Genomic DNA, 57,671 nt, shown 5'->3' with positions numbered 1-57,671 from the left:
CAACGCCGCCATGCAGACGGCCGGCGGCGGCAACACAGACTCCAAGAAGGTCCAGCAGACCGATTCGGCGGCCTTCCAGAAGATCTCCGGCGCCTACGCATCGCTGGCCAAGTCCCTGGACAAGGCCGGCGCCCCGCCCAGCGACAGCGGCGAGGACGCCCAGAAGAACGCGGTGAACGAGCTCAACGCGCTCTCCAAGGGATACGAGAGCCTCAAGAAGCAGATCGACGGCCTGAACACCGAGGACAAAATGAAGTTCGCGGCCGGCCTGGACTCGCTGTCCAAGGGCATCAAGAAGCTCAACACCCAGAGCGAGCAGGCCTTCAAGAACCTGGAGTCCGGGGACGTCGGCAAGGCGATGGCCGCGCAGAAGGGCTGCCAGAGCCAGAGCGCATCCGCGGCCCCGCCCGCCAAGCCGTCCAAGTCCAAGTCCTAGCGGGCCCGGCCGACGGGTCCGCCGGCACCGGAGACGGCCCGGCGACGCGCCCGGAAGGGGTGCGGCGCCGGGCCGTCGCCGATTGTCGGTGGTTGCCCTGACAATGGGAGCGTGAGTACGCACCTCCCCACCGCAGATGCCCAGGACCCCGAGAGCAGCGCCCGCACCGAGCGGCTGCGCCAGGCGCTGCTGGCCGCCGCCTTCACCGCCGACGGGCTGCTGGACCTGCTCGGCGCGCCGGCCTATGCCGCGCTCGCCCGCAGCGAGACCGTTCCCGCGCTGCGGGCGACGCGCGGCGACAGCCCGCTGGAGACCCTGGTCCGGCTGTTTCTGCTGCAGCGCCCGGTGACGGAGCGGCAGGCCGGAGCCGCGCTGCCGGTGGCGGACTGCCTCGCCGACGGCTGGCTGGTGCGCGACGGCGACGAGGTGCGCGCCACGGTGGACGTCCGGCCGTACGGCGGCCCCGAGGGCCAGGACTGGTGGATCGTCTCCGACCTGGGCTGCGCGGTCGGCGGCGCGGGCGGCATCCGGGGCGTGGGGGAGGCCGACCGCTCGCAGCTGGTGCTCGGCGTGGGCGGCGCGTCCACGACCCTCGCCGGGATCACCGCGCGCACGCCCGTCGCCAAGGCACTCGACCTCGGCACGGGCTCCGGTATCCAGGCGCTGCACGCCGCCCAGCACGCCACCCGCGTCACGGCCACCGACCTCAACCCCCGGGCGCTGCGGATCGCCGCGCTGACGCTGGCGCTCTCCGGGGCGCGCCCGGCGGACCTGCGGGAGGGCTCGCTCTTCGAGCCGGTGGGGGAGGAGACCTACGACCTGATCGTGTCCAACCCGCCGTTCGTGATCTCTCCCGGCGCCCGGCTGACGTACCGGGACGGCGGGATGGGCGGCGACGACCTGTGCCGGACCCTCGTCCAGCAGTCCGCGGCGCATCTCAGCGACGGCGGGTACTGCCAGCTGCTGGCCAACTGGCAGCACGTGGAGGGCGAGGAGTGGCACGACCGGCTGCGCTCCTGGGTGCCGCGCGGCTGCGATGCCTGGATCGTGCAGCGGGAGGTGCAGGACGTCGCGCAGTACGCCGAGCTGTGGCTGCGCGATGCGGGCGACCACCGCGCCGGTGATGAGGCGTATGCCGCGCGGTACGACGCCTGGCTCGACGAATTCGAGGCGCGCAGGACCAAGGCGGTCGGCTTCGGCTGGATCACCCTGCGCAAATCCGGCTCCGACAGCCCGGCCGTCACGGTCGAGGAATGGCCGCACCCGGTGGAGCAGCCGCTGGGGGAGTCGGTCGTACGGCACTTCGACCGCCAGGACTATCTGCGGACCACGGACGACGCCGCGCTGCTGGCCGGGCACTTCCGGCTCGCTGATGAGGTGGTGCAGGAGCAGGTCGGGCTGCCCGGGGCGGAGGATCCCGAGCATGTGGTGCTGCGTCAGAACCGCGGGATGCGGCGGGCCACGAAGGTGGACACGGTCGGCGCGGGCTTTGCCGGGGTGTGCGACGGCTCGCTGCCCGCCGGGCGGATCCTGGACGCCATCGCCCAACTCGTCGGCGAGGACCCGGTGCTGCTGCGGGACCGTACGCCGGCCTCGATCCGGATGCTGATCGAGCAGGGGTTCCTGGAGCCGGTGGCCGCGCCGTAGGGGACCGGCGGCCACGGCGTGGGGGAGCCGGCGTCCGCGAACAAGTGGAAGTCGTTCATCCGGCGTTCTCCCGGGCGCCGCCCGCGGGTGCCACGCTGCCCGTATGGAGAGTGGACCCGAGGCGTTCGCGGGTGCGGCCTTCGCGCTGTTCGGCGCCGGACTGCTGCTGTGGACGGGCGTATGCGTACGGACCGGGGCGCCGGTCGCCGAGGGCGTCCGGCCCGCCGTGGGGACGACGGCGGCGCTGCTGTTCGGGGTGGTGTTCCTGGGCGCGGGGTGCTGGATGCTGGCGTTGCTGTAGCCGGTCCGGTCCCCGGCCGAGGGGACGTCAACTGACAGCCGAAGGCCGGACGTTCACTTCCGGCCAGATGCGTTCCGGGTGGCCGACACGCGGCGGGAGGGGAACCTGCGTGTGACGCCGTTCGTGTTTCCCGGTGAAGGTCACGAACAGGCTTGTCAGTGAGGACTCCCCATGAACCGTACGCTTCGCTACGTCGCCGTCGGCACGGTCGCCGTCGCCCTGCTCGCCGGCGGCTCGGCGGCCGCTTTCGCCGACCAGCCGTACGATCTGCACTCCCCGTCGCCCGTTGTGGCCACCGCTCCGGCGGCGGCGCAGCTGACGGCCAAGGCGAGTGCGACCACGGTCAATGCCTGGCAGGAGTTCCGTATCTCCGGTACTGCCAAGGGCATCAAGGCGGGCACCAAGGTCACCGTCCAGCAGAAGCAGGGCAGCAAGTGGGTCGCGCTGCCCGCCCAGGCGCCGGTCAACACCACGGGCACGTACTCGGTACGGGTCAAGCTCGGCCTCAAGGGCGTCAACCAGCTCCGGGTCGGCGCGGACGGCACGATATCCCCGGTGGTGAGCGTCACCGTCCGCTGAGCGGGGGCGGGGCCGGTCCGGCTCAGCCGACGAGATTGCGGGCGATCGTCCACACCGCGCCGATGCCCAGCACCACGGCACTGGCGCGGGCGGAGAGCCGCGGCCGGAAGTACTGCCCGCGCAGTCCCGCGCTCAGCCAGCGTGCGACGGCATAGGCGGCGGCCGGTACGCCCAGCGTGAGCAGCACGATGTTGTCGTGGAAGGCCGCCACGACATCGCCGTGCAGCAGGTCGTACGCCATCCGCGTCCCGCCGCACAGCGGGCACAGGATCCCGGTGGCCCATTTGAGCGGGCAGGGGAGCAGCACCTGGCCGGGCCGGTGCGGGTTGGTGTGCCAGAGGTAGACCGCGCCGAGCGCACCGGCACCGAGCCCGAGGGCCGCCACCCGGACGGTGCGCTTGCGGATCGCCGTGGCGGTGTGCGTCAGGGGGCTCACACGCTCAGGGACCTGGCGTAGTTGACCTGATTCATCACGAACATGACCTGCTCGGGCGACTGCACCGGGATCATCGTGGCGTGGTACCGGCCGCCGCTGTTGACCGTGACCTGCACAAACCCGGTGGTGATGCGCTCCTTCATCAGCAGGAAGAGCAGACCGAGCAGACAGACGAAGAAGAAGACGATGGCGAGCACGATGCCGGCCGTCTGGATCTTTTCCTCGGTCCGCGACATGTCCGTCGCCGTCCACACCGCGCCCTTGAGCGGCAGCGGACCGGCCGGCGTCATGATCGTGTCGCCGGTCACCGCTATATCGCCCAGCGACAGCGCCGTACCGGCGAGCTGCGGTGCCTGGCCGGGGACGGCGAGGGGTGCTGCCTGCGGCGGAGCACCCGGCGGGAAGCCGGGCGCGGACGCGGGTGGCGGTGCCGCGTTCGGGTAGCCGTACCCCGGCGCCTGGGGGGCCTGCGGGTATCCGTAGCCCTGTGGTGTGGCGTAGGGATTGTCCGCGGCCGGGCCGCCACCCGGAGGCGGGGCGTACGGATTCCGGCCGGGCTCGTCCGGCGGTGGTCCGGGGTACTGGTGCGCCATGGGTGTCCCCCCGAGAGTGTGTGACGACGGCGGCCGCCCGGCCGAGCGGCGGGCGGTGCCGCGTCCATCCTGCCAGCCGTCCGCCATGCCGCACCGGGAAAACGGCGGCTCCGGGAACCGCCTCGTGACACCCCGGGCGGGACCGGGCCCGATCGGACGGCGGCCGTCGTGGGGATCGTCACTGTGTGAGATCGCCGGTGGCGGGAGTATGGCGCCCGGCGCGGGATCGGGGCAGGGTACGGACGGGGCGCAGTCCTGGTGCTGAAGATCGTCAAGGCGCCGTGCGGAGGGCCCCGTGCGGTCCGGGGCGGCAGGAAGACATGTAGTCGGGTTACCGTTCGAGTGGCGTTGCGGGGTTTTTCCGTTTGACACGGGGGCGGGAGGTACCGTCACACTCCGCAGCGTCAAGCGTCACCGCAGTGGCCCCCGGCGTCCGGCCGGGGGGCATTTCCAGCGTCGACCGGAGAGAAGAGCGAAGTTGTCCGCGACCAGCGAGACCACAGAGGGCGGCGGCCGCCGACTCGTCATCGTCGAGTCGCCTGCCAAGGCGAAGACGATCAAGGGCTACCTGGGCCCTGGCTACGTGGTCGAGGCCAGTGTCGGGCACATCCGCGACCTTCCCAACGGCGCGGCGGAGGTCCCGGCGAAGTACAAGGGCGAGCCGTGGGCCCGCCTCGGCGTGAATGTCGACGCCGACTTCCAGCCGATCTACGTGGTCAACAGTGACAAGAAGGACCAGGTCAAGAAGCTCAAGCAGCTGCTGGCCGAGTCCGACGAACTCTTCCTCGCCACCGATGAGGACCGCGAGGGCGAGGCCATCGCCTGGCATCTCCAGGAGATCCTCAAGCCCAAGGTCCCGGTCCACCGGATGGTCTTCCACGAGATCACCAAGGACGCGATCCGCGAGGCCGTCGCCAATCCGCGCGATCTGAACCAGAAGCTGGTCGACGCCCAGGAGACCCGCCGGATCCTCGACCGCCTCTACGGCTACGAGGTCTCGCCGGTCCTGTGGAAGAAGGTCATGCCGCGGCTGTCGGCCGGCCGGGTGCAGTCGGTGGCGACCCGTCTCGTCGTCGAGCGGGAGCGCGAGCGCATCGCCTTCCGCTCCGCCGAGTACTGGGACCTGACCGGCACCTTCGCCACCGGCCGTACCGGTGACGCCAGCGACCCGTCCACGCTGACCGCGCGCCTGAACACCGTCGACGGCCGCCGTGTCGCACAGGGCCGCGACTTCGGCCCCAACGGGCAGCTGAAGAACAACGACGTCCTCCACCTGGACGAGGCCAACGCCCGTGCGCTCGCCGCAGCCCTGGAGAACACCGACTTCGCGGTCCGCTCGGTCGAGTCCAAGCCGTACCGCCGTTCGCCGTACGCCCCGTTCCGTACGACCACCCTCCAGCAGGAGGCCAGCCGCAAGCTCGGCTTCGGCGCCAAGGCCACGATGCAGGTGGCGCAGAAGCTGTACGAAAACGGCTACATCACCTATATGCGTACGGACTCCACCACGCTCTCGGACACCGCGGTCGCCGCGGCCCGGGCGCAGGTGACGCATCTGTACGGCGCGAACTACCTGCCGGACAAGCCGCGTACGTACGCGGGCAAGGTCAAGAACGCCCAGGAGGCGCACGAGGCGATCCGCCCCTCCGGGGACCGCTTCCGTACGCCCGCCGAGACCGGGCTGACCGGCGACCAGTTCAAGCTCTACGAGCTGATCTGGAAGCGGACCGTGGCCTCCCAGATGAAGGACGCCACGGGGAACTCCGTCACCGTCAAGATCGGCGGCCGGGCCGCGGACGGGCGGGACGCCGAGTTCAGCGCGTCCGGCAAGACCATCACCTTCCACGGCTTCCTCAAGGCCTATGTCGAGGGCGCCGACGACCCGAACGCCGAGCTGGACGACCGCGAGCGCCGGCTGCCGCAGGTCGCCGAGGGCGATGCGCTGGCCGCGCGGGAGATCACCGCCGACGGGCACGCCACCAAGCCGCCCGCCCGCTACACCGAGGCCACGCTGGTCAAGGAGCTGGAAGAGCGCGAGATCGGCCGCCCGTCGACGTATGCGTCGATCATCGGCACGATCCTCGACCGCGGCTATGTCTTCAAGAAGGGCACCGCGCTGGTCCCCTCCTTCCTGTCGTTCGCCGTGGTCAACCTCCTGGAGAAGCACTTCGGCCGACTGGTCGACTACGACTTCACCGCCAAGATGGAGGACGACCTCGACCGCATCGCACGCGGTGAGGCGCAGGCCGTGCCGTGGCTGCGCCGCTTCTACTTCGGCGAGGGCGAAGGTGCCGGGGGCGCCGCGGAGGCCGGCAACGGCGACGGCGACCACCTCGGCGGGCTCAAGGAACTGGTCGAGGACCTGGGTGCGATCGACGCCCGGGAGATCTCGTCCTTCTCCGTCAGCGACGACATCAAGCTGCGGGTCGGCCGCTATGGCCCCTACGTCGAGCGCGGGGAGAAGGGCGAAGAGGGCCATCAGCGGGCCGATGTGCCCGACGATCTCGCGCCCGACGAGCTGACCGTGGAGTACGCGGAGGAGCTGCTGGCCAAGCCGAGCGGCGACTTCGTGCTGGGCGTCGACCCGCACAGCGGCAACGAGATCGTCGCCAAGGACGGCCGCTACGGTCCCTACGTCACCGAGATCCTGCCCGAGGGCACCCCCAAGACCGGCAAGAACGCCGTCAAGCCGCGCACCGCCTCGCTCTTCAAGTCGATGTCCCTGGACACCGTCACCCTCGAGGACGCGCTCAGGCTGATGTCGCTGCCGCGCGTCGTCGGCGCGGACGCCGAGGGCGTGGAGATCACCGCGCAGAACGGCCGCTACGGCCCGTACCTCAAGAAGGGCACGGACTCGCGCTCCCTGGAGAGCGAGGACCAGATCTTCAACATCACGCTGGACGAGGCTCTCGCGATCTACGCACAGCCCAAGCAGCGCGGGCGGGCCGCCGCCAAGCCGCCGCTGAAGGAGCTGGGCACGGACCCGGTCAGCGGTAAGCCGGTGGTGGTCAAGGACGGCCGGTTCGGTGCGTACGTCACCGACGGCGAGACCAATGCGACGCTGCGGCGGGACGACGACGTCGAAACGATCACGCCCGAGCGCGGCTACGAGCTGCTGGCGGAGAAGCGCGCCAAGGGGCCGGCGAAGAAGACCGCCAAGAAGGCTCCGGCGAAGAAGACGGCGGCGAAGAAGACCACCGCCAAGAAGACCGCGGCGAAGAAGACGACCGCGGCCAAGAAGACGACCACGGCGAAGAAGACGACCGCCAAGAAGGCCACCGCGAAGACCGCGGCGGCCAAGAAGACGGCGTCGGCCGAGGACTGAGCGGTCACCGGCCGTCGCGGGCCGGTGCCGGTGATCCGACGGGACAAGGGCGGGCAAGGCGGACTCAGGTCCGTCGGGCCCGCCTGTTTGTTCGGGCGGGCGCTCGGCAGTGCGTACCGTCCCGATAGGCTGGCAGGATGACGCGAGCCGAGCAGCCAACGGTCGTGACCCCCACTTCAGACGCACTGGCCGCGGATTCCCGCGAGCGTGCCGTACGGGCCCTGCTGCGCTTCCCTCCGCTGAAGCGACTGTGGAGCGCCCAGTTTGTCGGGGGCATCGGCGATGCCCTGTCCATGCTTGTCCTGGTGCTTCTCACCCTGCAGGCGGCGCTGTACGTACCGGTGGGCGGCGAGGCCGTCTTCGGCGGCGGCTATCGTGGCGCCGCCCTTGCGGTCACCGCGGTCTTCGCGGCCCGGATGCTTGCCACCTTGCTCTTCGGGGCCGTCCTGCTGGGGCCGCTGTCCGCACTGACCTCGCCCTCGGGACCGCTGGACCGGCGCTGGACGATGATCGGCGCGGACGGCCTGCGGCTGGCGCTGCTGGTCGTCGCGCCCCTGTGGATCGACTGGACGCCCGCCGACGCGGCGGCCTGGCTGCTGGTCACGGTCTTCGTCACCGGCGTCGCCGAGCGCTTCTGGACCGTCGCCCGGGAGAGCGCGGCGCCCGCCCTGCTGCCCGCCCCGCCGCCGGAGGGCGCCGCCGTACGGCCGCTGCCCGACAACATGGACGCGCTGCGCCGCCTCTCGCTGCGGACCGGCTTCATCGCGCTGCCCATCGCGGCCGCCACCCTGGTGGTCGTCACCCTCATCAGCAAGCTTCTGGGCACCGGCGTCGAGTGGTTCCACGTGCACCAGGCGGCCCTCGGCTCCTATGTGGCGGCCGGGCTGTTCGCCGCGTCCGTCTCGATCCTCTACTTCATCGAACTTCCCGGCGCGCAGACGCCTCGCCCGCGCTCACCGCTGGAGGGGCTGCGCCGTCCCAAGAACGCCGGATCGGGCGCCGACAAGGGCCGGACGGGCGCGATCCCGCTGCTGGTGCTCGCCTGCGCCGCCGTCTCCGCCGCGATCTCCGCGGCCGTCTCGCTGGCCGTGCTGCACGCCTTCGACCTGAGCGCCGGCCCGGCCGCCTTCGCGCTTCTGGTGCTCGCGCTGACCGGCGGTACGGCCGCCGGGATCCGCGGCGTCCACAAGGTGCTGCCCGCCCTCTCCCGGCGGCGGCTGCTGGCCCTGGCGGTGGCCGTCACCGGGCTAGCGCTGCTGGCCATGGGGCTGGTCCCGGACACGACGACGGTGCTGCTGCTCGGGCTGCTCGCCGGGGTCGGCGCCGGTGTCGCGGCCAACACCGGGCATGTGCTGCTGGAGCAGGAGGTCGAGGAGTTCCGTACGGCTCGTACGACCGAGCATCTGCACGCCGTCGTCCGGCTCGTGGTCGCGCTGGCCGCGATCGTCGCGCCGCTGCTGGCCGCGGCCATCGGCCCGCACCGCTTCGACAACGGCAGCTTCGCGTTCGCGCACGGCGGCGCCGCCTTCACCCTGATGCTGGTCGGCGCGCTGCTGCTGCCGGTCGCCGCCTGGGTGCTGGCCAAGGCCGACGACCGGCAGGGCGTACCGCTGCGGCGCGATCTGCGCGACGCGCTGCGCGGCGGTGACCCGGACCAGACGCCCGCCGCCACCGGCTTCTTCATCGCCCTGGAGGGCGGCGACGGCGCCGGGAAGTCCACCCAGGTCGAGGCGCTGGCCGACTGGATCCGTGCCAAGGGCCATGAGGTCGTGGTGACCCGTGAGCCGGGCGCCACCGCCATCGGCAAGCGGCTGCGCTCGATCATCCTGGACGTGTCCACCTCCGGTCTCTCCGACCGGGCCGAGGCGCTGATGTTCGCCGCCGACCGCGCCGAGCACGTCGACAGCGTGATCCGGCCCGCCCTGGAACGCGGCGCCATCGTCATCACCGACCGCTACATCGACTCCTCCGTCGCCTACCAGGGCGCCGGGCGCAACCTCGCCCCGACCGCGATCGCCCGGATCAACCGCTGGGCGACGGGCGGCCTGGTCCCGCACCTCACCGTTCTTCTGGATGTCTCGCCGGAGACCGCCCGCGAGCGCTTCACCGAGGCACCGGACCGGATGGAGTCCGAGCCCGCCGAGTTCCACGAGCGGGTCCGGGCCGGGTTCCTGACCCTGGCCGCCGCCGACCCGGCGCGCTATCTCGTCGTCGATGCGGGGCAGGAGCCGGAGGCCGTCACCACGGTCGTACGGCACCGCCTCGACCAGGTCCTGCCGCTGTCCGAGGCCGAGGTCAAGGCCCAGGCCGAGGCCCGTAAGGCGGCCGAGGAAGAGGCCCGGCGCAGGGCCAAGGAGGAGGCCGCCCGCAAGGCCGAGGAGGCGCGGCTGGAGCGCGAGCGCCAGGAGCAGCTCGCCAAGCTGCGCGCCGAGGAGGAGGAGCGCAAGCGCCAGGAGGAAGAAACCGCCAGGGCCCGCGAGGCCGCCCGCCAGGCGGAGGAGGCCCGGAAGCGCGCGGAGGAGGCCCGTCAGGCGGCGGAAGAGGAGCGTCAGCGCCGCGAGGCCGAGGAGCGGGCCCGGCAGGCCGAGCAGGAGCGGCTGCGCAAGCGTGCCGAGGAGGAGGCGCGGCTGCGCCGGGAGGCCGAGGAGCGCCGCCTGGAGAAGCAGCGCAAGGCCGAGGAGGCCCTGCTCCGCGCCGAGCAGGCCCGGGTCGAGGCGGCCGAGGCGGCTGCCGCGGCGGAGGCCAAGGCTGCGGCGGAGGCTGCCGAGGCTGCGGATGCGCCGACCAAGGAGACGCCGGTCGCGGATCTGCGGAAGCGGTACGTGGAGGACACCGGCACGGGCTCCGCCGCGGCTCCCGGATCGCCGGAGGGCGCCTCCGATGTTTCACGTGAAACGGTGGGTCGCGATGCCGACACCGAGCGTACGGAGGCGCTGCCGCGGCCCGGTACGCCGCGCGGGGCGGCGGACGAGACCGCGGTGCTGCCGCAGTACGGCGCCGGGCCGGACGCCGAGGAGACCACCGTGCTGCCGCCGGTACGGGACGGGGGCGACCCCGCCGACCGTGTGCCGCCGTGGATGTTCCGCAAGGAGGAGCCGAACGCCGAGGCACGGCAGCAGTCCGGCCCCGCCGAGACGGGCCCCGAGCGCACCCGCGAACTCCCCCAGATCGACCCGGCCACCGGCCGGCCCGTGGATCCGCAGCGCAGCCGCCCCCGCCCGGAATGGGCGGAGGAGACCCCGCTGGACGATCTGCCGACGCTGGCCGACGAACTCCTCGGCCTTCACCCGGACGAGGACACGGACGGCGACGGCGGACGAGGCCGCCGGCGCGGTTGAGCCCTCACCCCGTACGACAACGGCCGTGGCCGCAGCGGAGTTGCTGCGGCCACGGCCGTTTTCCGGTGCGGCGGGGCCGGACCCGGGCCCGCATCCGGTCCGGGACGCGATTGCCGGCCCCGTTTGTCAGTGGGGTGGACGAGAATGGGGCACGCCGGGGGATGGCATCAGGATGCATACGGCGGCACGGCAGTACACGCGATACGGACAGGAACGGCGGGCAGCGCGATGGCGGTATGGGACGACGTGGTCGGCCAGGACCGGGTGACCGAGCAGCTCGCCGCGGCCGCGCGCGACGCCGACGCCATCGTGACCGCAGATGACGCGGCGGGTAAGGCCGCCGAGGCCCCGCTCGGCGAACCGGCGCCCCCCGGGCAGCGCGGCGCCTCCCAGATGACGCACGCCTGGCTGTTCACGGGCCCGCCCGGATCGGGCCGGGCCACCGCCGCCCGCGCGTTCGCCGCCGCGCTGCAGTGCGTCAGCCCGGACCGCGCGCTCGGTGGCGCCCCCGGCTGCGGATTCTGCGACGGCTGCCACACCACCCTGGTCGGCACGCACGCCGACGTCGAGATCGTCCGTACGGACCTGCTCTCCATCGGCGTCAAGGAGACCCGTGACCTGGTCCGCCGCGCCTCCCTCTCGCCGGCCGGCGGCCGCTGGCAGGTGATCGTCCTGGAGGACGCCGACCGCCTCACCGAAGGCGCCGGCAACGTCCTCCTCAAGGCCGTGGAGGAACCGGCCCCCCGTACGGTCTGGCTGCTCTGCGCCCCCTCCATCGAGGACGTCCTGCCCACCATCCGCTCCCGCTGCCGCCACCTCTCCCTGACCACGCCGCCGGTCGACGCCGTCGCCGATGTGCTGGTCCGCCGCGACGGCATCGAGCCGGAGGCCGCCGCCCGCGCTGCCCGCGCCACCCAGGGCCACATCGGCCGGGCCCGCCGCCTCGCCACCGACGAACGCGCCCGCGCCCGCCGGGCCGCCGTCCTCAAGCTCCCCCTCCGCATCGACGACATCGGCGGCTGCCTCAAGGCCGCCCAGGAGCTGATCGACGCCGCGGGCGAGGACGCCAAGCAGGTCGCCGAGGAGGTCGACGCCAAGGAGACCGAGGAACTGCGCGCCGCCCTCGGAGCCGCGGCCGGAACCGGCGGCCGGCTGCCCCGTGGCACGGCCGGCGCGATGAAGGAACTCCAGGACAAGCAGAAGCGCCGCGCCACCCGTACCCAGCGCGACAGCCTCGACCTGGCCCTGGTCGACCTCACCGGCTTCTACCGCGACGTCCTCGCCCTCCAGATGGGCGCATCCGTCCCCGTGGCCAACGACGAGGTCCGCGACAGCATCCAGCGCATCGCCACCACCTCGACCCCCGAACGCACCCTGCGCCGTATAGAAGCCGTCATCGCCTGCCGCGAGGCCCTGGACCGCAATGTGGCCCCCCTCCTCGCCGTGGAAGCGATGACGGCCGCGCTGCGGGCCGGCTGAGCAGCACCGGGCCCGCGAACACCGGAACCGTCCGCCGAGAGGAGCCGCGCACGACGTACCGCCATCCGTCGCACCGAAGCCCGGGAGCGAGCGAGGGCCCGGGGCGGTTGTGAGATCGGGGGCAGCCGAAGGAGTCTGCGGACCTTGCGGGACGGCCGGAGGAATCCGGGGTATGCCTCGGGACAGCCGGCAGACCCTTCACCATGACACCTCCGGCTCGACACCTCCGGAACGACCTGGGGACCTGGGGACCTGGGGAACGCATGGGGCCGGCGGGGAGGGCCCAAGGAAGCCCGGGATGCCCCGGGAGGACCCGGCAATCCTGCGACAGGGCAGGGGCCGGGCCGCAGACACCGCGGCCACCGGACCCCGAGGACCGCCGGGAGAAACCGGGAGGAGCCGGAAACGTGCTGCGGGGCAATCGGGCCGCGGGGCCGGAAACGGCCGAACGGCCGAGAACACCACGGGCCGGAAACGGCCGAGAACAACGGGAACGGCCCGGAACGGCCCGGACCAGAGCGCACATACAGTCCCGCCCCGGATACGCTCCGTTCAACATCGAATTCGCGCCACCGCCACCGCAGCCACCGTCAACGGCCACCGCCGCCACCGCAGCCAACGGTGCGGACCCCTACCGCGCACTCCGCCCCACTCCACCCCGCCCCACCGAACCAGGCAACGAACCCGAACAGGGACCGCACCAGGGACCGAGACCGAGGGACCGATCGCCCATGGCCACCAGCCGCCACAGCCGCCGTCTGCTCCGTACCACCACCGCTGCCGTCTTCGCTGCCACCGCTCTGCTTGTCTCGGGCTGCTCACCGGGCGGCGGCCAGGCCGCTCCGGATGCGGCGGCGTCCCCGGGCCGCGCGCACGACGCCGGTGCCGAGCACGCCACCCCCGACGACGCCTCGTCCGTCCTCGCACCCCTCCCGCCCGGCATCCCGGCCAAGCTCCGCCCGTACTACGACCAGAAGCTCAGCTGGCACGCATGCGGGGTGTCCGGGTTCGAGTGCGCCACGATGAAGGCGCCCCTGGACTACGGGAAGCCCGGCACCGGGACCGACATCAAGCTCGCCGTGGCCCGCAAGAAGGCCACCGGCCCCGGTGCCCGCATCGGCTCCCTCATGGTCAACCCGGGCGGCCCCGGCGGATCGGCGATCGACTACCTCCAGCAGTACGCGCCCCAGCCCGCGGCCGTCCGCGCGCGCTACGACATGGTGGCGATGGACCCCCGGGGCGTGGCCCGGAGCTCACCGGTCCAGTGCCTCTCCAACAAGCAGATGGACCGCTTCACCCAGACCGACCAGACCCCCGACTCCGCCGCCGAGGTCAACACGCTCACCACCGCCTACCGCGACTTCTCCAAGGGCTGCGAAGCGCGCTCCGGCAAACTGCTCGGGCACGTCTCCACCATCGAGGCGGCCCGCGACATGGACATGCTGCGGGCCCTCCTGGGCGACAAGAAACTGACCTATGTGGGCGCCTCGTACGGCACCTTCCTCGGCGCCACGTACGCCGGGCTCTACCCCGGCCGCACCGGCCGCCTGGTTCTCGACGGCGCCATGGACCCGGCGCTCGACTCCCGTACCGTCAACATCAACCAGACCGCCGGCTTCAACACCGCCTTCACCGCCTTCGCCACCGACTGCATCAAGCGCAAGGACTGCCCCCTCGGCAACAAGAGCGCCGAGGACGCCGGCCGTAATCTCTCCGCCTTCTTCAAGAAGCTGGACGCCCACCCCGTCGCGACCGGCGAGGCCCGCAAGCTGACCGAGTCCCTGGCCACCACGGGCGTGATCGCCGCCATGTACGACGAGGGGTCCTGGCCCACCCTGCGCCAGTACCTCGCCCAGGCCCAGAAGGGCAACGGCCGCGGTCTGCTCACCCTCTCCGACAGCTACTACGAGCGCGACGCCGCAGGCCGCTACGCCAACCAGATGTACGCCAACCCGGCCGTCAACTGCCTCGACCTCCCGCCCGCCTTCACCACCGCCGGCCAGGTCCGCGCCGCCGCCCCCGCCTTCCGCAAGGCCTCCCCGGTCTTCGGCGAAGCCTTCGCCTGGGCCGCCCTGAACTGCGCCTACTGGCCGGTCAAGCCCACCGCCGACGCCCACCGCATCGAGGCCAAGGGCGCCGCCCCCATCGTCGTCGTAGGCACCACCCGCGACCCCGCCACCCCCTACACCTGGGCCAAGAGCCTCGCCCGCCAGCTCTCCAGCGCCACCCTCCTCACCTACGAGGGCGACGGCCACACCGCCTACGGCCGCGGCAGCGACTGCATCGACACCGCCATCAACACCTACCTCCTCGAGGGCACCGCCCCACCCAAAAACAAGCGCTGCACCTGACCCCCACCCCGCCGCTCCTGACCAGCCCCTAAACCCGTGCCGAAGCACCCCCTGGCAATGTGTAGACTGGGCCGCGCACCACGCCGCCTTAGCTCAGTTGGCCAGAGCAACGCACTCGTAATGCGTAGGTCTCGGGTTCGAATCCCGAAGGCGGCTCAGGAAAACCCCAGGTCACACAGTCCGTGACCTGGGGTTTTGTCTTGCTCGGGACATGGCGGGGCGCACGGCCGGGGTGCCGTGGGATGGATTGCGTGAGCGATGCGTGAGCGGAGCGGTCTAGTGACCTACTTTTTGAGCTTCTTCCGCTTGGCCTTCTCGCCGGTCTTCTTCTTGCCTTCGGCCCGGGCCTTCTTGGCGCGCTTGGCTTCCTTCCGGGCCTTCCTCGCCTTGCGAGCGGCCTCTTCCGCCTCCGCTTTCCGCGGGAGCGGGACCAGCTTGGCGGTGGCTTCGGCGGCGTCCTTGGTGACCTGCGGGAAGACGCTCTGGTAGATGTCCCGCGTGATCCGGGTGTCGCTGTGCCCAAGGGTGTCGGAGACGACCTTGACGTCGCCGCCAGCGGCGAGCATGAGCGTAGCCGCGCCATGGCGGAGATCATGCAGTCGGATCGGCGGGAGGCCGGAGTTGGCGACGAGCTGTTCGAAGAGGTCGGTGACCTTGCCGGGGCGCGGCCAGGAGCCTGGATGCCACCGCCCGCGAGGTCCTGCGCCAGCGAGTGCGCCGCGCGGTCGCCGCCACAGCCGACGAGACCGACTTCTTCGCCGTGCTTGAGGCCACCGGCGTGGCCGTGCGCCTCCAGCACGGCCCCTCTGGAGACGCGCTCGGCTGCAACTTCGCCCTGCCCGGCGACACCAACGACAAGGGCGGGCCGGTGTTCTACGCGGGCTCCACCCTTGCCACCACCAGCCCCGAACCGGTCGCCGTCCGGCCGGGCAACCCGTGGCACCTCTCTCACAGCGACGACCGCACGGCACAAGGCCAGCTGGTCGCACACGGCGCCACACTCGACCTGCTGCCCGTCACCGCACCGGCCGCGCTCAGGGGCAGCCGGCCGAGACGATGGTGGACCTGCTGTTCCGGGACGAGTTCCTCAACCACCGTGGCCTGGTCGAGTTCATGGACGTCTACTGGCGACTGGTCACCGAGGTCGCCGATGCCTGCGGGAGGGAGGCCGCCTGGCGGGTGGCTCAACTCTGTGTCAGCGAACTCGTGTCCAACGTGATCACTCACGTCGGCAGGGGCACTCCGGCGACGCCGGCCGTTTCCATGAGCGGCACTCGCCTTCGTATCGAGGTCCACGATCCGGACGCAAGAGCCTTACCGGTTCTCGTCGAGGCTACCGATGATGCCGAGACGGGTCGCGGCATGGCAATCGTCGCCGCCCACTCGGACCGGTGGGGCGTTCAGCTTCTGGCCGAGCGCAAGGTCACCTGGGGGAACTCACGACCAGTCTGAGCACCCCGCACGGTCACAGCCGGAACGTGCATGTCTCAAGGGCCAAAAACGTCATCGGTTTCTTACGAAGTGCGGCGGCCTGTACGTCCGGCCGCGTCGAACAGGTTGATGACAACCGTCGCTGAGACGACTGCGGCCGAGGCCATCGCTGACCTCCTTCATTGACTCCAAGTGCACGGCCATGACGCGGACGAGGTCCTCGACCGGGCCCAGTTGCGGTTCGAGGCGGACGCAGAGCGTATTGCGAAGTGAGCGACTTGACGCTCCGGGCTGCGCTCTCCCGACCTTCGGAGCCGTTGCGGCAGCTTCTCCGGCTCCGAAGGTCGGGAGAGCGGCACGTGACGGATCACCCTCGGTGCCATGGCGGATGATTCGACGTCACTGCCCCAGGACGCCCTCGAAGTACCCCAGTCGAGGGTCGTCGGGGGTACCGACGAGCAGGGCGCGGTCGAGCAGGATGTTGTTGTGCTCGCAACTCGTCTCCGGCAGCATCACGCAGGCGTGGCAGGCCGCCAGGTTGATCCCGCCGGCACCGGACGCCTCGGTCTCCATACAGAGCGGGTCCGAGGAACACCACTCGGCACGGCGGACGGCCGAACGCACCGTACGACCGAGGGCCTCTGGTTCACCTTGGGCGACCAGACCACCCAGGCTGCCCGCCGAGTCGCTCGTCGCCGTGTAGACGAGTACCCCGGCCATGTCGTCGGCGGCGTACAGGCGCTCGCGCAGGGCCGCGGCCGGGTAACCCGCCTCCAGACTCCACTCGTTGATGAGGACGTGGGCCAGCGTGTGCAGCAGCACCATGCGAGGGGTTGCGGGGGAGGGTACGGCCCTGCTCGGGTCATCGGCCCGCTGGTCGAGCACCCGCTGGTGGGCGGTACGCATCCGCTCGACCCGGGCTGCCACCGCCACGCTCTTTTCCCAGGCGCCGAGTCGGTCCTCGTCCAATCGGAGGAAGACTCCCTCGCCCCGCACCTCCATGGCCGGGAGCCAGTTCAGGGGACGTTCCGACAGCTGCATCTCCGTGGAGTCGATCGTCGACTCGGCGTCGACGAGCCGGGTGAACGCCTTCAGGGCGCGCACCTCGCGAAGCTTCTTGACCAGCATCGGCCCGGTGACGCCGAGCGGGTCGAGCACGCTCTGGTCGCCCAGCGGGGCCTCACAGACGAACTGCTCGTCGCGGGAGTGCTCGCTCTCATCGTTGCCAGCGCGGAGACGCTCGTACTCCTTGTTGCGCAGCGCGCGGTAGCGGTGGTCGAAGGTGGGGGCCGTCTCGCTGTCGGGGTCCTCCTCGCGCTCCGCGTCGAGGAGTGCCATCACCTCGTCCAGCGCTACTGGACACTTTCCCTTGAAAGCACCTTTGAGATAGATCTCGACTTGCTCGCGTGCGTCGTACTCACGGAGCGCTGCCCAGTGTTCGGCGAGCGGATCCGAGCGGCCGTCGCTCCACGGCGGGATGGAGAGCGCCGACTTCAGCACCGGCTGCCACAATGCCGACGAACCTCGCTGAAGTGTGCGCAGAGGGAGTCCGCACTCCTGAGCGGGGACGGACGAACCGAGCCACGGGCGGGTTCCTTGACACTTGAGGCCCAGGTCCTTGAGCGCGCTCCTGCGGAAGGAACCCTCCATCGAGACCTCGGGAGCCTGCCCACAGGCGCAGGAGACGAGAATGGAGCGGAGCGACGATGTGCGCCCGGACGTGCGCATCTTGAGCTTCCCACCGCACTGTGCCGCCCTCGTGGCACCACGGTCCGTGGAGCGGTGCACCCACTGCCAGTACGGGAACTCGCCCAGGTGTCCGGCCTCGCAGGCGACCACGAAACGGGAGGGGACCAGGTCGACCTCGCACGTGCCGCAGACGCTTCGCCCGGTGGGCGGGTTGAAGTCGCGGTGCCGTTGCAGGTCGTTGCACTCGGGGCAGGAGTGCATCAAGGGGAATCGTCGGACCCGGAGACCGTCCTTGCTGGTGTCGTCGGAAGCGGGCGGCAACCGGAAGTAGTCGACGTCGAGCACTCGGGCCAGGCGCCGTTCGTAGACCCGCGGGGACTCGTCACGGCTCCAGCTCTGCTCGGCCTCGTCGAGTCCCGAGACGATGAAGGACTCGTGGTCGACGGCGATGAGCGAACCGACGCCGTACGTGGTGATCGCCTGGGCGCGGCGGACCGCACCGCGCCGCGGAAGCTTGTGGGCGGGCGCGGCGCCGTTCGCGCCGGTCCGGCGACGGCGGGTGGGGGGTGGGGTCATCGGGTTCCCTCCATGAACAGGGCGGTCTCGGCGTCGACGTCGCGCAGGCTCCACAACGTGGACCATGCCTCGGCGTCCTGTGACTCGTCGTCGTACGCCTTCAGGAGCGAAGGGGTACGACTGCCCCTCTGAGGCTCGAACAGCAGGCCGTTGTGGATGTCGGCCTCGGCGCACCACCATTCGACGAACTCGTCGAAGGCCTGCGACACGGCTCCGGTCTCCTCCCTGGTGACCGCCTCCACGCGCCCCAGGAGGATGGACTTGATACGCCCCCGGAGCACGTGTTCGTACGACTCGACCTGGCCGGCGCCCTCATTGGGTCGAGCGGCCGGGATCATGATGCGGGCGAGGGCGACGATCACCGCGTGCAGGCCCCGGTCGCGGGCCCGGGCGGAGAACGGGGTGATGGAGGTGGACTCGACCTCGCGGTACAGGGCGGAGTGGAAATGCTGGAAGCTCTCGTAGTGGGAACGGTCCCGGGACCGGGTCGAGTTGAGCATGACCGCGACCAGTCCGGGGTGCGCGCGGCCGACCCGACTGGTGGCCTGGATGTACTCGGCGGTCGTCTGCGGCTGGCCCATCACGGCCATGAGACCGAGGCGGTCCACGTCCACGCCGACCGCGATCATGTTGGTGGCCAGGAGGACGTCCACGGTGTCATCGCCGGGCAGCCGCTTCTCGATGCCCTTGAGGCGGGTGGGGATCTCGCTGGCGTCGATACGACTCGTCAGCTCCGAATAGTTGGCGACCGAGCGGACTTCCACCCCCTCGCGCTCGGCAAGCATCTCCAGATAGGCCACCACGTCGTCATGGACCTGGAGTTCGGCCGCGGACAGCAGCCGGAGGCTGTTGAAGTAGCCGACGAGACTCCAGTACGCGTCGCGCACCTCGTCCTCCGTCTTCGCCTGCTGAGCCCGGTGCAACAGGGTGGCGTACGTGCGGATCAGGAGGGTGGACTGGCTGGTGCCGGGGGCCAGGAGGCCGACGTAGCGGCGGCTCGCCTTTTCCTCGCGCGGGGTCTCCACGGCGAACCACGAGTCGCGGGCGTCCAGACCGGCGGGCGGGAACTGCCGCACTTCGCGGGCGAAGAGATGGCGGCCCTGATCGGCGGCGCGACGGATGGTCGCCGTGGAGGCGATCACCTTGGGCCGGTCGGCGAGTGCGTCCACGGCGGTCTCGTAGAGGCCGGCGAGCGTACCCAACGGGCCGGAGATCAAGTGGAGTTCGTCCTGGACGATCAGCTCTGGGGGCGGGGTGCCGCCCTCCGGGGCGTCGTCGCGGTTGAAGAGCGCGGAGGTCGCCGGGCGCCATGGCATCGACGCGAACTTGTCGACGGTGGCGATCACCAGGGTCGGCCGTGCGTCGTACACCGCCTCATCGATCAGATGGACGGGCAGGCCGTCGGTGAAGTCGCAGTCCGCGCCAGTGCATCGGACATGCATCCGCTTGGCTTCCTCGTCGGCTTCGTAGTTCCGTGCGTCGAGGCGGGTCCCGCACCAGGGGCAGGCGTGTAGCTGGACGGGATTCTCGGTGGCGAGGCGCTTGTCGAGATTCCTTCGCAGCTCATCGAGCTTCAGGCCTGCCACGGCCAGCGTGTTGGGGGTGGCCGAACGCCCCACCCACATGCCGACGGAGAACTCCTCATGGCCCAACTCGGGCGTCCGGCGCCGCATGCGCTCCATGGCACAGAGCAGGATCGCCGCGCGCTCGAACTGCTGGAGGGTGAGCAACCGCAGCGTGTAGCGCATGAGGACGGTGACACCGCCACCGCCCGCACCCTTGCGGATCCGACGCAGGAACGACGTGAAGGCGATCAGCCCGAGGTAGGCCTCCGTCTTGCCACCACCGGTGGGGAACCACAGCAGGTCGGAGATCTGCCGGTCGCGGTGCTCGCGGTCGTCGATGCCGGCCAGGCAGAGCAGCACGAACGCGATCTGGAAGGGGCGCCAGTGGCCGGCGGCCGGGTCGGGAGCCCCGACGCGTCCGTCCTTCACCCACTTGCTGCGGGCACGCTGGTCTGCCATGGCGCGGTTCGCGAGACGGAACGCGTGCATGAGATCGGGTTTGGTCCGCAGCAGCTCGATGCCCTCACAGATTCGGTCGAGCGCCTCGCGGCAGGCCGTCACCTGCTCCCGCGCGGGCTTCTCGTGGGGGCCGCCCGTCAGAGCGTCTGCCTCGGCCGACTTGCTGTCGATCCAGTACTCGTAACCCGTGGCGAGTCCTTCCAGAGCGGCCAGGACCTCGGCATCGGACTGCTCGGCCAACCCCAGCATGGACAGCGCCGAACTGTCGATCTCCGGGTTGGAGTCGGTGAGCAGCACCTCCACGCTGGGCACGAACTGACTCCGCACCTCGGGGACGGCGGGCGTTTCGGCTTCGGTCATACCGATCGGCTGCGGAGTCCAGTCCCACTCGGCGGCGCAACCGTGGCCGATCGCGAAGGTCGGGGCGTGGCGGTGCAGCAACCGACTCGTGGCGATCTCCGGGTCATGGCCGGCCGCCGGGGCGGGACGCTCGACGAACGCGGTGGAGCCGTCGGCGGCACGGACCGTCAGACCGCACTGGAACAGGGAGAAGGCGTCCTGGAGATCCCATTCTCCGACCTTCTGAGTGTTGATCAACGTGACCGTGACCGTGACCGTGCCGGTGTTCGGATCGAGACGCCGGACGTTGACGTGCAACGAGGCTTCCGGGGCGAGTTCGATCGTGATCTTCGGATCCGGCTCGGTCACGTCGATGGTCCGGTCAGCGAGGGCGAGTTCCTTGCGCAGCCACCGCTCCCGCTGGTCGGAGGTGGTGCGGGCCTCGGCACGGCGGGCCGGGACGCGCCTGCCATCGGCGTCGGTGGGCTCGTAGACGGCCGCGCGGGCCGAGACCACGATGGAACTGCTTATGGCCGGGCTGACCGCGAAGGTGAGACCTATCGAGGAGGGGCGCCTGTCACCCGAGGCGCCGACCTCCTGCGCGGTGCCGGACTCCTCGACGTCGTCGCGGGTGAGCAGAGGGGCGGCGTCCAGGCCCTGCTGTTCTCCGGCGCCGTCGTCCTGCTGCTCCTTCGCGGCCCTGTCCGCGGCACGCGGATAGAGCACGCCGGTCAGGTACCGGTCGATCGGGGCGTCCTGGGTGAGCACCTCGCCCCGATCGTCCGGCACGGCGTCCTCGGCGGGGCCGAGGAGCTCACGGCGGAGTCCCACGAGGAGTTCCTCGTCCCGGACCCGGTAGTGCTCGGAGTGTCGGCCTGCCACCTGCGTCATGCGTGTTGCTCCTCGTAGTTGTCGGCTCTCCGGTACCGGCCGATGCCGGTGATTCGAGGGACGATCCACACACCTCTCTCCCCGAGACCGGCGTTGGCGCCGGCGGCGGTGCTGCCCGTCACGGTTTCCAGAGTGTCGATCCGCAAGCCGTGGATCTCGTCGGGCCACCAGGGGTCCCAGGCGCGGTTCACCTTCTGCACCTGGAACAACTCCTCGCGAAAGCTCCGCGACGCCTCGCCGATCTCCCGCCCTGCGTGCACCAGGGCGTACGGCGGGCTCTCCGCCTCGCCCATCGGCAGGTCGTGGCGCCTGCGCAGCAGCACCTCCTGGCCGGGACGGACCTGTTCCAGGAGATACACCTGGGTGCCGACGGCGTCGGTCTCCTGACCGGGCGGGTCGTCCCGGCTCACGTCGCCCGGCTCGGCGACGATCCCGTACCTGTCGTACGACCGCCACGATCCGAGGTAGCGTCGGCCGTTGCGTCGATTCCCCGCCCTTCTGAAGAGCGGCAGTTCGGAAGGGGCCACGTGGTACAGGTCCTGGCGGGCACGCGTCATTGCCACGTAGAGCGCGCGGGCCTCGGCGGGCAGGTCCAGCTCGTCCTGGTACCGCTTGTGGAGTTCGGCGAGGGTCGGTGGTGTCAGGACGATCACCCGGTCGAACTCCAGGCCCTTGGCCCTGTGCACCGTCGAGACGACGATGCGGGCCGTCTCCGGGTCGGCCGCCGCGTCGGGGAATCCGCCCTGGGCGACCGTCCGGCGCAACCGATCCAGATCGAGCACACCGCGTCCCGCTCCGCGCGCGGCTCGACGCAGCACCGTCCACAGGGCGGCGTCGGGTTCGTACGGGAATGGGATTTCCGCGAGGAGTGTACGAAACCGGTCCTCGGTGAGGACGTTCGCCTCCGTGCGGCGCAGCAACTCGGCCACCCAGTACGGCACCGGGCGCTCCTCCAACGGGCGCCGCAGCCGGTGATCGATGCTGTGTGCGTGCAGCAGGTCGGAGACCACGAGGGCCTGCTGGTTGTCACGGGTGAGGACGGCGCAAGTGTCGGAGAGGTCCCGCAGGCTGGTCAGGGTGAGCTCATCGTCCAGGCCGCCAATGCCGTTCGCCGGATCCAAGAGGAGGTCGCGCAGTTCGTCGTAGAGCGTCCCCGCCTCGTCCGGATCGCTCAGTTGCTGGAGACGGGGGCCGAGCGCCAGTGCGACTCGGGCCTCGGTGGTCGTGGCCCGGAAGTTCCGGGTGAGATGCAGCTCCACCAAGTCGTCGGGGTAGGAGCAGCGCAGCCAGTCGAAGAACCGACCGGTCTCGTCGGTGCGTTCGCTCAGGTCCTCGATCTGGAAGCCGTACACGGACTGGGCCGCGTCGCCGACGATGGTGAAACCGCAACTGTCCTGGTACCGGTCGAGGAGCGTCTCCACCAACTCGCGGCGCCCACCCAGTAGGTCCTGCACTTCGTCGATCACGACATGGGCGGGCGGGACCGCGTCCCCGATCTCCAGCGCGCCCTTCTCGATGGCGCGGGTCGCAGCGGAGATCCGCTCGGCGAAGCCGACCGCTCCCCACTCGTCGCCCGGATGTGCCTGGAGGAGCACCTCGTAGGCCCACGCGTCGAACGTACGGGCGCGTACTCGGTGGGCTCGTTCCCCGTGCCGCGAGATCCGTTCGCGCAGCTCCCGGGCGGCGGCCCGGGAGAATGTGAGCACCAGGATCTCGGCGGCCTCCAGAGCCTGCTCGGGGTCCTCGTGACCGCACAGCGCGTCGAGCCGGCGTACCAAAGTGTGGGTCTTTCCGGCGCCGGCGCCCGCCGTGACCAGGACACGAGCGTCCCAGGGCTGCTCGACCACGGCCAGTTGCTCTTCGGTGAGCGGGGGGCTGTCCTGGTAGACGTCGGTCACTTCCGGCTCCAGAGGTGCTCGAACTGAGTGAAGGCGAGGTGCGTGTCGAAGTTGGCGATGTTGTCGCTGACGTTGAGGATCAGGCAGCTGTCCTTGCCACCGTTCAGTGGTCCGCGCAGTCCGCGACCGATCATCTGCTGGTACACGTTGGTGCTGTAGACCGGTCGGGCCACGACCACGGCACGAGTGGCCGGAGCGTCGAACCCCTGGGTGAGCACACCGTAGTTGGTGAGGACCCGGATGCGTCCGCTTCGGAAGTTCTCGATGCGATTGCGACGGTCCTGCGTGCTGGTCGTCGAGTCCACGGCGGCGGACGGGACTCCCCGGTCGTTGAGCATCGCTGCCAGGTATTTGGCGTGGTCGACGGAGGTGGCGAAGAGCAACGTCGTCCAGTCGTCCGGCAGTTCCGCCACCGAGTTGACGATGCGTCGACTGCGCGCGTGGTCGTCGGCGAGCCGTTGTTCGGCGGAGCGGGAGAGCATGGCCATGCGATCGGCGTGTGTCTTCTCGTCCCGTGTGAGTTCGATACGACCGCCCTCAAGGGTGCGGTGCTCGACCTGGGCGAGCATCCCCCAGCCCTGGAGGTCGCGATACGGGTCGCCCGACGGGAAGACTCCTTCGTCGAGTCGCCGATTGCCGAAGCGGCCGACCAGGCGGCGGGTCTCCTCTTCGTTGGTGTTCCGGAACGGGGTGGCGGTCAGGCCGAGCAGATGCCGGCCGGTCTCGTACTGGGTGAGTCCCAACTGGCCGAGGATTTCGGTGTACCTCTTGGAGATGGCGGTGTGCGCCTCGTCCACGATCACCAGTGCGGCCTGGCACAGCCAGGTGTACTGGTCGGTGCCCAGACACCGCTCCAGCTTGGCGTCGGTGGCGACCACCAGGTGCGGGTGGTCGACGACGTTCCCGACCTCGTTGGTGCTCCAGAGTCGACTGATCGTCAGTGGCCGTTCGGCGCCGACCTTGCTCCAGACGAACTTCCAGCTCTGGACGGCCTGTTCGCACAACTCTTCGGTCTGTGCGATCCATAGCAGCGGACCCTTGAGGTCACCGACCCGTTTCACCCAGCGGATCACGGCCTCGGCGGTGACCCGGGTCTTGCCGGCGCCGGTCGGTAGCGACAACATGCCGCGCTGGGGCGCCAGTCGGTCGAGCATGGTGGAGATGTTCCGTACCAGGTCCTCCTGGTACTCGTGGAGGCTCGGGAAGTCTCGAGGGCCCTCGACGGTCTCGAACGGAGGCGGAGACGGGGTCCTCGAACCGGCGAACGCGACAGGCAGCCTCAGTTCCGAGACGAACGCGATGGCCGCTGACGAACCTCCGTATGCGACGGGGGCGTTGGGAAAGCGTGCCTGGATGTCCCGGGTATGCTGCTGGAGCACTCCGTCACCGTGCGCGTTGAACGCCATCTGCGCGATCCGGCGCCCGGACGGCTCGACGCCATCGGTCGCCTGTAGTTCGGCCTCCATCAATCCCTCGGGGAGGCCGGTCCGGAGCGCGTCGGCACCGATCAGCAGCTCGATCTTGGCCACCACGTCCGGGGCCTCGCGCACCGCCTTCTGCGCCGCCTTCATCTCGCTGTCCCGAGCCATACGGTCCTGGTGCTCCAGCACCGCAAGGCAACCGGCTGCGCCGAGGCCCAAGCCGAGTTCGCGGTCGATCAGTCGCAGCATCGGCTCGGGGTCCAGAGGAACTCGGACCTTGACGGTGCTGTCCTGGCGAACGGCGTCCAGCGGCGAGGCGTGCGTGCCGTTAGGTGTACGGGTGACCTCTTCCAGTTCGCTGCACCGTTGCACCATGCTGTTCCGGTTCCCGCTGTTCAGACGCTGCCGCAGGGCAGGGAACAGCTCGACCAGCGGCACGGGGTCGCCCTCCGGTACTTCACGCGTCTCCAGGCTGATCACGTCGGCGTAGCGGAGCATGCCCCACTTCTCGATCATCAGCTCGGCGTCGTCGGCGGTCGGTACGAGCAGCGCCGGGAGCTGCTCGGCGCGCAGCGCCTGGTACTGAGCGGCTCCGACGGCGACGGTGATCTCACCGTCGGGCCGGGTTCCCCAGGCGTCGCCGATCCTGCAACGGGTCAGCGAGTCCTCGGGGAAGTCCGCACCGAACCGGGTCAGCATCACGTAGGTTGCGCCCACGAAGGAGTCGTCCTCGCTGCGGGTCACCTCGTCGAGGAGCGTGTCCCATCGGTCGGCGGGAACATCGTCGACGGTGGTCGGGAGTCGCAGCCTGCGGGCCTTCTCAGGAGAGATGTCGGCGACCGGCAGCACGTCCCGGTAGTCGGCGAGCTGGGGTCCGACGGCCTCCTTGAGCGACTTGATCCCCTGGGAGGTGGCGATCGTGCCGAACTTCCTCAGCATCCATCGGATCGGCGAGGGCACGGCCTGTCGGGTGTTGGTCTGTGCGCCGATCTGGCGCGTCCAGTTGTCCACCACGGCGTCGTCGGGCAGCACTTTCAGGAAGGCGGCGCGGGATTCCTCGGAGAGGGCGCGGAAGAGGTGGAGGGGGCCGCCGATCGCGGCGCCCTCGACCTTCATCCGGTTCAGTGCGGGGCGCGGGGCGCGGCTGTCCAGGCCGCGCAGGTAGGCGGCGTGGAGGGCTTCGCGGTACTCCACGAACCACGCTTCGTCCTCCTGGGGGCGGACCCCACCGGACGGCCGTTCCCGCAGGCCGACCTGCGAGAAGAAGGGGGTGTCGTCGGAGTGGAACGCCATGTCGACAGCGATGCTCGGGTCGCGCGTCGCATCGGCCACGACACCCGGCAGCATGCAGTCCTCGACCGGCCGGAACCGACCGTCGGCGGTCCGCACCCGGAGCGTCGAGCGCGGGGTGGGCACCCTCTCCAGGACTTTGTGGGCCAGCCGACGCAACCCCGCCTGACGGAACAGCTCCCAGAACCGCTCCCAGTCCGAGTCGCTGTAGTGGCCGAAGCCCTGATCGAGGACGCTGACGAACCGGCCCTCGACATCGGCCTCCCGGATGCCCAGGACGTTGAGCGCATGAGCCAGCGATGGGTCCTGGGCGAGCTCGTCGACCACGTACACCAGGGCCTCGCGCAGGCCGCCCTGGTCGGCACGGCGGAACACCTTGCCGTGCACGGGTGCGACGAGACCGTGCTCCTCGGTGAGCACGATGTGGGCCTTGCGGGCCTCCTCGGCATAGGGAGAGCGGTTCTCGATCATGTCCGCGAGGATGCGAACGGCCATCGCCGACGCCTCGGGGGTGCCGCTCTCGACCAGAGCCTCCAGCCATTCCCGGACATCGGTCCGCTCATGTCCGGCCGTGCTGATGATGTGCTCGACCTTTCCGGAGCGCAGGGCGTCCGCCTCGGCACTCGGATGAAGCCAGTTCGAGGGGCGCCCGGGGCATTCATGCCACATCCGCAGCCAACTGGACAGTTTTTTCAGGTCCCTGTCGAGGCGCGGGTGGATCCTCAGCGCCGTCGGGATGCGCAGGACGCCGTCCTGGTCGGGCAGCGACGGACGGTCCGCGGTGCGGGCCCAGATCTCCCGGGTCAGGAACTCGTCGGCCCAGCTGATCGCCTCCTTGACTCGGCCGGGCAGCAGGGGGAGATAGGCGGCAGGGTCCTCCTCGGGTGCCAGGGCGGGGAGGGAGTCCACGACCAGCTTCGCCGACACCCGGATCATCTCCTGGTTGAAGGGAGAGGAGTCGAGGAGATTCTGGCGGTCCTCGTTCGTCTTCCAGGCGCCGTTGAGGATGCCGCTCAGCGACATCTCGTACTTGGTCGGGAAGAAGGACCAGAACTTGCCGCGTCCGCGCGATCGCGGGCTGACGTACAGACCGCTCTCCGGGTCCTTCTCCAGGGCGGGGACGCCCCAGGCGAGGTCGAGCGAGAGCCGGTCGTGCAGTTCTCCGGCGTCCGCGCGGGCGCTCGGACCGGGTTCGTGGGTGGTGGTGAACACGCGCCACCGATCGGTGGCGACGGCCTTCCCGGTCCGCTCCTCGACCACGGTGTGCAGGTCGCCGGTCTGCTGGGAAGTCAGTGTCCGACGGGCCATGGGCCGTGGCCGGCGGTCCTCCAGCACGACCTTCGCGACGTGCGGAGAGAAGAGCTGGAAGCCGACCGGGAATTCCTCGCGGGGCTCGCCGTGGTCCTTGGCACGTCCGCCGTGCATGTCCCGGCCCAGCCGGTCATCCGCCTTCGGGAGCAGGGGCAGGCGAACGACGGTGGTGGCCCAGGCCAGCAGCTCGTTCAGGACGTGATCGGAAGCGCGCTCGGCCTGCACGTCCAGAGGTCGGGCCATCCGCAGCACGGGGGCGTCGAAGTCCGGGCCGTAGCGCGCCGTCACGCCGGGCACGGCCCTGATCTGCTCGTACGACCAGGCGCGGGCGAATCCGAAGCTTCCGGTGCTGCTGAAGAATTCCGGTGCGTCGGTCACCACGAGAACCGATTTGACGCCCACCCCGAAGCGCCCGATCTGGCCGCCACGCTTCTTCGACATGCTCATTCGGAGAATTGTCTCCGCGCCTTCCGGGGTCACCGGATTACCCTCGTTTGCGCAGTACAAGTGGGTTTCCGTGAGGACGACATGAACTCGCCCACTCGACGCATCGGCCATTTCATCCGACGCGTTCTGAACGAGCTCGAAAAGCTGACGATCGCCATATCCGCCCTGGGTGATACGGCGTTCGCCATTGGCGTGCTCGGCTACGAGGCCGGGGTCCACGGCGTAAGTCTGCAGGACACGCGAGGACTGTTCGAGAACGGTTTGAACAACCGAAGAGGACGATGACGGCACTGCTTCTACGCTCCTGGGTGTCAAGATCCGGACGAAAGGGCGAACGGCGGGCCGGCCGCCGGCTCGTCGACCGGCCCGTGTTCGTCGTGGCGCTGGGCGGTATTTTCCACAGTGCCTTCGTGAAGCGAAGGGTTCACGGTGAAGTCGCCGGTTGTTGCGAGACCGAGACTTCGGGCCCGTGACGTGCTGAATCAGACCGGGGGAGCGGCCTCGTCCGGAACGTTCGGCAGCCCCTGGGCCACCTTCGCCAGGACAGGGAACCTATTGGTGAAAGCCTCCTCGGACATGCCGTGTTCGTGGAGAATTCCCAGAACCTCGACCGTGCTTTCCGCTGTCTTAATTGCCAGCTCGAATGCGCTCGACTCCCGAAGCGAGTCCAACGATTCACTGTCCTGCTCATTCATCTGGTATACCCCTGTCGTGTCGCATCCTGCAGCTGCACAGGGGTGTATTCGGGCACACGTCCCCCGTGTGAAAGTGTGAAACGAAATGGATAAGCTGACGCCTGGGTGAGACTTTCTTTCCCCAAAAAAGCTAGCGGATGGAGGTCTCGTGCAACCAGTCCTTTTCGGAAGGCTTTTCCTGTAGGGCTCCGTGGAGGTGTCGGCTGGGCATAGGGTCGGAATTTGGGCGCACTTCTTCCCCGGTCGCCCGGCCTTCCCGATTTCGGGTTTCGCGAGCGAGATGGGATTCCCATCGTGAGCGAACGTATCCGATATTCACTCGTACACACAACCCGAACTCCTGCTCCACTGAAGGGAGTTGACCTCTCTGTTATCGAAGTGCCGCATGTGGGACGGAACTTGATGATTCGAGGCAAGTTGGACGCCGGGCTGAAGCGGTCTGGTCGATCGAGCTCGATCAACTGTTGGTTGACGCTGCTGCACTTGTCAAATTAGCATGTGGTCCACACCATGCGATCGGCATGGGACTCCGGGGAAAGAGCAGGCGGCGCGTGGAGACAGGTGAGGAGTTCGGGCCTTGGCTGGCCCGACAGCTCAAGCTCGCAGGGAAGACGCAGGCTGAACTGGCCAACGAGCTAGAGCTGACTCGGGCCGCTGTGTCCGCATGGATCACCGGCAGGTCGACGCCTCGCCCGACCGTCATGGCGGACATCGCCAAGGCGCTCGGCACGGATGTGGGCACGGTGCACACCCGCACCACCGACACCCAGGCTGGCCTCCCGGTCACCTGGTACCACCGCCCCGGCTACGCCGACGGCGGCCGCGACCTGGGCAATGCCGCCGCCTTCGCCTTCGACGCCGACGTGCAGGTCCTCGCGCGAGAGACTTGTCAGAACAGCCTGGACGAGCGGCTTACGGAGAACGGCCGCCCGGTCAAGGTCCGCTACACCCTGCACGAGATCACCGGCGAAACCTTGGACGCCTTCCGTGACGCGATTCTCTGGAAGGATCTCTTTCCGCACTACTCCGCCGTCTCGGAGACCGCAGGTAACCAGAAGGTCGGTCGGGTCGTGGACGCCGGGGTGCGCGACATGTACGAGAAGGGCCGCTTGGTCCTGCTGCGCGTCGACGACTACAACGCCTCCGGGCTCATCGGCGACGACTACGCGGACGGCAAGTTCGCCGCCGTGGTCAGACGCCAACTGGAGAGCCTCAAGTCCGGTCCCGGCGCCGGTGGTTCGTACGGCTTGGGCAAGGCGACGCTGTGGGCCACCAGCGCCCTCGGGCTCGTTCTCATCAACTCCACTCTCTCCGTGCCTCACGAGGGACGTACCGAGCGACGGGTCATCGGCCGTCTCGAACTGCCCTGGCGTGAGGTCGACGGCGAGCCGTACGCAGGCCCCGCCTGGTTCGGGCGCCCTGATCCTGATTCGCCCGCGGCCATGGTCGCCCGTTCCTGGTGGGCGGACGAGCAGACCGTCGAGAGCCTGCATCTGACCCGGGAGAACGACGAACCCGGTACGTCCTTCCTCATCGTCGGTGCGCACGATGTGGCCGGCCTCGCGGCGAACTCCTCCGATCCCGACGACGGGTTCATCGGCGACGAGGAGAGCGATGAGGACACGCGTGACATCACCACGATGCACGCCCGACTGGTCGAAGCACTGGGGCGTGACTTCTGGGCCGCGATGACCGGCGGGGGCAGCAAGCTCCCCCTCCTGGAGGTCTCTGTCCGTGCCCTGCGGAACGGCAAGGAGGTCGTGGCGGAGCAGCAGGTGGACCCGTCTGTCGAACAGCCCTCCCGGACCCGTGCCCTGAGGGCGCACTACGAGGGCACCACGGTGGATCGCCTCACCGAGGCCGGGCACGTGGCGGCGCGGAGCGTCCCGCTGAAGCTGCCGCTGTCCGGAGGCGCCCATGGGACGTTCGGTACGCACCAAGCGGTTCTGCTCATCACCGAGGCCGAGGGGGACAGGGACGGGGCGAAGAACCGGATGCACTCGCTGCGCGGCAATCGCATGACCGTCAAGAGGACCGTGGTCCCGAGGCTGCCGAACAGCACCAACCCTTTCCAGGCTGTTCTGTTGGTGGGGGAGGCAGCAGGAGAGACGGCCCCCTTCGCGAAGGAGGCCGAGGAATTCCTGCGTGCGGCGGAACCTCCCGAGCACGACCGTTGGGGGCAGACAGAAGAGCTGACACTGCGTTGGTCACCGTCCGCGTACCGGCGGATCAACGCGCTGACCGCCGAGGCCAACAATGCGGTGAGAGAACTTGTCGCACGGCCGAAGCGCAGCAGAGGCGAAGGGGGTGAGGCCCTGCGCAAGGCGTTGACAGTGCGAACGAGGCCCAAGGCCAAGGCACCCACCGGCCCGGTGGTTCCGGTCCTGGACGGGCTCGACGCGACGGTCGGCGACGGCGGGGAGTGGCAGATCACCGGCGAAGTGAGCATCCCGCGTGGCGACGAGATCGTTCCGATGGTGCCGGTGGCCCAGCTGGACGTGCGCTCGGGGGGCCGCCCCAGGCTGGACTGGGCGGAACTCGTGGGCGTCGAGGGCTGCGAAGCGGAGGACGGCATACTGCGCTTCACATCCGGCGCGCGGCGTGCGAAGTTCCGAGGAACCACCGACGTCACCAGCCACCCGGTCAAGACCGCTCTCACCCGTCTCGTTGTCGAACTCCGTGCCGGCAAGGGGGAGTGACGCGTGAAGTTCTACCCGTACAAGCGGCTCAGCCGGCCGGTCACGCTCAGAGTGACCTCGGTCTCCCTCAAGCTCTCCGACGGTACCCGCGACCAGTTGGAGACCACCGCGTACTCGACCCAACAGCAGGCTGTGGCGCTCGGCATCGCGGGCCACACAGACTGGGTGAGCGCGACGATCGGTCTTTCGGCGACGCTGCCGCCGGGGGCGAATGCGCCGGACGCGCCTTGGTCGGATCTGTGTGTCCTCGCCGTACTGACGGACGGCGAGACCAATGTCCGTACCTCTGCGAATCTCAGGCTCGACGCGGAGGACGGCCGGGACTGGTCCGGCTCGCTGGAGGTGTTTCGTGACGATCACCTGGCTCGGGCCTCCCTCGCCGTGTACGCCGTCGGGACAGTGGACGGAGTGCGCGGACGGTCGATCGCCGAGACCGACCGGAGCTGGATCATCGACACGGTTTCCGACGAGCCGGTCCGCGGGCTCCAACTCGACGTCCAGAAAGCGTCGTTCAAGAGAAGCTCCCGGGAGTGGCTCCAGGCCTACGCCGACGCGCCCTGGATCGTGGACACCTCGGCCAGAGTCCCCACCGTGTTCGTGAACACCGATGTCGAAGGTGTCATCGACCTGTTGGACAGCAATGGCTCGGGTGTGAACAGCAAGGTGCGTGACCTCCTGGTCGCCCAGATGGCCACCGACGTCTGGACCGCGGTGTTTCACGGTGCCATCGGCGATCTGGAGGTGGAACCCGGTGGCGGGCCGGTCTTCCCCACCGACTGGCAGGGCGAGGTGCTGCGGGAGATGCTCCCGGACGTGATTCCCGGCGCCCATGTCGAGGAGGCCCTACGGCAGGTCCATCGCCGGCGCACCCGCGACTCGGGCTGGGTGGAGCTACAGACGCGTATCCATTACGCGGCGGTCCGCCGCGCCGATGCCACCAAGGCGCTTGCCTTTGTCATCCGCAGTCTGGAACAGATGAACCGCGAGAGTGAGACGTGATCACCCAACCGAACCACGTACCGGAGCGCCTGGGGCTGCTCGCCACCTCTGCCGTCGATCCGTTCCTCACCGAGCAACTACTCAAAGGCGAACAGGTTCACGGCGGCATCGATCTCGCCAAGGTCGTCGAGCCGCTCCCCGAGGACGACGCCAGGTGGTGGGTCGAGCCGATCCGGAGCCTGGTGGAAGACACCATGTTCGAGTTCCGGGAGGACCGCACCCGAGCCGACGCATGGCTCGCGCCACGGCTCCATGCCACGCTGCGCCTGACGCGGCGAGAAGCGGCGGACAAGCGTCTGTGGAACCACCTCGCCCTGGCTGTGGCCCCGGACTATGTGGTCTGGCGGCACCTGTCGGAGCCGACGGCGAACAGGCCGGAAAGGCGCATCGCTGCCGAGCGCTTCCGTGGTCCCGCGGACCGTCAGTGTTTCTCCCGCCTTTGGTGGGCGGCCGAACTCTTCAGGAACGGGTCGGACTACGAGCCGGTCGAGGTCGCCTGCGGAAATCAAGACCTCATCCACACCGTTCTCCGGAGCGAGTTGATCGATCACCGTCCCACCGCTCAGGCCTTGGTCCGTCTTCTGAAGAGCGGCCGGGTCTCCGGCGGGCGAGAGGTCAACGGCCTCAGCGTCGCGATCAACGCGGCGGGAGCGACCTTGATCTACGACATCCTCGCGCCGGACCAGCCCCGGGACCCCGTCCATCTGCGGGACTGGATCGCGGAAGCGGAATCGGCGCCACCGGTCGAGCGGCACGAACGCCCGAACGGGCCCGACGAGGACCCCGTCCCGGAGGAATCCGTGGCCGTGCTCACCAGCTACTTCGCGGAGCTGTTCGAGACTGCGCCGGTCAGGGGCAGGAAGAGCGGGGATTGACCTGGGCCGTGCTCGGACTACTTCGCCGACGCCTTCTTGCTCTTACGAGGGCGCACGGAGGAAGGGGGCGGCACCTGGTCCTTGGGGCGCGGGCACCTGTCGGTGCAGGCGTCGGCGGCACCGCAGCCGTTGCTTCGCAGCTTTGCCCGCTGTTCCTCCGTGGCTGGCTGCCACGGCTTCCTCAACGCCTCCGGGTCCGGCTCGGGGAGCCCTAGAGCGGCGCTCAGCAGGTGTGCACCGAACAGGGGCGGTACGGCGTTGCCCACCTGCTGGGCCTGCGCCGTACCGGACCACGGATAGTCCGGCGGGAAGCTCTGCAGCATCCCGGCCTCGTTCATGCTGAACCGCGGGCCCTCGTACACGATGTTCTCGTCGAGGTGCTCGAAGACCACGAAGCGGGAGATGCGGCCGGTGACGGTGGCGGCGGGCTGCTGGTCGGTCCGCACTCCACGCCTCCCCGGGTTCCCGGAACTGCCGTAGTTCGAGCGGACCAGGAAGGGAGTGGGACGCCCCGGATGCGAGCCCACCGGTTTCGCGAGGGCCTCCCGCATCGATCTCCAGGGCCGCAGGTCCGCGTCGCTCTTCGACGTGGTGGTGCCCTCGTCGAGAGTCGGCTGATGGACCTGGTCCGCAGCCTGGTCGGGTTCGCTCGTTCCGTTCTTCCGGTTCCATTCCTTCGCTTCATAGGAACGGTGCGTCGGGGCGGGGAGCGAGGGCTCGCCGAGCCCTTCACGCCGAGCGATCAGTACCGCGCGGGATCGTGTCTGAGGCACCCCGTAGGTCTCGGTGTCGAGGATGTCGACGATGACCTTGTACCTGGTCTTGTCGGGGAGCCCTGTCTCCTCCAGCACCTTGGCGTAGTGCTCCCAGAGCGGGGCCACCGCGGGGACCTGCTCCAGGACGATGACGTCGTACGGGCGGTGCTCCCGGTTCGGGCTCCTGGTTGCCTGAATCGCGTATCGGAGAGGTTCGAGGACCAACGCAGTGCGCGGATCGGTGAGGGTCTTCAGGTCCTCGTCGATCTCCTGGTCGGACTCGCCTGCCATCAGCCGCTCGATGTACTCCTTGACCCGGTCCAAGGCTTGCCGTCCGGCGCCGTGCCCGGCCACCGAGTACGTCTGGCACGGAGGGCCACCTGCGAGCACGTTGATCTCCGGCGGCAGGGACTCGAAGGAATCCCTGCGAACCGCGCTCACGTCGGCGTGAAGGGTGTCCAGCCCGGCCGCGTATCGCGTGAGGCAGGCACTTCTGTCCCACTCGATACCGAGACTCGGGATGTCGAGCGTGTGCCCAGCGACATCCAGCCCTCCGGGTCCTGCGAAGAGGTCCAGGACAAAGGGCTTGTCGAGGATGGACTGGTGGTACGCCGAGCTGGTCATGTGGCGGAAGTTTAGCCGGCCGCGGGGACTCCCGGACCCCCGTTCAACGCTTCCGCGACAGCCCGTCCCAGCGCCTCTCCGACAGGCGGCGGGGTCGCGTGCCCGATCTGGCGGTACCGGGCGGTCTTGAGGCCGGAGATCACCCACGCTTCGGGGAAGCCTTGGAGGAGGGCGGTCTGGTCCACCGTGATCCGCACCAGTCCGTCGTCCCCGAGTGACGGATCCCACGTGAAGTCGGGGCCGGGCGGTTCGTTCCCGAACGACTTCGTGTAGACCCCCATCCGTCGCCACTTGGCCTTCGTGCCGCTCGGTCCGAAGTCGGGGCCTCCGTGCGTCTTGGACCCGCCCACCAAGGTCGGTGCCACACTCGTCGCTTGGGCCGCCCAACGGTCGGCGTCCGGCCAGCCGCAGGAACGCATCGACGGCGCCAGAGCCTCTCCGACCGACACGTGTGCGTGGATGCTGGGTCGGGGCGGTCGGAAGGCACTCGCCCACTGCTGCTTGACGGCCATGAGGATGCCTTGCATGCGGTCCTGGGGCACTCCGAAGTCGGAAGCGTTCAGTATGAACCAGGTCAGTGCGTAGCCGAGGTGCTCCAGCTCTTCGCGGAGGAAGTCCCGTATCGGCGCCAGGGAGTCCTCGTCGACCAGGGTGGGCACGTTCTCGATGATCAGCGCACGTGGCTGGACGGCGTGGACCAGATAGGCAGTCGCCTCGATGAGGCGTAACTCGGTGTCCGACGACTGGCGCGTCACCGTCGCACTCGACCTCACCCTGGGGAGACCGGCTGCCAGCAGATCGACGTCGTACGCCTCGGGGTGGTCCACGGGATCGAAGTCGAGGAGGTCCGCTTTCAGCACGTTCCAATGCGGCCGGTTGGCTTTGAGCGTCTCGCAGGCAGACGACTCGTTGTCCAGGAGGAGTCGAGGCGTGAAGCCCGCTCGTTCCAGCCCCAGAGCGAGTCCACCCGCCCCCGAGCACACATCGACAAAGGTCAGCCCACTCAACGATTCCTCCCTCGTCCCCGCTGGATCTTTCGCCACTCAACCGCCGCCGCGATACGGAGAGCCACGTCATCCGGTGCTTCATGCTCCCAGAAGCGCAGTACCTCCCAGCCGGCTGCTACGAGGTGCTCCGTGGTCTCCGTATCGCGCGCCATGTTGAGGTCCAACTTCTGCCGCCACCACTCTGCGTTCGACTTCGGCTGCGTCGCGTGTTCGGGGCAGCCGTGCCAGAAGCATCCGTCGATCAGGACAGCTACTTTGACCGAGGTGAACGCCACGTCGATCCGGCGTCGCGCCATGCCCGGTACCGGGTACTCCACGCGGTAGCGCAGGCCGGCCGCGTGCAGGAGGCGTCGGACCTGCAGTTCGGCAGCCGTATCCTTGCTCGCCTGCCTGCTCATGCGCGCGGAGACAGAGGGCGACGACGGCTTCATTGTGCTCAAGGCGGCTGTGCCTCACGATCGTGGCTCGGTCCCGACGACAGTCGAGTCCGTGGTGGTCGAGCCGCCGGACTACGGCTGTCGTGTCGATTCCATCACGGGGCCGAGCGTGCCGCACCAGATTCCGCCTGCCGGGCCGTACCACCGATGCAGGCAGCCTCAGGCATCGCCGTATCAGCCTGTCGCCGTTTCAGGCCCCCGGGCCGCTGTGACAGGCGTCGAAGTTCTGAGTGGGCCCACACCAGTGTGTGGCTTTCGAGTTCGAATCCCGAAGGCGGCTCAGAAAGGCCCCCGGTCACATAGCCCGTGACCTGGGGTTTTGCCCTGCTCGGGGCATGGTGGGGCGCACGGCCGGGGTGCCGTGGGCTGGCGTGCGTGAGCGGAGCGGTTGTTGATCTAGCTCTTCGGCCTCTTCCGCTTGGCCTTGGCCTTGGCCTTCGCAGCCTTGCGCTGGAGGGGGACCAGCTTCGCGGTGGCCTCGGCGGCGTTCTTGCCGACCTGGGGCAGGACGCTTTGATAAATGTCCCGCGTGATGCGGCTGTCACTGTGCCCGAGGGTGTCCGACCGATCTTGATGTCGATGTCGGCGGCCGGCATGAGGGTTGCGGCACCGTGGCGCAGGTCGTGCAGACGGATCGGCGGGAGGCCGGAAGCGGTGAAGAGCCGCTCGAAGAGGTCTGTCACCAGGCTGAGCCCCACTCCTCGCGGTTCGCATCCTGCCGCTCGCGGTGCAGCTTCAGGACGTTGACGGTGCCGTCATCGAGCGCGACCACGCGGTAGCCGTTGCCCGTCTTTGGCTCGGATGCCTCGACCGCCCAGCCATCCTGCACGAGCTGCGACCTCGCTAAGGGTTGTCCCGTAAATGATCTTCGAGCCACTTCGGGCGTGGGTAGCCGCAGTGCGGGCCGCTGAACTATCCGGCGAGGGCGAGGTTGTACATCCGGGCGATGCCGAGCATGGCGTGATGGACGCCGTCGCCTTTGAGGCGGCAGTCGCGGAGGATCTTCCGGGTCTTCATTCGGGCGAAGGCGTGCTCGACGCGGGCGCGGACCTGCTTGTGTGACTTGTTGTGTTCCTCCTTCCAGTCCGCAAGTTCGCTCTGGCCGCGCTCACGGCGGTGTGGAATGACGGGCCCTTGTGCGGCCATCGGGCCGGGCGTGGATCTTCGGAGGGCTCCTGCGAAGCCCGGCGGGCAGCGCCCCGGGGGCCATGGCGGCGCTCGCTTCGGCGGCCGTGGTGAGCCGGACGGGCCTGTTCCGTTTGATCTCGCCGTGCATGGGTGATTCGGCACCCGGAACCACGGTTCAACTCGGACTGATTCCACCGCCGCCACGGTGCTGCCCCAGTCAACTACGCTGCCGGATCACGGCTTTGCCTGCGTTCAACGTTCCGGCGCGAGTCATGCTTCCAGTCGTAGTGGGCGCCGGGGCCGGTGCGGGACCAGTACATGGAGAATCACCGATTCCGGCTTTGGCTGCTCATCGTCGGCGAAAAAATGATCAACGGGCTGTGAAGAGCCGTCAGAAGAGCCGTCAGAAGCGCCGACATGAGAGCCACCGCTCGCATGCCCCGTCTCGACGCCCCTGGTCGACGGAACGCGCGGGCGGCAGGGATAAAACAAGGATGCAGCCCGGGGACTTGCGATGGATATTCCGCGCGCAGCGCCGTCCCGAATTCTGTCGTGTACGCGCTCCGACCGACCGCACCGGACATGAACGGGAGGCCCTCAGCAGCGGCACGGCCGTGCGCGGTCGTCCACCCGGCAGCTCGCGGCCCACCGCACCGCCCCCAGGGACCCGCCTTTTCTGGTCCTTTCTGGCTCTTTCCGGTAAGAATTTCCCTCCTGGTATCGCCGGTGCCGTCGGCATCGCTGATATCGCTGACATCACTCGAATCGGATGCTCGCCGTGCGGACCGGAATTCGGCAGACATGCGCGGCGGGTCCCGCCCCGCGCTACGCAAATTCAAGCCTCTATTCGGCCATGTAGTCGACCCTTCGAATTGCCGAAACTTCCGCCGCAATTTCGAACAGATGGCCTCGATCGCGGTCGGATATCGCGCGCAGTCTGTCATTTCCGGCCCGCGGGAACCGCCGCCAGAGGTGCGTACGCGCCCGCCCGGATGGCCGTCCCGCATGGCGGGGCCCGGGGTGCGGCGGCATGTTGGGGGCAGCGATCAGGAGGCTCCCGCATGCACCGGAGACGGCCGAGGAGACCGCTTCGGGGGCGGATGAAGCCCGCCGCGGCGGGTGTCGCCTTCATGGCCGTGGCTGCGGTCCCGCTGTCCGTGGCGGGGGCCGGGCCGTGGAGCGGAGCGGGCGCCGGGCTCCCGCTGGTGATCGCCCACCGCGGCGCCTCCCGCTATGCGCCCGAGAACACCCTCGCCGCCGTCGACGCCGCCTACCGTCGCGGGTTCCTGTGGGTCGAGAACGACGTCCAGCGCACCAAGGACGGCCAGCTGGTCGTGCTGCACGACACCACGCTGCGCCGGACGACCGACGTCGAAAGGGTGTTCCCTGGCCGGGCGCCTTGGCGCGTACGGGATTTCACCGCGGCCGAGATCGCTCGGCTGGACGCGGGCAGCTGGTTCGGGCCGCGATTCGCCGGGGAGCGGGTGCCCACGCTCGCCGCCTATCTGAGCCGGCTGGACCACAACGGCCAGCGACTGCTGCTGGAGATCAAATCCCCCAGGGTCTACCCCGGAATCGAGGCGGACCTCGTCGGCGAACTCCGCCGCCGCGGCTGGCTGGACCGTACCCACACCGGAAGCCGGCTGGTCGTCCAGAGCTTCTGCGTGCGCTGCGTGAAGGCGGTCCATGAGCTGGCGCCCCAGGTGCGTACGGGAATTCTGGGATCGCCCCCAGTGGCCGGGCTGACCCGCTTCGCCCGCTTCGTCGACGAGATCAACCCCCGTATGTCCGCGCTGAGTTCGCGCTGGATCGCGGCCGTCCACCGGCTGCGCGGCCCGCACGGCAGGCCGTTGGAGGTCTATGCATGGGATGTGGGGAAGAACACGGGCGCACGGGAGGCACGGGACCGCGGTATTGAAGGGGTCATCGCCTAGGGCGCATTACTAGGGCATTATCGTGATTTCGCGCGTCGATCGGATCCGGTCGCACACATTCGCTCGCCGCACGGTACGTTCAGGAGCGGTGAAGGAGCTGTGGAAGCCGGACACGCCGCCGAAGGACCGTGCCGGGCGGGGATTTACGGGATTCCCGTGGCACGGCTAAGGTGCCAGAGATGTTCGACGCCGCCACACTCCCCGCAAAAGACCTAAGACGCAGGATGACGCTTTTGGGTTCCTATTTGGGGCCCGGTGCGGGCCCGCGTCCGGCTGCTCCCCAGGGTTCGTTCCGGGAGGGCCCTTGACGAACGATTTTCCGGTGTACGGCGAGCGGCGGGCGCCGCTGCCCCCGCAGCGGCAGGTGCCCGACGAGGCGTCCTCCGGCCCGCTGAGAGCGGGTGCGGCGACCGCCACCATAACGGGGGCCGCGACGGCCACCGGCACCGGCACCGCCGACCGCCCGACGCCGCAGGCAGCCCCGGGCGGACCAGGGACGCGTACCAGGCCCGCCGGCGGGTCGCACGGCAGGCACAAGGCACGCAAGGCGCACGGCAAGGCCAAGGCCGCCACCGGCGCCAACGGCAAGTCCCGCGACGCGTTCTTCGACAACGCGAAGTACCTGGCCATCGTTCTGGTGGCGATGGGGCACTCGTGGGAGCCGCTGCGCGACGGCAGCCGCTCGGCGGCCGCCCTGTACATCACCGTCTACGCCTTCCACATGCCGGCGTTCATCATCATCTCCGGCTACTTCTCGCGCAGTTTCGACATGCGCAAGGACCGGCTGCAGCGGCTGATCACCGGCGTCGCGGTCCCGTACATCCTCTTCGAGGTCGCCTACACGTTCTTCAAGAGGTGGGCGGACGACGACCCGAAGTACCCCATCAGCCTCACGGACCCCTGGTACCTCACCTGGTTCCTGCTGGCGCTGTTCATCTGGCGGCTGACCACCCCGCTGTGGAAGATCGTCCGCTGGCCGATCCCGCTCGCGCTGGCCATAGCGACGCTCGCGTCCGTCTCGCCGAACATCGGCAACGACCTCGACCTCCAGCGGACGCTGCAGTTCCTCCCCTTCTTTGTCGTCGGTCTGTGCCTGAAGGCTGAGCACTTCAAGCTCGTACGCAACCGGCAGGCCCGGATGGTGGCCGTACCGGTCTTTGCCGCCGCCCTGGTCTTCGCGTACTGGGCCGCGCCGCGCATGAACGCCGCGTGGTTCTACCACCGGGACGCTGCCCAGGAACTCGCCGCCCCGTGGTGGAGCGGCGTGGTGATGACCCTGGCGATGTTCGGCTGCTCGCTGGTCCTGGTGGCCTGCTTCTTCGCCTGGGTGCCGGGCCGCACGATGTGGTGCACGGCGCTGGGCGCGGGCACCCTCTACGGCTACCTGCTCCACGGCTTCCTCGCCAAGGGCTCCCGCTTCTGGAACTGGTACGACAACCCGTGGGTGCACAAGCCCTGGGGCGCGGTACTGCTCACGATCGCCGCCGGCACCATCGTCACCCTGCTCTGCACACCGCCGGTGCAGAAGGCCTTCCGCTGGGCGATGGAGCCCAAGATGACCTGGGCGTTCAAGAAGGACCCGGTGGGCATGGCCCGCAGCCGGAACTGAGCGTCAGCGGCGTGTGAACGGTGCCAGGGGCACCTGTTCCATCGGGAGATCCGGTGGAACAGGTGCCCCTGGCGCGTATGCCTGCTCCTCCGGTCGACCGTGTCCCAAGTCGGCGGCCGTACCCGGGGCTTCGTCCGAGGAGAACGGAAGAGAACATGCCGTTCCGAAGCGGCACCGACGCCACCGCCACCGCCTACCGCCGACGACACGGGCGACACCGGCGATGTCGTCCCCCTAGCCGCTGCTGACACCTTCCCGGACGACCGCGATGCCCTCGATCTCCACCAACGCCGCCTCGTCCCACAGACGCGTCGTGCCGATCACGGCCATGGCCGGGAAGTCCGTACCCACCAGACGCTTCCAGACCAGGCCGATTTCCCGCGCATGGCGGCGGTAGTCGGCGACATCGACGGCGAAGACGGTGAGCTTGGCGAGATCGGACGGGCCCGCGCCGGAAGCCGCCGCCACGTCCAGGAGGTTGCCCAGCGCCCGCTCGAACTGCGCGACGATGCCGTCCCCGACGATCCGGCCTTCCCCGTCGAGCGCGGTCTGCCCCGCGAGGAACACCATGGTCCCGGAGGCGGCACGCACGCCATGACTGAACCCGGTAGGCGGTGCCAGATGGGCCGGGTTGACGCGCTCCAGACCGACGCCAGAGCCCTCAGATACTTCGGGCCGCACGAACACCCCAGGCACCTCGCCGCTCACGCTCATCTCCGGTGTGCTCCCTCCGCCGCCAACTCGTACCGCTCACCCAGGGATTGAAGCGCGTACCGCTCCTCCTGCGGAAGCTCTTCGTCGGGGATGACGAGAACGAAGCCGGCCGGCCCACAGCGACGGCACTGGTGTCACTGGTGTCACTGGTGTCACTGACGGCGCTGACGTCATTTGGCCTCGGCATAGCAGTCCACCACCGCCGTGGTGAACGGAAAGCGCACCGGTATGTCCCCGAAGGCGATCCGGCCCGCCGCCGCGGCCGCCGTCGCGATGGCCTCGGACACCGTGTCGGCCTCCTCGGCCGGGCAGTGCACGATCACCTCGTCGTGCTGGAAGAAGACCAGCTCGGCGCGGAGGCCGCCCCGGGACAGCGCATGGCGCAGCGCGGCCAGCATCAGCAGGGCCCAGTCGGCGGCGCTGCCCTGGACGACGAAGTTACGGGTGAACCGGCCCCGGGCGCGGGCCGCCGAGCTGCTGCCGTAACCGGAAGGGGCTTCCTCCTCTTGGGGGAGGCCCGCCTCGTCGGGCGGTGCCACGGATGCGGGCGGGCAGGTGCGGCCCATCCAGGTGCGCACCAGGCGGCCCTCCTCGCCGGCGCGGGCCGCGTCGTCGACATAGGCCACCGCGGCCGGATAGCGGCGGCGCAGATCGGCCATGTGCTTGAGGGCGTCGCCGGACGTCTGGCCGTAGATCGCGCCCAGCAGGGCGAGCTTGGCCTGGGCGCGGTCGCCGCGGAAGGCGCGGGCGGCGAGGTCGGCGTAGAGGTCCTCGCCGCTGCCCGCCACCTCCATCAGGCCGCGGTCCCGGGAGACGGCGGCCAGCATCCGGGGCTCCATCTGGTCGGCGTCGGCGACCACCAGGCGCCAGCCCGGGTCGGCGCGTACGGCCTGCCGGATCACCTTGGGGATCTGCAGCGCCCCGCCGCCGTTGGTGGTCCAGCGGCCGGAGACCGTGCCACCGGGGAAGTACTCGGCACGGAAACGGCCGTCTCGCACCCACTGCTGCAGCCAGGACCAGCCATGGGCGGTGTGGAGGCGGTAGAGGAACTTGTACTCGAGCAGGGGTGCCACCGCGGGGTGGTCGATCTGCTGGAGTTCCCATTTGCGGGTGGAGGAGAGGGAGATCCCGGCCTTGGCAAAGGCCTTGATGATGTCGTTCGGCAGGTCGGGGCGCACGCGCTCGTCCGGCCCGAAGGCGCGTGACACCTCTTCGGCCAGCTCTGCCATGCGCCGCGGCTCGAGGCCGCCCGGATAGCGCTCGCCCAGCAGGCCGTGCAGCACCTCGCGGTGCACATCCGCCCGCCACGGCACCCCGGCCCGGGTCATTTCCGTGGCGACCAGCATGCCCGCCGACTCGGACGCGAGCAGCAGCCGCATCCGCTCCGGGTGTTCGGCCTTCGCCGTACGGGCCACCTGGCCGGCATACACCTCCAGCAGGGCCGTCAGCTCGTCCGTGCCGGTCGGCAGTGGCACCGGGCCCGGCTCGAACAGCGACGGCTGGGTCTCGGCGGCCCGGGCCGGCGCGTCGTCCGGCACCGGCAGGCCGTGCAGTCGCGCCCAGGCGGCGGCCAGTGAACGCGGCTGGCCCGACTGGCCCTCCTCGTGGCCGATCAGCAGCGCCTCGGCAGCCTCGACGTCGTAACAGCGCTCGACCCGCACACCGGCCGCCAGCAGACGCCGGTAGATCTCTGAGGTGGACCGCCACACCCACCGCTCGACCCCGGCCCGCGACCGCACGGCCTCGGCCAGCGAGGGCTCCTCCAGCACCGGCCCGGCGGCCCGGCCCTCCGAGGTGAGCGGGCAGAGACGAGCACCCCCGTCGCCCGTCTCCGCCACTGCCCATCTCATGCAGCCGAGTCTTGCACCAGGGTCTGACAATCGCGCTGACCTGTGCATTCGACCCGCGGGGCGGTCGGCGGCCCCGCCCGGAACGTGCAGGGCCCGGCCCGCCGGACCTACCCCGTACGGACGACCAGCGGCCGCTCGCGCCCCGTACAGCGCGCCAGATGGGCGGCCTCCGCCTCCAGCCCCTCCCGCGGCACCTCCCCGTGCTCACCGAACAGCGTCACGACCACCGCCTCCTCCGTGAACTCCCACACTCCGGCCACCCGCCCCCGGTGCACCACCACTGGCGAGATCCAGCCTGCCGCCCGGCTCACCGCCTTGCGCCGGTCCGCCGCGATCAGCCGGGTGTCGCCGGTGCCCGGACCCAGCACGTACTGGTCGAAGCCCGCCAGCAGCCGCACGTCCTGCGACGGTGCCGCCCGCGCCAGCTCCTCCGCGTCCTCGCTCAGCACATACGCGCCGTCCTCGCCGTCCACCTCCACCGCCGTCAGCCGGTTGCCCAGCGACGCGAACCAGCCGCGGAGCCGTGCCTTACGGGTCGCCCCGCGCAGCAGCCATGCGTCGAACGCGGCGGGCGTCGCCGGGCCGTGCGCCCTCAGATACGCGGGGATCACCACGGCGGCGGCCTCCTCCGGGTCCGGTATGCCGCGCCAGTCCGGCACCCAGGACCGCGGCGAGGTGAACGTCACCCTCTGCCCCTGGGGCGGCCCCTGACACAGCCGCCCCGTCCAGGCCAGCGGTTTGAGGACGGCGCCCCATCCGGACGACAGCTGCTCGCCCAGCTCCTCCAGGCCACTGCGCGCCAGCACCGCCTCGGTCAGCTCCTGCCGGGTCAGCACCCGCCCGTCCAGGATGTCGTCGACGGCGTCCCCGAGGGCCGCCATCTGCGCCGCGCTCACCCCGAACGCCTTCTGCCAGGATGGCTTTCCCCAGGTCCGGGCGGCACCCAGGAGCGCCAGATACGCCCCCGCCCGCTCGGCCGGCAGCAGGTGCAAGGTGCCCCGCATCGCCCAGGTCTTCACCACCGCACGCGTCGCCAGGGAACGCCGTACGGCATCGGGCACAGGGGCCAACTGGCGTGTGCTGACGGCCAGTTCGGCGGCGGAGGCCAGCTGCGCCTGTACACCCGCCAGGCGCTCCACCATCTCCGCGACGGAGCCCGTCGTACGAGGCGTCAGGCTCTGCTGCCGCAGCCGCCAGGCCAACACCTGTGTATATGTCACCTTCATACGGCCATTGCACACGACTCCACTGACAAACACATGACTTCGCGGACGTCCACCGAACAATGAATGCCAACTGAATTCCGGGGGCGCAGATATGTGAGGATGGGGAATGGCGGTACCTCGGGTCGATCTGTTACCACCTTCACCCGAATGCTGCAATACCTCTTTCCGGGCTGGTGCGTTGAACAGGTTGTCGCTCTAAGCGGCGCGTACAGATCCTGAATGCTGCTCAGTGAAGAGGTTCACAGTGAAGCTTGTTTCGAAGGCCGCCGTCCTGTCCGCTGCCGCGGGCGTGGCCGTCGTGGGCGGGGCCGGTGTGGCCGCCGCCGGCGGGCACGGTGCCGATGCCAAGGGTGGTGCCGCCCACTCCCCGGGTGTGATTTCCGGCAACGTCGTCCAGGTCCCGATCGACATTCCGATCAACGTCTGCGGCAACTCCGCCAACTTCATCGCGCTGCTCAACCCGACGTTCGGCAACAAGTGCATCAACGCCTGACGCGTGCACCTCTGACCGTCGCCTAGCGCCGGAACAAAGGCCGGTACGCGCTCTCCGTACCGGCCTTTCGCCTGCCCGGAATCCGGCCCGTTCCCGGAACCGGCCACGGCTGCAACACCGCGCAGCTGCAGTGATATCTGCCTATCGCTTCGATATCCGTCTATCGCTTCGTGGCATTCGGGTGAATGGGCGGAACCACACCCTCGGGGGCGAGTTGACCAGGGCGCTCCGGATGCGGGTGCTCCGGGTGACTGCCCCTCAGGGTGCGGGCACTCCGCTGCGAAAAGGATGAAATGTGATCAAGAAGGCCTTGGCCGCGACGGCGATAGTCGGGGCCGTCGTCGGTAGCCGGCGACGGCCGCCCCCGTGCGGCCACACATGGCAGGGTGAGCCCGCGGCTGGAGCCCACCCAGGTATGAACCGCTGGGGGAAATTCTTGATCCCCTTTCGGTAGGAATTCGTATTCGGCACAGGCCTCGCCCGTTCGAACTGCGGTGATATTTCCGGCGTCGCATGTGCGACGGCAATCTCTCGAAACGTCCTTGCACCGTTCGAGCGATTCTTCCGAAAACTTCGCCACGGGGGTTTCGTTGGCGGGGGTTAATCGTTACCAATAGCTGCAGCGGTGTTACGGGCGAGCAGGATTCCGCCCGTGCGACACGACGGTCGTGTTCGCTACGGACCCGCTACGGAAGGGCTGAAAGTGAAGTACGCAAAGGTCGCTGCAATTACTGCCGGCACGCTCATGGCGGTGGGTGCGGCCACGCCGGCATTCGCCAACTCCGACGCCAAGGGCGGCGCAAAGGGTTCCCCCGGTGTGATCTCGGGCAACGTCGTCCAGGTCCCGATCAACATCCCGATCAACGTCTGCGGGAACACCATCAACTTTGTCGCGCTGCTCAACCCGGCGTTCGGCAACGTCTGCATCAACGCCGAACACGGTCGCCACTGACGCGAAGCAATTCGAGCCATGCCGCTCTGACCGGCCCCGGTGCGCAGTCCATGTGCGCCGGGGCCGTCCGCGTTCTGCGGCACGGAAAGGCGAACAGGCGATTCTTTCGGGTGGCGCCGGAAAGAAGCGGGAAGTTTCGGAGTTTCCCCGGCGGTCGGGAGTCGTTAGTCATGACGCAAGCGGTGATTCGAGCAGCGAAGTGATTGCTCACGCGGCGCCGGTGTCGCGATCCGATCAAGCACCGCCCCGAGAAGGGACAGCAAAAAAGTGAAGTACGCGAAGTCTGCCGCGATTGTTGCCGGGACCGTCGTGGCGATCGGCGCCGCCGCCCCCGCTTTCGCCACCACCACCCCCGCGCCCCCGCGCACGCGCGTGAACAGCCCGCTGACGGACGCGCTGCAGGGCAAGCAGGACGATGTCGCACCGCTGGTCAAGACGGTCCGGGACACGGCGAAGACCGTGAAGGCCGGGCCCAGGAACCTCCTCCGCGGTAACAAGGTCAACCGCGGCGGGCCGGGTCTGCTGCTCGGTGGGCTGCAGATCCCCAGGTAATTCCCGATGCGCGCCGAACTCCGCTGACTTCGCTTTCTCGGCCCCGCAGACGGTATCCATGGATCGGCACCGCGGATCGGCAAGACCGGTCGTAAGGCCGGTCGCCAGGCCGGTCGGCACGTCGCGTCAGGGCATCAACGTGCAGGCCGGCCCATTCCCTGCGGGACCGGGAACGGCAAGCGCACCCATTGACGGGACGGACAGGACCCGGGCCGCCCAGGCCTCCTTCTGCCGGGCGGCCCGGGTTTTGTCGGGTATGCGTGTGATAATCGCCCGACGGCTGCCGCATTGTTATTCGGTTGTGACTGAATCGGGGCGCCCGGGTCGTTATTCAAGGCGTGTGGAGGGATGCATGCCAATGCCCTTGCGAGATTGATGGGGCCGCCGGGGCGTTGGTGTGTCGGCTGGAATCCCGAACATCATGACAAAAAGCACCGGGCCCGCGCCGCAATCGGCAGCGCGGGCCCGGTGGTGTTTCCGGATCAGGAAATTCCGCCGGGGAGTCTGGGCAGAGTTGGCAGGCCCGGCAGATCGGGCACCGGCAGCCCTCCGAGCGTAATGCTGACAAGGAAGTTCGACAGCGCGGTGACGCTGTTTGCCACGGCCTTGGTGACGGCGTCCGAATCACCCGCCGAAATCGTCTTGAGCAGTGCATCGGTCTTTGCCCGGAGCCCCGTCAGGGCCGCGGCCCGCAGATCGGCGGCGGTCTTTCCGGTGGCGGGCCGGGAACCGTTGTCGGGCTGCGAGACCGAGGGCGTGGAAGGGGCCGCGGGGCCGGCCGCCTGCTGAGCGGTGGCGAGGGCCTTCTTGATGGCCGTGCTGTGCGTGGTGATCCGATCGGGGGGCAGCTTGCCCGCGTCTGCGGCCGCGAGAACGTCATTGATCAGACCGGTTACCGGTGTGAGTACCCCGGAGATATCGCCGAGGCTCTTGGCCTGCGCCTTGAGGGTGTCGGTGTTCGGCAGCGGGGCCTTTCGCGGGGAGGCGCCGGAGGGGTGGGCCGCGGCGTCGTCGATGGACGCAATGGCCTCTCCCGCGGCGCCCAGAGCCAGGGCTCCGCACACGGCGGCGGAGACCACCAGACCGGCCTTCCGGGACATGCGCATGGAAGGTTCCTTTCCGTGGTGTGCGGAGGATCCGTACGGTGTGATGTGCTCATCGCGGTGCGAGGCGCTCATCGTCAACTCTGCGAACGTCATTGACGGTGTGCAACATGTGACGAGGCAGATGGGCTGTCTCGCCTTGCGGTAGGGGCGGGTGACGCCTTATCGGCACGCATATTTCCAGCTGTTCGGGTGAGGGCGCGGAACTTGCTCTCGCGTGACCTGTTGTTGAGACAGGGATCCACGCAGATATCGATCCACGAAGGTTCACGAAGGCGATCGATGACCGCATGACGGCAAGCCGGTCACCGGCAGCGGCGCCGTCACTGCGCACAGGAATCTCTCCCGCACGGGAATCCTCCCTGTCCGGGATCCTGAGCACCCGGCTCGGCCCGCGGGAGAGGAAGACATGCGGCGGAACGGAAAGAGGGGCGTGCTCGTGGCGGCCATGGCCGGTGCCGGGGAGCCCTCCCGGAGCGGGGTGCCGGGCGGCCGTCGGTGCACCCGCCCGCCGTGGCCGGTCAGGGGCTCGGCGGCCGGCCGAGCGGATCCGGCGGGCCGCTCGGCCTGGGCCACCCGGCCGAGGCGGCCGTCGGCATCGCCGGACGACTCGGCCGTGCACCGCCGTACCCCCGCTGCCGGGCGGAGCTGCGGCTGGAGGCCGCCCGGCGGTCGTACGGCGCATCGTGCGGATCAACGTGTGAAACCTGTGTCCGGCACGGGAAGGATCGTTCTTTCGCCCGTTGGTGGGGACCCCCCTGCCTGCGGGTTTGACGTGGCTGTGGGGTGTGGTCGCAGTGCGGTGCGTAATCCGGGAGACCATACGGCCAGGAGCTGGCAAAATTGCGTAAAAGCCGCAAAGCCGACTGATCGGTGAGGTGTGGGCCATGCGTATCGCACTGGCGCAGACGGACTGTGTGCTGGGTGAGGTGGCGGAGAATCTCGATCACGCGCGCGAGCAGATCCAGCAGGCGGCGGAGCAGGCTGCCGATCTCGTCGTCTTTCCCGAACTGAGCCTCCACGGCTATCACTTGGGGGCGCTCAAGCGGGATGCCTCCATCGAGGCGCGTGATCCCCGGCTGCTGGAGCTGAGCCTCCTCGGGCCCGACGTGCTGGTCGGCTTCCACGAGCACACCAGCCTGCGGGCGTACAACGCGGCCGCGCATTATGCGGAGGGGGCGCTGCTGCACGCCCACCGCAAGCTCTATCTGCCCAATTACCTGGCCTGGGAGGAGCGCAAGCACGTCAGCCCCGGGCAGTCGCTGCGGGCGTACGACCTGACGAAGTCGGCGAGCGGCGGGCGGGGCGCGATGCTGGTGTGCAATGACGCATGGCAGCCGGTGCTGCCGTGGCTGGCGGTGCAGGACGGGGCCGAGGTGCTGTTCGTGCCGACCAACAGCGCGGCGAGTCTGGATCCGGAAGCGATGGACACCGGCGTGTACTGGGACACGCTGCTGTCCTATACGGCGCGGATGCTGCAGTGCTGGGTGGTGTTTGTGAACCGGGTCGGCAACGAGCACGGCGCCTCGTTCTGGGGCGGCTCGCGGGTGGTGGATCCACGGGGGATGGTCGTGGCGCAGGCGCCCAAGTGGGAGCCCGCGCTGGTGACCGTGGACATCGACCCCGCCGAGGCGCGCCGGCAGCGGCGGGCGGTTCCCCTGGTGGCCGAGGCCCGGCTGGGGCTGGTCGACCGCGAGGTACGGCGGCTGATCGACGAGGGCGGGGACAGCTAGGGCAAGGGCGGCGCCTCCGAGGCATCCCCCCGGCCCCGTCCGTCCGCCCGTCAGTGGCCGGGAGCCGACTCCGGACGGGCGGCATCGGCCGGGCGCTCGTCCTTGAGGGCCTTGGTCTCGGACTTGAGGATGCGCATCGAGCGGCCGAGGCCGCGCGCCATGTCGGGCAGCTTCTTCGAGCCGAAGAGCAGCACGAGGGCCACGAGGATCAGGATGAGATGCCAGGGCTCGAAGGCGTTGCGGAGCATGGGGCGCTCGCTTTCGTCGGGTGGCGGTGCCTGGGGACGGTCTGTCCAGTATTACCCGAACGGTCCGGCCGCCCGGTCCAGGGGGCGCGCCCCGATCCGGACGGCCGGTGGCGCGCCTACCAGCTGGATTTGCGCACGCCCGGCAGATGGCCCGCGTGCGCCTGTTCGCGCAGCCGTACGCGGGAGAGGCCGAAGGTGCGGAAGTAGCCGCGCGGGCGGCCGTCGACGCTGTCGCGGTTACGGACCCGGGTGGCGCTTGCGTCCCGGGGCTGACGGGAGAGCTCGCGCTGCGCGGCGTCGCGCTCTTCCTGCGGCGTCCGCGGATTGCGGATGACGGCCTTGAGGACCGCGCGCCGGGCCGCGTAGCGGGCGACGGTCATGCGTCGCTTCTCGTTCTTGGCGATCTTGCTCTGCTTGGCCATCAGATCTTCTCCCCCCGGGCGCGGATCCGGGCGACGGCCGCCTCGATCCCGATGGTGTCGACGGTCTTGACGCCCTTGGCGCTCAGCGTGAGCCGGATGTGCCGGCCCTCGCTTTCCAGCCAGTAGCGCTTGCGCTGGATGTTGGGGTCGAAGCGGCGCGGGGTGCGGCGGTGTGAGTGGGAGACGGTCTTGCCGAAGCCCGGCTTGCGGCCGGTCAGCTGGCAGTGGGCGGACACGGTGCGGTCCCTCCGGTGGTCGGGGCCTCCGGCGGAGGCTTATTGAAAATGGAATTCATTTGCGTATACTACCTGGCATGGCCCGCAACGAACTACGCCCGGTCATCAAGCTCCGGTCCACCGCCGGCACCGGGTTCACCTATGTCACCCGCAAGAACCGCCGTAACGACCCCGACCGCCTGGAACTGCGCAAGTGCGACCCGGTCGCCGGCCGTCACGTGACCTTCCGAGAGGAGCGCTGAGGACGGCCATGAAGCCTGGAATCCACCCCGCCTACGCGCCCGTCGTCTTCCGCGACCGGTCCGCCGGCTACGCCTTCCTGACCCGGTCGACCGCGACCAGCGAGAAGACCGTCGAGTGGGAGGACGGAAACACGTACCCGGTCATCGACGTCGAGATCTCCTCGGCGAGCCACCCCTTCTACACGGGCACCGCCAAGGTGCTGGACACCGCGGGCCGCGTCGAGCGGTTCGAGCGCCGTTACGGCAGGAAAGCCCGCTGATGCATCCGCTCAACGTCGTGCTGGTGGGCGGCCTGCACTCGGACGCGCGGCGGACCGCCGTCGAGCGGCTGCTGCGTGTGGTGCCCGGCAGCGTCGCCCTCCACCACGATCTCGCCTCGGCGGCGGAGGGCACCGTACGGCGCACCGTCCGCGACGCCGGCGCCACGCTCGACACCGGCGAGGCCCCGCTGGTCAACGACTGCGCCTGCTGCGCGCTCCGCGAGGACCTGGTGCCCGAGCTGGAGCGGCTGGCCGCGAGCCGGACGTGCCGGCTGGCGATCGTGGAGCTGTGGGACTCGGTCGAGCCGAAGGCGATGGCCGAGGTCATCACCTCGTGCGGGAGCGAGAATCTCGTGCTGACCGGGGTGATCACGGCCGTCGATCCGGCGCTGGTGCTGTGCTGTCTGGGGTGCGGTGACGATCTCGCCGAGGCGGGGCTCGCAGCTGCCGCCTCCGATCAGCGCACCGTCGCCGACACCTGGGCCCGCCAGCTGGAGTACGCGCCGGTGCTGGCGATCGTGGAGGGGGAGGAGCCGGCCGACCCCACGGACCTTGCCCTGCTGGCGCAACTGCATCCCACGGCCCGTCACATCCCTGTGGAATCGGGCGAGTTGGCGGCAGCGGCAATGGGCGGGTTCGACGTGGAGGCGGCCGCGGCGCGGCAGCACCCGGCCTGCGCGCTGCTGCCGCAGGAAGCCGACGGGGAGGGCGTCACCACGCTCGTATGGCAGCACACCCGGCCCTTCCATCCCGAGCGGCTCTATACGGCGCTGGAGGATCTGACCTGCGCGGCCGCGCGCAGCCGGGGCCGGTTCTGGCTCGCCGACCGGCCGGACACCCTGCTGTCCTGGGACGCGGCGGGCGGCGCGCTGTGTGTGGAGAACGCCGGGCCCTGGCTGGTCTCGCTGCCGGACGCCGCCTGGGAGATGGTGCCGCCCATGCGCCGGGCCGCCGCCGCGCTGGACTGGCACCCCGAGCACGGCGACCGCGCCCAGCACCTGGTCTTCGTCTCGCCCGGACTCGACCGGGAGGGGCTGACGTCCCTGCTGGAGTCCTGTCTGCTCACCGACGCCGAGTACGCGGGCGGGCCGAGGGCCTGGAAGAGCCTGCCGCCCGCGTTCGACGAGCTGCTCGACCCGGTCTCGTAGGCCGGCCGCAGCCCTGCTGAAGCGGACCCGAATCGGCCGTTTTGCGTACGGATCCGGCCCTGCCTCCGCCCGCCCACCGCCCGCTCGCCCCCACCCACACACAAGGAAGCCCCATGCCGCGACGCCACGACCCCCGCCGCACGACCGCGCCCCGCCCCAATCCGCTGGAGGCGGCGGGCATCACGTACATCGACTACAAGGACACCGATCTGCTGCGGAAGTTCCTCTCGGACCGCGGCAAGATCCGCAGCCGCCGGGTCACCCGGGTCACCGCGCAGCAGCAGCGGCAGCTGGCCCGTGCGATCAAGAACGCCCGGGAAATGGCGCTGCTGCCGTACGCCTCCCGGATGGCGGGTCCCTCTGCTCGCTGAGGGCGCGGGAAAAGGTAGGAGATCCCCTACGTTTGACGCGTAGGGGATCTCCTACCTATATTCGGGTCGTGAACGCCACTCCTGTACGTCGCCTTCCGGACCCCGTCCCGTCCGACCCCGGGCAGGACCGGCTCTTCGCGGCGCTCGCCAATGGCACCCGCCGCGAGGTGCTGCGGCTGCTGCGCGAGGACGGGCCGCAACCCGTTCAGCAGATCGCCGAGCACTTCGCGATGCGCCGGCCGAGCCTGTCCGAGCATCTGAAGGTGCTGCGGGACGCCGGACTGGTCAGCGAGGAGCGGGCCGGGCGGCAGCGGATCTACCGCTTGGAGGCCGCGCCGCTCAGCGAGGTGCAGGACTGGCTCTCGCCCTATGAGCGGTTCTGGCGGGGGAGGCTCGCGGGCCTGGGGGAGCTGCTCGACCGCATCCCCGACACCCCTGACACTCCCGATACCTCCGACACCTCTGAGATCCCTGAGCTTCCTGAGATCCCTGACGAAGAGACGCCATGAACACCCCTGCCTTCGAGACCTCCGACGACGACCCGACCGTGATCCGCCTGGCGCAATTCCTGGCGCACCCTCCCGCCAAGGTGTGGCGGGCGCTGACCGAGCCCGAGCTGATCGCCCAGTGGATGATGCCCGGCGACTTCCGGCTCGAGGTCGGCCACCGTTACGAGATGGCCGGGGTGCCGCGGCCCCACACGAACTTCTCCGGCACCGTCATCGCCGAGGTGCTGGCCTTCGAGGCCGAGCGGATGCTGCGGCTGCGCTGGCGGGACGCCGACGAGGGCCAGGGCAATCGCGCCGACTGGACGATCACCTGGACCCTGGAACCCGAGGGCCGCGGCACCCGTCTCTTCCTCGTCCATGAAGGCTTCGACCCCGACGATCCGTACCAGGTGCAGGCGCACCGCATCATGGGCAGCGGCTGGCGGTCGATTGTGACGCAGCGTTTGGGGCAGGCGCTCAACGACCTGTGACCGGGGCGGCACGCCCCTGTCATGCACGTGCATCTGCGCATGCATCTGCATGTGAACACGGCTATGATCCCCGGCAGTTGACGCCCCTTCTCACTGGGAGAGCCCTGTGCCCCACGCATACAACGGCATGGCCGCAACGGAGCTCCACAATGCGGCCTGGCAGAAGAGCCGGCACAGCAATTCCCAGGGCTCGTGCGTCGAATTCGCGAAGCTGCCCGGGGGCGAGATCGCGGTACGCAACTCCCGCTTCCCGGACGGACCGGCGCTCATCTACACCCCGGCGGAGGTCGAGGCGATGCTGCTCGGCGTCAAGGACGGGGAGTTCGATCACCTCGTACGGGATTAGGGGCGCAGGTCCGACGTCTGATGTATGACGTGGTGCTCTGTACTGCTCCGACCCTTAGGGGTTGGTCGAACAGATCCCCTAGGGGATGTGAGCGCCCCTTGCAGGCCACAACGTGGCGGGGGTGGAGGGTGTTCCCGGAGGGTGGCAGCGGGTTCGGTGCGGTCGGCGTGGCCGACGGGTGTCCCCCCTCGCGTACGGCGAAGGCCCCGACCGGCGGTTGAGGCGCTGGGCAGGGCCTTTTGGGGTTCTGGGTTCTGGTGCGCGGGGTGCGGGGCTAAGGGAGACGGAACTGGGCCCACACGATTTTGCCGTGGAGGGCGCCGGTCAGCCGGTGCCAGCCCCAGCTGTCGCTGAAGGACTCCACCAGGTAGAGCCCGCGGCCCGATTCCGCGGCCGAGTCGGCCTCGGCGGCGACCGGTGAGGCGTCGCTGGGGTCGCGTACGGCGCAGATCAGGCGGGAGGACCAGCGCATCAGATGGAGCCGGGCGGAGGTGGTGCCGACGGTTCCTTCCGGGGTGCGCGGCTCGGGGACGCAGGTACTGGGAGCGGGCGCTTCCGCGGGGGAGAGGACCGCGTGCCGCAGGGCGTTGGTGACGAGTTCGGAGACCACCAGGGCGACCCCGTCGAAGAGCTCGTCCAGGTCCCAGCCCTGGAGCGTTTCGCGAGTGAACTTCCGTGCACCGCCGACCGATTCGTACCGCGGCGGGAGCGTGCAGGACACGGATCCGGAGACGGACAAGGGGTCGACGGGAGGAAGGCCCTGCCATAACGGCTCGGGCATGGTCAAAACCCTGGTCCCCATGCGAGGCACTCCTGGCGTTCGCGGACGTCATGATCCTGGCCGGGCAGCCGGATCTGGCGGATCTTTCACGAGCGAGTGAGCATGTGTGCGTCGCCTATGGTTCCCAATGACCACGACAGATGCAAGGGCAGATGCACGTGCACGCGCCCTGATTGCGTAGAGCGATGCGGATACGCAGCGATATTTCCCGCGGATCCGGGCGGTGTTCTGCGGGCTCGCTGTGGAGGGCTTGCGGGGAAGTCACATATCAGTAACCGCACGAGCACTCAACGGAGCGCGAACGTGGCAGACTGCGGCCCACCATTGGACGGGGCGGGGTCACAGGAGGGTGAGAGTGTCCGCAAGTGGGGCGGCAAACGAGTCGAGCGGTTCGGTGGTGCGGCGCATTCTGCTGGGGGCGCAGCTTCGCAGGCTTCGTGAATCGCGGGGCATAACCCGGGAGGCGGCCGGCTACTCGATCCGTGCCTCCGAATCCAAGATCAGCCGTATGGAATTGGGGCGGGTGAGCTTCAAGGCGCGGGATGTGGAGGATCTGCTCTCGCTGTACGGCGTCGGGGACCAGCAGGAGCGCGACGCGCTGCTTTCCCTCGCCCGGGAGGCCAACGCCACTGGCTGGTGGCACAGTTACACCGACGTGCTGCCCAGCTGGTTCCAGACCTATGTCGGCCTGGAGGGTTCGACCTCGCTCATCCGCAACTACGAAGTGCAGTTCGTGCACGGGCTGTTGCAGACGGAGGGATATGCGCAGGCCGTCGTCAAGAGCGGTATGCCGGGGGCAAGTGCCGCCGAAATAGATCGCCGTGTCGCGCTGCGGCTGGAGCGGCAGAAGCTGCTGGTGGCCGAGCGTCCGGCGGAATTCCACTGTGTGCTGGACGAGGCGGCGCTGCGCCGTCCGTACGGCGAACGCGAGGTAATGCGCGACCAGTTGCGGCATCTGATCGAGGTGTCCGAACGGCCGAATGTGCGCCTTCAGGTCATGCCGTTCAGCTTCGGCGGGCATGCCGCGGAGAGCGGCGCGTTCACCATGCTCGGTTTTCCGGAATCGGGGCTGCCGGACGTGGTTTATCTGGAGCAGCTGACCAGCGCGCTGTATGTGGACAAGCCCGAGGAAGTGGCGCAGTACGCGCGGGCGATGGACCGTCTTCAGGGGGAGGGGCCGAGCCCGGCCGAGAGTCGGGATCTCTTGCGAGGCCTGCTCCAACTCATGTGACGCGTGGGTAGGATGAAAAACCATCAGGAGTCAGCACCCCACATTGCGGCGCCCTGAGCGCCCTGTTCTCCAGATCGGGATGACATGTCCTACTTCGACGAGTTGGCGTATCAGTTCATCGACGGCGAGTGGCGCTCGGGCAGCGGCTCTTGGGACATCGTCGATTTCAATCCGTACAACGGCGAAAAGCTGTCCTCCATAACCGTTGCCACGGTCGAGGAGATCGATCAGGCATACCGCGCCGCCGAGCGCGCGCAGCGGGAATGGGGTGCGACCAATCCCTACGCCCGGCGGCTGGTCTTCGAGCGGGTGCTGCGGATCATCGACGAGCGCGAGGACGAGCTGGGCGCGGCGATCGCCGCGGAGGTGGGCGGCACGCTCGCGAAGGTGGGCTTCGAGCTGCATCTCGTACGGGAATTCCTGCGCGAGGCGATGCAGCTGGCGCTGCGGCCCGAGGGCCGGATCCTGCCCTCGCCCATCGACGGCAAGGAGAACCGCCTCTACCGGCTGCCGGTCGGCGTGGTGGGCGTGATCTCCCCCTTCAACTTCCCCTTCCTCCTCTCCATCAAGTCCGTCGCGCCCGCCCTCGCGCTGGGCAACGCCGTCGTCCTCAAGCCGCACCAGAACACCCCGATCTGCGGCGGCGGGCTGGTCGCCAAGATCTTCGAGGAGGCCGGGCTGCCGGCCGGGCTGCTCAATGTGGTCGTCACCGACATCGCGGAGATCGGGGATGCGCTGATCGATCACCCGGTACCCAAGACGATCTCGTTCACCGGCTCGGAGAAGGTCGGCAGGCATGTCGCGACGGTCGCGGCGGCGAACTTCAAGCACGCCATCCTGGAGCTGGGCGGCAACAGTGCGCTGGTCGTCCTCGACGACGCCGATATCGACTACGCCGTCGACGCCGCCGTCTTCAGCCGCTTCGTCCACCAGGGCCAGGTCTGTATGGCCGCCAACCGTGTGCTGGTCGACCGCGCCGTCGAGCGGGAGTTCACCGAGAAGTTCGTCGCCAAGGTCGCGTCGCTGAAGGTCGGTGATCCGACGGATCCCGGTACGCACATCGGCCCGCTGATCAACGAGGGCCAAGCCGAGTCCATCGCCGCGCTGGTGGACCGGGCCGTCGCGGACGGCGCCTCGGCGCTCCTGCACGGCGAGACCCGGGGCACCCTCGTCGCGCCGAGCGTCCTCGGCGGTCTGCCGGCCGACTCCCCGCTCCTGACCCAGGAGATCTTCGGCCCGGTGGTCCTGCTGATCCCGTTCGACGGCGACGACGAGGCCGTACGGATCACCAACGCGACGCCGTACGGGCTCAGCGGTGCCGTGCACACCGGGGACATCGAGCGCGGGGTGCGGTTCGCCAAGCGCATCGACACCGGGATGATCCATATCAACGACGGCACGGTGCACGACGAGCCGATCGTGCCGTTCGGCGGCGAGAAGAGCTCCGGGGTGGGGCGGCTGAACGGCGAGGCGATGGTGGAGGCGTTCACGACGACGAAGTGGATCTCCATTCAGCACGGGCGGTCGCAGTTCCCGTTCTGAGCCGGCGTTTTGCAAGCAGGGTCGCAAGTAGGGCCGCCCCTGTCCTACTTGGCTCCTAACGTGAGGGGTGTCGGAAAGCGGGCGGCGCGAGGCCGTCCGCCGGCGGATGCCACGAAAGGCGGCTGTTATGCCCACTCACGTACTTGCCGAGGCCGATGGTGACGAGCGCGGCGCGCTGCTGGCCTTCCTCGAGGCACAGCGCGGCGGGCTGCGGCGGGCGGTCCTGGGACTGACCGCCGAGCAGGCCACCGAGCGGCCGAGCGCCAGCGAACTGACGCTGGGCGGGCTGGTCAAGCATGTCGTGGAGGTGGAGCAGCGCTGGGTCGAGATGGCCCAGGAGCTGCCGCCGTCCGTCGGGCGGACCCAGGAGACCTGGCACCTGAGCTTCCAGCTGGAGGACGGCGAGACGCTGGCCGGGGTGCTGTCGCACTGGGACGAGGTCGCGCGGCTGACCGAGGAGTTCATCCGCAAGGTCCCGAGCCTGAACGACACCTTCCCGCTGCCGGAGGCGCCGTGGTACCCGCCGAACGCCCGGCAGTCGATGCGCTGGCTCGTCCTGCACCTGATCGAGGAGACCGCCCGGCACGCCGGTCACGCCGACGTCATCCGCGAGTCCCTCGACGGCAGGACGGCCTTCGAGCTGGTCGACGAGGAGCGCAAGGCGCGCGAGGCGTAGGGCCC

Annotated in this window: 45 protein-coding genes, 1 tRNA gene and 5 pseudogenes (1 of these 51 cut by a window edge); 30 read left to right on the top strand and 21 right to left on the bottom strand. The window is 69.5% G+C overall.

Annotated features, from left to right (window positions below; translation table 11 throughout):
* The 4 genes from ADL29_RS06455 to ADL29_RS06440 form a co-directional block, all read left to right on the top strand.
* Nucleotides 1–436: the 3' portion of a hypothetical protein gene (locus ADL29_RS06455; protein WP_053922761.1), read on the top strand. 152 nt of this gene lie to the left of the window's left edge; only the last 436 of its 588 coding nucleotides appear in the window; the start codon falls outside the window, past its left edge; it ends in the stop codon at nt 434–436.
* Between the two features lie 111 nt (nt 437–547).
* Nucleotides 548–2,083: a N5-glutamine methyltransferase family protein gene (locus ADL29_RS06450; protein ID WP_053922760.1), complete on the top strand. Its 1,536-nt coding sequence runs from the start codon at nt 548–550 to the stop codon at nt 2,081–2,083.
* 103 nt (nt 2,084–2,186) lie between these two features.
* Nucleotides 2,187–2,384, top strand: a complete 198-nt coding sequence (locus ADL29_RS06445) for a hypothetical protein (RefSeq protein WP_053922759.1) — start codon at nt 2,187–2,189, stop codon at nt 2,382–2,384.
* A 171-nt stretch (nt 2,385–2,555) separates the two neighbouring features.
* Entirely contained in the window at nt 2,556–2,963 is a 408-nt protein-coding gene (locus ADL29_RS06440; protein WP_053922758.1) for a hypothetical protein, read from the top strand.
* Between the two features lie 22 nt (nt 2,964–2,985).
* Here ADL29_RS06440 and ADL29_RS06435 read toward each other — a convergent pair whose 3' ends face one another.
* Together ADL29_RS06435 and ADL29_RS06430 are read right to left on the bottom strand one after the other, a co-directional pair.
* Nucleotides 2,986–3,399 (bottom strand): DUF2752 domain-containing protein, encoded by a 414-nt coding sequence (locus ADL29_RS06435; RefSeq protein WP_053922757.1) that lies wholly within the window; start codon nt 3,397–3,399, stop codon nt 2,986–2,988.
* Complete coding sequence (locus ADL29_RS06430; RefSeq protein WP_053922756.1) at nt 3,396–3,992, bottom strand: hypothetical protein; 597 nt, start codon at nt 3,990–3,992, stop codon at nt 3,396–3,398. Before ADL29_RS06430 ends, ADL29_RS06435 begins: the two co-directional genes overlap by 4 nt.
* Before the next feature lie 478 nt (nt 3,993–4,470).
* Between ADL29_RS06430 and topA the strand changes: the two genes are divergently transcribed.
* The 5 genes from topA (at nt 4,471) to ADL29_RS06405 (ending at nt 14,638) form a co-directional block, all read left to right on the top strand.
* A complete protein-coding gene (gene topA, locus ADL29_RS06425; protein ID WP_053922755.1) occupies nt 4,471–7,314 on the top strand; it encodes a type I DNA topoisomerase in 2,844 nt (947 codons plus the stop codon).
* Nucleotides 7,315–7,451: 137 nt separating this feature from the next.
* On the top strand, nt 7,452–10,652 hold the full coding sequence (tmk, locus tag ADL29_RS06420) for a dTMP kinase (protein ID WP_078970790.1): 3,201 nt from the start codon (nt 7,452–7,454) through the stop codon (nt 10,650–10,652).
* A gap of 228 nt (nt 10,653–10,880) precedes the next feature.
* Nucleotides 10,881–12,131: a DNA polymerase III subunit delta' gene (locus ADL29_RS06415; protein WP_053922753.1), complete on the top strand. Its 1,251-nt coding sequence runs from the start codon at nt 10,881–10,883 to the stop codon at nt 12,129–12,131.
* Nucleotides 12,132–12,862: 731 nt separating this feature from the next.
* A complete protein-coding gene (locus ADL29_RS06410) occupies nt 12,863–14,482 on the top strand; it encodes an alpha/beta hydrolase (protein WP_053922752.1) in 1,620 nt (539 codons plus the stop codon).
* A gap of 82 nt (nt 14,483–14,564) precedes the next feature.
* Nucleotides 14,565–14,638: transfer RNA gene (locus tag ADL29_RS06405), tRNA-Thr, on the top strand.
* Between the two features lie 128 nt (nt 14,639–14,766).
* On the opposite strand, the pseudogene ADL29_RS06400 reads toward ADL29_RS06405, so the two are convergent.
* A pseudogene (locus tag ADL29_RS06400) lies at nt 14,767–15,159 on the bottom strand (tyrosine-type recombinase/integrase); the annotation flags it as partial.
* Between the two features lie 2 nt (nt 15,160–15,161).
* Between ADL29_RS06400 and ADL29_RS44945 the strand changes: the two are divergent.
* Nucleotides 15,162–15,536: pseudogene (locus tag ADL29_RS44945) on the top strand (mobilization protein); the annotation flags it as partial.
* Between the two features lie 2 nt (nt 15,537–15,538).
* Nucleotides 15,539–16,186 (top strand): annotated as a pseudogene (locus tag ADL29_RS46485) (ATP-binding protein).
* Between the two features lie 126 nt (nt 16,187–16,312).
* On the opposite strand, the gene drmB reads toward ADL29_RS46485, so the two are convergent.
* From drmB to ADL29_RS06370, 5 genes are all read right to left on the bottom strand, one after another.
* The gene (gene drmB / locus ADL29_RS06390) at nt 16,313–18,178 is read right to left on the bottom strand and encodes a DUF1998 domain-containing protein (RefSeq protein ID WP_053922750.1); all 1,866 of its coding nucleotides are present in this window, start codon (nt 18,176–18,178) and stop codon (nt 16,313–16,315) included.
* Nucleotides 18,175–21,432, bottom strand: coding sequence for a helicase-related protein (locus tag ADL29_RS06385; protein WP_053922749.1), 3,258 nt, complete (start codon nt 21,430–21,432; stop codon nt 18,175–18,177). The genes drmB and ADL29_RS06385 overlap by 4 nt, the downstream gene beginning before the upstream one ends.
* Nucleotides 21,429–23,330, bottom strand: coding sequence for a UvrD-helicase domain-containing protein (locus ADL29_RS06380; RefSeq protein ID WP_053922748.1), 1,902 nt, complete (start codon nt 23,328–23,330; stop codon nt 21,429–21,431). The genes ADL29_RS06385 and ADL29_RS06380 overlap by 4 nt, the downstream gene beginning before the upstream one ends.
* Nucleotides 23,327–28,090: a sacsin N-terminal ATP-binding-like domain-containing protein gene (locus ADL29_RS06375; protein WP_053922747.1), complete on the bottom strand. Its 4,764-nt coding sequence runs from the start codon at nt 28,088–28,090 to the stop codon at nt 23,327–23,329. The genes ADL29_RS06380 and ADL29_RS06375 overlap by 4 nt, the downstream gene beginning before the upstream one ends.
* Before the next feature lie 191 nt (nt 28,091–28,281).
* Nucleotides 28,282–28,494, bottom strand: a complete 213-nt coding sequence (locus ADL29_RS06370) for a hypothetical protein (protein ID WP_053922746.1) — start codon at nt 28,492–28,494, stop codon at nt 28,282–28,284.
* Nucleotides 28,495–29,045: 551 nt separating this feature from the next.
* Between ADL29_RS06370 and ADL29_RS06365 the strand changes: the two genes are divergently transcribed.
* Genes ADL29_RS06365 through ADL29_RS06355 form a run of 3 tightly spaced genes read left to right on the top strand, consistent with a single transcriptional unit; the run spans nt 29,046 to nt 33,067 of the window.
* A complete protein-coding gene (locus tag ADL29_RS06365) occupies nt 29,046–31,193 on the top strand; it encodes a helix-turn-helix transcriptional regulator (RefSeq protein ID WP_053922745.1) in 2,148 nt (715 codons plus the stop codon).
* A 3-nt stretch (nt 31,194–31,196) separates the two neighbouring features.
* A complete protein-coding gene (locus ADL29_RS06360) occupies nt 31,197–32,192 on the top strand; it encodes a hypothetical protein (RefSeq protein WP_053922744.1) in 996 nt (331 codons plus the stop codon).
* Nucleotides 32,189–33,067: a DUF6339 family protein gene (locus ADL29_RS06355; RefSeq protein ID WP_053922743.1), complete on the top strand. Its 879-nt coding sequence runs from the start codon at nt 32,189–32,191 to the stop codon at nt 33,065–33,067. Before ADL29_RS06360 ends, ADL29_RS06355 begins: the two co-directional genes overlap by 4 nt.
* Before the next feature lie 17 nt (nt 33,068–33,084).
* On the opposite strand, the gene ADL29_RS06350 is transcribed toward ADL29_RS06355, so the two are convergent.
* The 5 genes and pseudogenes from ADL29_RS06350 to ADL29_RS06335 form a co-directional block, all read right to left on the bottom strand.
* Nucleotides 33,085–34,446, bottom strand: a complete 1,362-nt coding sequence (locus ADL29_RS06350; protein WP_053922742.1) for a DNA cytosine methyltransferase — start codon at nt 34,444–34,446, stop codon at nt 33,085–33,087.
* An 11-nt stretch (nt 34,447–34,457) separates the two neighbouring features.
* On the bottom strand, nt 34,458–35,453 hold the full coding sequence (locus tag ADL29_RS06345) for a DNA cytosine methyltransferase (RefSeq protein ID WP_053922741.1): 996 nt from the start codon (nt 35,451–35,453) through the stop codon (nt 34,458–34,460).
* Nucleotides 35,450–35,851 (bottom strand): very short patch repair endonuclease, encoded by a 402-nt coding sequence (locus tag ADL29_RS06340; protein ID WP_053922740.1) that lies wholly within the window; start codon nt 35,849–35,851, stop codon nt 35,450–35,452. Before ADL29_RS06340 ends, ADL29_RS06345 begins: the two co-directional genes overlap by 4 nt.
* Before the next feature lie 435 nt (nt 35,852–36,286).
* Nucleotides 36,287–36,728: pseudogene (locus ADL29_RS40570) on the bottom strand (tyrosine-type recombinase/integrase); the annotation flags it as partial.
* A 74-nt stretch (nt 36,729–36,802) separates the two neighbouring features.
* Nucleotides 36,803–37,024 (bottom strand): annotated as a pseudogene (locus ADL29_RS06335) (transposase); the annotation flags it as partial.
* Between the two features lie 1,124 nt (nt 37,025–38,148).
* Between ADL29_RS06335 and ADL29_RS06330 the strand changes: the two are divergent.
* Entirely contained in the window at nt 38,149–38,952 is an 804-nt protein-coding gene (locus ADL29_RS06330) for a glycerophosphodiester phosphodiesterase (protein ID WP_053922808.1), read from the top strand.
* Between the two features lie 304 nt (nt 38,953–39,256).
* Nucleotides 39,257–40,561 carry an acyltransferase family protein gene (locus tag ADL29_RS06325; protein ID WP_053922739.1) on the top strand — a complete coding sequence of 435 codons (1,305 nt, stop codon included), beginning with the start codon at nt 39,257–39,259 and terminating at the stop codon, nt 40,559–40,561.
* A 234-nt stretch (nt 40,562–40,795) separates the two neighbouring features.
* Here ADL29_RS06325 and ADL29_RS06320 read toward each other — a convergent pair whose 3' ends face one another.
* The 3 genes from ADL29_RS06320 to ADL29_RS06310 all read right to left on the bottom strand — a co-directional run bounded on the left by ADL29_RS06320 (nt 40,796) and on the right by ADL29_RS06310 (nt 44,351).
* Complete coding sequence (locus ADL29_RS06320) at nt 40,796–41,275, bottom strand: RidA family protein (protein ID WP_107094906.1); 480 nt, start codon at nt 41,273–41,275, stop codon at nt 40,796–40,798.
* A 170-nt stretch (nt 41,276–41,445) separates the two neighbouring features.
* The gene (locus ADL29_RS06315) at nt 41,446–43,125 is read right to left on the bottom strand and encodes a bifunctional 3'-5' exonuclease/DNA polymerase (RefSeq protein WP_053922738.1); all 1,680 of its coding nucleotides are present in this window, start codon (nt 43,123–43,125) and stop codon (nt 41,446–41,448) included.
* Nucleotides 43,126–43,232: 107 nt separating this feature from the next.
* Nucleotides 43,233–44,351 (bottom strand): winged helix DNA-binding domain-containing protein, encoded by a 1,119-nt coding sequence (locus tag ADL29_RS06310; protein ID WP_053922737.1) that lies wholly within the window; start codon nt 44,349–44,351, stop codon nt 43,233–43,235.
* A gap of 244 nt (nt 44,352–44,595) precedes the next feature.
* Between ADL29_RS06310 and ADL29_RS06305 the strand changes: the two genes are divergently transcribed.
* From ADL29_RS06305 to ADL29_RS06295, 3 genes are all read left to right on the top strand, one after another.
* Nucleotides 44,596–44,844 (top strand): chaplin, encoded by a 249-nt coding sequence (locus ADL29_RS06305; protein ID WP_053922736.1) that lies wholly within the window; start codon nt 44,596–44,598, stop codon nt 44,842–44,844.
* A gap of 703 nt (nt 44,845–45,547) precedes the next feature.
* Nucleotides 45,548–45,796: a chaplin gene (locus tag ADL29_RS06300; protein WP_053922735.1), complete on the top strand. Its 249-nt coding sequence runs from the start codon at nt 45,548–45,550 to the stop codon at nt 45,794–45,796.
* Between the two features lie 267 nt (nt 45,797–46,063).
* On the top strand, nt 46,064–46,348 hold the full coding sequence (locus tag ADL29_RS06295) for a hypothetical protein (RefSeq protein ID WP_053922734.1): 285 nt from the start codon (nt 46,064–46,066) through the stop codon (nt 46,346–46,348).
* Between the two features lie 482 nt (nt 46,349–46,830).
* Here ADL29_RS06295 and ADL29_RS06290 read toward each other — a convergent pair whose 3' ends face one another.
* Complete coding sequence (locus ADL29_RS06290; RefSeq protein WP_053922733.1) at nt 46,831–47,454, bottom strand: hypothetical protein; 624 nt, start codon at nt 47,452–47,454, stop codon at nt 46,831–46,833.
* A gap of 884 nt (nt 47,455–48,338) precedes the next feature.
* Between ADL29_RS06290 and ADL29_RS06285 the strand changes: the two genes are divergently transcribed.
* Nucleotides 48,339–49,184 carry a nitrilase-related carbon-nitrogen hydrolase gene (locus ADL29_RS06285; RefSeq protein WP_046926790.1) on the top strand — a complete coding sequence of 282 codons (846 nt, stop codon included), beginning with the start codon at nt 48,339–48,341 and terminating at the stop codon, nt 49,182–49,184.
* Between the two features lie 50 nt (nt 49,185–49,234).
* On the opposite strand, the gene tatA is transcribed toward ADL29_RS06285, so the two are convergent.
* From tatA to rpmB, 3 genes are all read right to left on the bottom strand, one after another.
* Nucleotides 49,235–49,432 (bottom strand): Sec-independent protein translocase subunit TatA, encoded by a 198-nt coding sequence (tatA, locus tag ADL29_RS06280; protein WP_046926789.1) that lies wholly within the window; start codon nt 49,430–49,432, stop codon nt 49,235–49,237.
* A gap of 116 nt (nt 49,433–49,548) precedes the next feature.
* Nucleotides 49,549–49,854 carry a 30S ribosomal protein S14 gene (gene rpsN, locus ADL29_RS06275; protein WP_053922732.1) on the bottom strand — a complete coding sequence of 102 codons (306 nt, stop codon included), beginning with the start codon at nt 49,852–49,854 and terminating at the stop codon, nt 49,549–49,551.
* Complete coding sequence (gene rpmB / locus ADL29_RS06270) at nt 49,854–50,090, bottom strand: 50S ribosomal protein L28 (protein WP_053922731.1); 237 nt, start codon at nt 50,088–50,090, stop codon at nt 49,854–49,856. The genes rpsN and rpmB overlap by 1 nt, the downstream gene beginning before the upstream one ends.
* A gap of 77 nt (nt 50,091–50,167) precedes the next feature.
* On the opposite strand from rpmB, the gene rpmG reads away from it, so the two are divergent.
* From rpmG to ADL29_RS06235, 7 genes are all read left to right on the top strand, one after another.
* The gene (rpmG, locus tag ADL29_RS06265; protein WP_053922730.1) at nt 50,168–50,332 is read left to right on the top strand and encodes a 50S ribosomal protein L33; all 165 of its coding nucleotides are present in this window, start codon (nt 50,168–50,170) and stop codon (nt 50,330–50,332) included.
* Between the two features lie 8 nt (nt 50,333–50,340).
* Nucleotides 50,341–50,592, top strand: a complete 252-nt coding sequence (locus ADL29_RS06260; RefSeq protein WP_053922729.1) for a type B 50S ribosomal protein L31 — start codon at nt 50,341–50,343, stop codon at nt 50,590–50,592.
* Nucleotides 50,592–51,740 (top strand): CobW family GTP-binding protein, encoded by a 1,149-nt coding sequence (locus ADL29_RS06255; RefSeq protein ID WP_053922728.1) that lies wholly within the window; start codon nt 50,592–50,594, stop codon nt 51,738–51,740. The genes ADL29_RS06260 and ADL29_RS06255 overlap by 1 nt, the downstream gene beginning before the upstream one ends.
* 113 nt (nt 51,741–51,853) lie before the next feature.
* A complete protein-coding gene (gene rpsR, locus ADL29_RS06250; RefSeq protein WP_053922727.1) occupies nt 51,854–52,111 on the top strand; it encodes a 30S ribosomal protein S18 in 258 nt (85 codons plus the stop codon).
* A gap of 68 nt (nt 52,112–52,179) precedes the next feature.
* Complete coding sequence (locus ADL29_RS06245; protein ID WP_078970787.1) at nt 52,180–52,620, top strand: ArsR/SmtB family transcription factor; 441 nt, start codon at nt 52,180–52,182, stop codon at nt 52,618–52,620.
* Nucleotides 52,617–53,090, top strand: a complete 474-nt coding sequence (locus ADL29_RS06240; protein WP_053922726.1) for an SRPBCC family protein — start codon at nt 52,617–52,619, stop codon at nt 53,088–53,090. Before ADL29_RS06245 ends, ADL29_RS06240 begins: the two co-directional genes overlap by 4 nt.
* 106 nt (nt 53,091–53,196) lie before the next feature.
* Nucleotides 53,197–53,436: a DUF397 domain-containing protein gene (locus ADL29_RS06235; protein WP_046926782.1), complete on the top strand. Its 240-nt coding sequence runs from the start codon at nt 53,197–53,199 to the stop codon at nt 53,434–53,436.
* A 274-nt stretch (nt 53,437–53,710) separates the two neighbouring features.
* Here the strand turns inward: ADL29_RS06235 and ADL29_RS06230 are convergent, their stop codons facing one another.
* Complete coding sequence (locus tag ADL29_RS06230; protein WP_053922725.1) at nt 53,711–54,217, bottom strand: ATP-binding protein; 507 nt, start codon at nt 54,215–54,217, stop codon at nt 53,711–53,713.
* A 397-nt stretch (nt 54,218–54,614) separates the two neighbouring features.
* Between ADL29_RS06230 and ADL29_RS06225 the strand changes: the two genes are divergently transcribed.
* The 3 genes from ADL29_RS06225 (at nt 54,615) to ADL29_RS06215 (ending at nt 57,666) form a co-directional block, all read left to right on the top strand.
* Nucleotides 54,615–55,448 carry a helix-turn-helix domain-containing protein gene (locus tag ADL29_RS06225; RefSeq protein WP_046930944.1) on the top strand — a complete coding sequence of 278 codons (834 nt, stop codon included), beginning with the start codon at nt 54,615–54,617 and terminating at the stop codon, nt 55,446–55,448.
* A gap of 84 nt (nt 55,449–55,532) precedes the next feature.
* Complete coding sequence (locus tag ADL29_RS06220) at nt 55,533–56,990, top strand: aldehyde dehydrogenase family protein (protein ID WP_053922724.1); 1,458 nt, start codon at nt 55,533–55,535, stop codon at nt 56,988–56,990.
* Nucleotides 56,991–57,117: 127 nt separating this feature from the next.
* Nucleotides 57,118–57,666, top strand: coding sequence for a DinB family protein (locus ADL29_RS06215; protein ID WP_053922723.1), 549 nt, complete (start codon nt 57,118–57,120; stop codon nt 57,664–57,666).
* Nucleotides 57,667–57,671: the final 5 nt, after the last annotated feature.

It is taken from the genome of Streptomyces chattanoogensis, assembly GCF_001294335.1.
In the GTDB taxonomy this organism is placed as follows: domain Bacteria; phylum Actinomycetota; class Actinomycetes; order Streptomycetales; family Streptomycetaceae; genus Streptomyces; species Streptomyces chattanoogensis.
Note: the sequence above shows the minus strand (reverse complement) of the source record. Positions and strands in the feature narration are given on the sequence as shown.

Excerpts from the sequence above, each read along its gene's own strand:
- rpsN (WP_053922732.1), bottom strand. The coding sequence starts at position 49,854 with ATGGCCAAGCAGAGCAAGATCGCCAAGAACGAGAAGCGACGCATGACC.
- ADL29_RS06385 (WP_053922749.1), bottom strand. The coding sequence starts at position 21,432 with ATGACGCAGGTGGCAGGCCGACACTCCGAGCACTACCGGGTCCGGGAC.
- ADL29_RS06260 (WP_053922729.1), top strand. The coding sequence starts at position 50,341 with ATGAAGCCTGGAATCCACCCCGCCTACGCGCCCGTCGTCTTCCGCGAC.
- ADL29_RS06320 (WP_107094906.1), bottom strand. The coding sequence starts at position 41,275 with ATGAGCGTGAGCGGCGAGGTGCCTGGGGTGTTCGTGCGGCCCGAAGTA.
- ADL29_RS06220 (WP_053922724.1), top strand. The coding sequence starts at position 55,533 with ATGTCCTACTTCGACGAGTTGGCGTATCAGTTCATCGACGGCGAGTGG.
- ADL29_RS06290 (WP_053922733.1), bottom strand. The coding sequence starts at position 47,454 with ATGCGCATGTCCCGGAAGGCCGGTCTGGTGGTCTCCGCCGCCGTGTGC.
- tmk (WP_078970790.1), top strand. The coding sequence starts at position 7,452 with ATGACGCGAGCCGAGCAGCCAACGGTCGTGACCCCCACTTCAGACGCA.
- ADL29_RS06440 (WP_053922758.1), top strand. The coding sequence starts at position 2,556 with ATGAACCGTACGCTTCGCTACGTCGCCGTCGGCACGGTCGCCGTCGCC.
- rpsR (WP_053922727.1), top strand. The coding sequence starts at position 51,854 with ATGCCGCGACGCCACGACCCCCGCCGCACGACCGCGCCCCGCCCCAAT.
- ADL29_RS06410 (WP_053922752.1), top strand. The coding sequence starts at position 12,863 with ATGGCCACCAGCCGCCACAGCCGCCGTCTGCTCCGTACCACCACCGCT.
- ADL29_RS06215 (WP_053922723.1), top strand. The coding sequence starts at position 57,118 with ATGCCCACTCACGTACTTGCCGAGGCCGATGGTGACGAGCGCGGCGCG.
- ADL29_RS06240 (WP_053922726.1), top strand. The coding sequence starts at position 52,617 with ATGAACACCCCTGCCTTCGAGACCTCCGACGACGACCCGACCGTGATC.
- ADL29_RS06445 (WP_053922759.1), top strand. The coding sequence starts at position 2,187 with ATGGAGAGTGGACCCGAGGCGTTCGCGGGTGCGGCCTTCGCGCTGTTC.
- ADL29_RS06315 (WP_053922738.1), bottom strand. The coding sequence starts at position 43,125 with ATGAGATGGGCAGTGGCGGAGACGGGCGACGGGGGTGCTCGTCTCTGC.
- ADL29_RS06285 (WP_046926790.1), top strand. The coding sequence starts at position 48,339 with ATGCGTATCGCACTGGCGCAGACGGACTGTGTGCTGGGTGAGGTGGCG.
- ADL29_RS06330 (WP_053922808.1), top strand. The coding sequence starts at position 38,149 with ATGGCCGTGGCTGCGGTCCCGCTGTCCGTGGCGGGGGCCGGGCCGTGG.
- ADL29_RS06430 (WP_053922756.1), bottom strand. The coding sequence starts at position 3,992 with ATGGCGCACCAGTACCCCGGACCACCGCCGGACGAGCCCGGCCGGAAT.
- ADL29_RS06310 (WP_053922737.1), bottom strand. The coding sequence starts at position 44,351 with ATGAAGGTGACATATACACAGGTGTTGGCCTGGCGGCTGCGGCAGCAG.
- ADL29_RS06370 (WP_053922746.1), bottom strand. The coding sequence starts at position 28,494 with ATGAATGAGCAGGACAGTGAATCGTTGGACTCGCTTCGGGAGTCGAGC.
- ADL29_RS06255 (WP_053922728.1), top strand. The coding sequence starts at position 50,592 with ATGCATCCGCTCAACGTCGTGCTGGTGGGCGGCCTGCACTCGGACGCG.
- tatA (WP_046926789.1), bottom strand. The coding sequence starts at position 49,432 with ATGCTCCGCAACGCCTTCGAGCCCTGGCATCTCATCCTGATCCTCGTG.
- ADL29_RS06350 (WP_053922742.1), bottom strand. The coding sequence starts at position 34,446 with ATGACCAGCTCGGCGTACCACCAGTCCATCCTCGACAAGCCCTTTGTC.
- ADL29_RS06230 (WP_053922725.1), bottom strand. The coding sequence starts at position 54,217 with ATGCCCGAGCCGTTATGGCAGGGCCTTCCTCCCGTCGACCCCTTGTCC.
- ADL29_RS06415 (WP_053922753.1), top strand. The coding sequence starts at position 10,881 with ATGGCGGTATGGGACGACGTGGTCGGCCAGGACCGGGTGACCGAGCAG.
- drmB (WP_053922750.1), bottom strand. The coding sequence starts at position 18,178 with ATGACCCCACCCCCCACCCGCCGTCGCCGGACCGGCGCGAACGGCGCC.
- ADL29_RS06340 (WP_053922740.1), bottom strand. The coding sequence starts at position 35,851 with ATGAGCAGGCAGGCGAGCAAGGATACGGCTGCCGAACTGCAGGTCCGA.
- rpmG (WP_053922730.1), top strand. The coding sequence starts at position 50,168 with ATGGCCCGCAACGAACTACGCCCGGTCATCAAGCTCCGGTCCACCGCC.